This window comes from Stenotrophomonas sp. YJH_SMC_37 (genome assembly GCF_059370035.1).
This window is the reverse complement of record NZ_JCAFTG010000004.1, coordinates 336,259-392,652: the sequence shown is the minus strand read 5'-3', so window position 1 is coordinate 392,652 and position 56,394 is coordinate 336,259. Positions and strand designations below refer to the sequence as shown.

The window sequence follows — 56,394 nt, the reverse complement described above, 5'->3', positions numbered from 1 at the left end:
TGTCCTGGCCGGGGAACGACTCCAGCTTGCTGCCACTGCCATCGGGGTCGAAGGTGACCGAGGGACCGGTGCCGCGTGCCGGAACGCGCAACACCAGCAGGCCGTTCGGCTTCACCACTTCATACATGGCCTTGTGCAGCAGCCCGGCATCCATGCCACCACCGTAGTTGCCGCTATAGATCTGGGTCATGCGCGGCGACGGCGTGTAGATCACCTTGCCGCCGCTGCTGGCTGCGTGGATCTGCACCGAGTCGATGAGCGGCAGATCGCCGGCCAGATAGCGCTCGACGTCGCCGGACTGCATGATCGAGCAGGATGAGATGCAATTGCCGGACACGATGGTGTTCAGCCCGGAGGTGCGGATGATGCCCTGCAGCCACTCCCCGGCGATCAACGCGCCACCATTGGACGTACGCAGCACCACCTCACGGACCGGCCGGCCTTCGGCCTGTGCCTTGGCCAGCAATGCCGGCAGGGACACCGCGTCGGCGTAGGTCACATCTCCACTCAGGAAGATGCGATCGCCCTGCACGTGATTAATTCGTTGCCATGACGTCATCCACCACGGCTATGGCGGCAACGCCCATCAGCCCGGCCAGGGCCAGGCTCAACGTCGAGTACTTCATGTGTTCTCTCTCCACCCGCAACACGCGGATGGAGCGATCAACGCCGCAGCGGGATGATCTCCCCCAGTGGAACGGATCCTGGAAAATGAATACATTCACAATGGGAATTCGATCGATGCACACTCTTCCCCATCCGCTCATCGTCGCGTAAAACTCGACGACGCATTCGCCACCCACCGTCGAGGCCAGCCCTGTCCACCCCGTCTCCCCTGCTCCATCGCGCGCCAGAGCTACCCGCACCTGCGGATGCCTTCATCGCGTTCGTGCGCGAAGAGCGCGCACCGCTGTGCGCGTTCCTGCGCACGCGGGGGGTTGGGCCTGAGGATGCGGAGGATATCGCGCAGGACTGCATGGAGCGGCTGATCCGCTACCGCGCACAGGGCCCGGACGAACTGCGCCTGCTGCTGTATCGTATCGCCCGCAACCGCCTGGCAGACCGCGGCCGCTCACCGCTGTCGCGGCCGCATCTGCCGCTGGCCGAACACGATGGCAGCGACGAACCGTCCAGTTCCTCGCCCGATCCATTGCGCCAGGCCGAGTCAGGGCAGATGCTGTCCCTGCTGCGGCAGGCCCTGTTCAAGCTGCCCGAACGCGCACGCGAGGTCTATCTGCTCAACCGCATCACCGGCATGAGCTACACGCAGATCGCGCGGCATTGTGGAATTACTGCCAAGACCGTGGAAAAACATATCGCCCGCGCCCTGCAGGGCCTGCGTCAGGAGTTGGGATCGGATCCGCTGCACAACGACAGGGACGGCCAATGAGTGGCACCCCGCACAGGGATGATGCACAGCTGTTTGAACGCGCCAGCGCCTGGGTAGCCCGCCTGGAAGCCCCGGACTGCACGTCGGCCGAACGCGAAGCGTTCGAGGACTGGCTGGCCGAAGATCCGGCCCACGTCAAAGCCTGGGTGCAGGCCGAAACCCTGTTCCAGCAGGGCGCTGGGCTTGCGGCTGACCCTTGGCTGCGGACCGCTGCGGCACGCGCGGCGCGTCCGCCGCGCCGGCGCTGGTTGCCGGGCGTGGCCGCTGCTGCCGGTGTCTGCATGGCGATCGGCATCGGCTGGATGGCTGCCGTCGACGGCAACCCGACGCCACAGGTCTACGCCAATGATTCGCACCAGCCACAGCAGCAGACACTGGCCGATGGCAGCGTCGCCATGCTGGATGCCGGCACCATTCTCCGCGCCCGCTTCGGCTGGCGCCATCGTGAGCTGGTGCTGGAGCAGGGCCGGCTGCAACTGCAGGTCGCACCGTCGAACAAGGCGCTGCAACTGCGCGCCGGCGACAGTACGATCCGCGACATCGGCACGACCTTCCAGGTGGAACGCCTGCGCGACGGCCTGGTCGAGGTCGCGCTGCTGGAAGGTGCCGTCGAAGTCAGCAGCGGCGCAGCGCAGCACACGCTGGCGCCCGGCCAGCAGCTGCAGGTTCTGCCTTCCGGCCGTATCCAGCCAGGCCCTGCCCTCTCCTCCACTGCCGCCGCTGAAGGCTGGCTGCAGGGGCAACTGGTGTTCGATGCCACCCCCCTGTCGATCGTGGTCGAACGCATGAACCGTTACGGCCGCACGCCGCTGGTGATCGCCGATCCTGAGATCGCCAGCCTGGCCGTGAGCGGTACCTTCCGTGCCGGCGATGCGCAGGAACTGCTGTCGGCGCTGGAACTGGGGTGGTCCGTGGCTGGCCAGACGCGTCCGGATGGCGCGCTGGAACTGCGCCGCACATACTGAGGAGACCGGCAGTGAAGGCAGGTCCGGGTGCGCTGCAGTGGGGGCTGCTCCGGGCCCTGCTATGCCTTGCCCTGGGCGTTGCCGCAGTACCGATGGCCGATGCCGGCACGCCCGCAGGCACGCTGGCGATCGACGTGGGCGCCGGCCCACTGGTACCGGCACTGCAGCAATGGGCCCGGCAGAGTGGCACCGCCCTGCTGTTCGACGCACGTGAACTGGAGGGTCTGCGCACCGATGGCACCCGTGGCCAGCGCGATACCGGGGCTTCGCTGAAGCAACTGGTTGCCGGCCTGCCGGTGAACATCCTGCGCACGTCCTCGGGTGCTTTTGTCGTGCGGCGGGTCCATGCCGAGCCTGCCAAGCCGCCGGCAGCGTTCACCGCCCCGCGTCTGCCGCGCCTGCCTCCCAGGTCCGCCGACACGCCGCACGAGGTGGAACTGGCTCCCATCCACGTCACCGGCAGCCGGCTGCCGCGCTCTTCGGTGCAGACCACGCTGCCGGTCACCACCATTGATCGTGACGATATCCTGCGCAGTGGCTACGGCAACCTGTTCGACCTGCTGCGGCACCTGCCCGGCATGAACGGCCATCCTGCCATGAGCACCTCGCGCGGCGGCGATTCGCAGTACCTGCCGGTGGGTGCAGCGGCCACCACCAGCCTCGATGGCATGGGACCGCGGGCGACGTTGTTCCTGGTCAATGGCCGGCGCCTGCCGCGCTATCCGATGGTGTCGCTGGAACAGGGTGGGCTGACCGACCTCGGCGGCATTCCGCTGAGCTTCGTCGACCGCATCGAACTGGTACGCGGCGGTGCCTCGGCCATCTATGGCGCCGATGCCATGTCCGGCGTGGTCAACATCATCCTGCGCGACCAGGCCGATGGGCCCGAAGCCATGCTGCAGACCGGACTCAGCAGCCGTGGCGACGCGGGCCAGTACCGCCTGCAGGCCGCCACGGGCGGCGCACGTGGCAACGGAGACCGCTGGTTTGCCGGTCTCGATCTGCACCGTGTCGAGCATGTCGCCGGTGACCAACGTGACTGGCATGCGGAAACCTCGCTGTATCCGATCGGCGCGATCCTCGGCAACTGGTACGTGCCCGCGCGGCGCTGCGAGCCGCCCCTGGAGCGGCGCGAGGACGGCTGCTGGTTCGACAGCGCCCGGCCGCGTTCGCTGCAACCGGCCTCGGATACCGCGTCGGCCTACCTGCGCTACCGGCACGAACGGGGTGAGGGACGCTATGCCTATGCCGAGGTGCGGGCCAGTCACAACCGCCAGCGCTTCGACCTGGGCCCGACCGCCGTTGCGGTGGTGTCGCGGGGCATCACCTTCAACAGTGTGCTGCGTGAGGCCGGCAACGTGCGTCCCAAGGTCCGCGCCACCGATACGGACGTCACCTTCGGCATCGGACGTGACCAGGGCCGGCGCAGCTGGGAAGCCGGCATCAGTGCGCAGCGCAGCGAAGTCACCTTGTCCACGGCAGGCACGGTGCGCACGGCGCTGCTGCTTGAAGCAACGCAGGCACGCAGGTTCATTCCCGGCTTCGACGCACCGCCGGCAGCCGATATGGACGCGCTGTTCCCATCCATCCGCAACCGCGGCAGCACTGCACAGTGGCAGGGCTGGTGGGGCGTGCAGCGTGAGCTGATGGCGATGGCTGGGGGCAATGCGCAACTGGCGACCGGCATCGACCTGCGCCATGAGCGCTGGACCTCGCATCCGGATGCGCTGCTGAGCCAGGGCGACCTTGCATTGGGTTTGCCGCAGCAGCAACGCCGCCTGTCGCGGCAAAGCAGCGGTGTCTATACCGAGCTGGGCCTGCCACTGGCACCCACGCTGCGCGCGGACCTGGCCGCACGCTGGGACCGCGACGACGGCTTCATGGCGTTCTCGCCACGTGCCGGACTGCGCTGGACCCCGACGCCTCACTGGTCGTTCCTGCTGGCCAGCGGACGCGGCTACCGTGCGCCGAGCCTGTTCGAGCAACGGCGCCCCCCGGGCTACTTCGGGTCGATCACGCTTCCGGTGTCCAGTGCCCTTCCTGAATGTGCAATGGCCACGGCCAGTGGCGGCTGCAGCGTCACGGCCAACGTGGTTGAGAACGATGCACTGAAGGCCGAGCGATCGCGCAGCCATTCGCTGGCCGCCACATGGACACCCAACGACACGTTTTCGCTGTCGCTGACCCACAACATCGTGGAACTGCGCAACGAGATCCTCGCCCTGCAGCCAAGCGATGCGGTGTGGAATCGCAGTACCTGGGAGCTGGATGACGACGGCTACCTGAGCAGCCTGCGCCTGTCGTTCGACAACATCGGCCGCACCACCTCCCGCAACTGGGTCCTGCGTGGCGAATACCGCATCGACAGCGGCAGCAACGGCCAATGGTTGTTCTCACTCGATGCGCTGAAGCAGCAGGAACTGCGTCGGCGCCGTGACCACGGGGCCGCCGTGGACCTGCGCGGCCATGTGACACCCGAACTGGCTGCGGTGTTGAACGCGCAATGGCAGAACAGCAACTGGGACGTCGCCCTGCGCGGCAACCAGGTCGGTCGCACCCGTGCCTGGCTGCCGGGGGCCGAATGCCCGCAGGATCAGGCCGAACAGAACCACTGCATGAATCCGCGCCAGTTGCGCTGGAACCTGCACCTGGCACGCCGCCTCGGCCCGCGCGTCGTCGCGGCGCTGGACGTGCACAACGTGCTCGACACGCAACCGGTGAACTACCTGGTCGGCAATGGCGGGCAGATGCCGGGGCTGGATGATCCGCTCGGCCGCTACTACCTGCTTACCCTGCAGTTCCGCTGAGCGTAGTAACCTACGCGGCCTGTTCCACCGGTCTGCCACCTCCCCCCATGAAGGCCTATCTCTGGTTCTGGGGCGCGTTCCTGCTGTTCTTCGCGTTGCCCTTCCCCTGCATTCTCTATTTCGGCACCTCGTGGCCGGTGGCGCTGGCTGATCGCAGTGCACCGTGGCTGGCACTGTTGCTGCTGGCACTGTCGCTCGCTGCATGGCTCGCTCTGCTGTTCGCGTTCCTGCATTTCCTGCTGCTCGGCCCACCACGCGCCCTGCATCGCGTTCGCTCGATCCTCGCCGATGGCGAACCACGCGATGCGCTGATCGAAAACGCTGAACAGACCGGCGTGCAGGTGCGTGGCTTCGCGCAATGGAAACTGCAGCTGTCCTTCAAGAACCTGTCCGGCACGCCGATCCGCGAACTGCTGCTGGTAGTCGACAGCAAGCCGCAACTGCAGCGCTTCGGCGTCGGCAGGCACGTCGATGCACGCCTGAGCCGGGTGCCGGGCGCGTTCCCGAACGTGGTACTGGACGGCGCCCAGCCCGAACTGAATGTCGCCAGCCTGTGGCGGCGTGGCATCGGTGCAGCACTCGGCATCGGAACCGTTGCCGCTGCCTATGTGTTGGCCTACCGGCTGCAGAGCGAGGGCCTGGGCTGGACCTTCCTGACCTTCGGCCACCCTCTGCTGGTGTGCCCGCTGGTGTTGTGCGGCTACGCCCTGGTCCTGCGCCTGCTCGGCCGCCTGCTGCACGCCGATGCCCGCGGAGACGCGCTGAAGTACCGCGGCATCGGTGTGGAGGCCCGGGTATTGAAGGTGCGCCAGACCGGCACCTACCTCAACGAACAGCCGCAGGTGGAGTTCCAGCTGGAATACACCGACCGCGAAGGTGGCATACAGCAGGTGAGCGTGCGCCGCTTCATCCCGTTGATCGAGCTGGCCAACGTTCCACGCGAGCAGGTCACGCTGCTGTACGACCCGGATGACCGCAGCAATGTGCGCCTGGAGGCTGTATGAAGCGGCCGCCTTCCACACCCGTGGTATTTTCCGCCGTGCTGCTGGTGCTGGCCGGCGCCGCCGTTGCCGGTGGTGCGCTGCAGACGATAGGCGAAACACTGGGGCATTCGGTGCAGGCTGACCGCGCGACCGCGCCGATCACCATGCCGCCATCGCGCGAGAGGCCCGCTTCGCTCGCCCCGATTCCCGAACCGCGATCAATGCCGGTTCCCGAACGCAGCAACCGGTTGTTCGATGCGGACTACCTGCTGGCCGCCCGCCAGGCACTGGAACAGATGCCTGCACTGTCCGGGCACCGGTTGACGGTGTTCCACAGCATCCACTTCTACGACGATGGCCGCATCAACCTGGACCTGGTCGACCCGCAGCAGCCGACCCACGTCGACAGCTACCACTTCGAGCGTGGCCAATGGCGCAAGGGCAATCCAGTGAACCCGCAGCAGTTCGCGCCGACCATCAGCCTGCAGCGCAGCAGCACATCCCTGGCCAGCATCGATTTCGAGGCCGTGCCGCGCGTGGCGCAGGCATTGCAGGAACAACGCAATGCCCTGCAGAACCCCGCATCCGAAGTCGGCCACGTGTATGTGATCGTGCGCAAGGGCGGCAAGCTGGTGTGGCTGCCGGACGAAGTGGCCGGTGACCGCGAATCCGTACGCCTGCAGTTCGACGCACAGGGCAACGCCCGCGGCGTAAGCCGTCAGTAGGCAACGCGACCCATCCAGCTCTGGCAGCCGTTACTCCAGCAGGTAGAGCAAGGCCATTTGTTCGCTGACGAGAAGACTTGAACCAGCCGGCAGCCAATGCGGATACCCTCGATGGATCACAACTCCCAGTACTTGGAACCTTGGGTTTCATGCAGCCGGGATAGGAAGCCTGCAAGCGAGTCCGATGCTTCAGGCCAATCTTTTCGCTCGTCCAAAGGCAGGCAGACCAGCACCGTACCAAAGGCGTTCATCACCAGTAGATCTGAGTCGCCGTAGAAGCGGCCAAATACGACATCGCCGCTCCGGAAATCCAACGGACGCGAACCAGCGAGGAAGGTCGTCTGAACGTGTGCATCCTCGACGCTGAGCATCTCCATGCCCCATTGACCGAATTGCTCGTCCTTGAACAATTCCGCCGAAGCGTACACCTTCCAGAATGCGAGCAACTGCGCTGGGCAGCCCTGTAATCGCCGGTCTTCTGATATTGCAGCACCACGTTCTACGAAGAAGGATCGAAGCAGGAAAGGACACGCCCCATGCTGATGCATGGCGACCCGAGGCTTTGACCACTCCGCCCGGATGGCATCGATAACTGCAAACAGCGCGTTGATTCCCCTAGCCATCAGAAAATCATAACGAGGCCAGGCTAGCGATGACCAGGCAAAACTGAACGGGCTATGGCGTACTGCGCGCCATAGTACGTGGACAACACCAGCACGCTGGCCAGCGGCAGGCCGCCGGTGAAGCGGTCCCAGGCCAGCAGGGAATCGCTGGCGACGAACAGCAACGCACCTGCCGCGGCCCAGCGGGCGCTTCGGGCTTCCACGGCAGCGGGCTGCGGGCTGCGCCACTGCCGTGCCAGGGCCAGCGCTGCCATCGATGCCAGCACCACCACGTATGCCAGCACCGGCACACGCATCGGCACCGGCAGGTGCGGCCACAGGCCAAGCACATTGAGTACGGCAAAGGCCGCCAGCAGGACGCTGGCGGCGAGCAGGCCGCGTCCGGCACGCAGGCCATCGCGAAAGGCCACGATGTAGCAGAGGTGCGCCAGCAGGAACGCCACCAGCCCCGGTACGAACGCGTCCATCGGCAGCATCAGCGCGATGTCACCCACGCACGACAGCAGCATGCCGGCCAGCACCGCGCGCCGGTAGGTCGGCTGCGCAGGATCACGCACCCGCCAGGCGATGGCCGCGATCAGCAGCGTGGTCGCCGGCTTCGCCAGCCAATGCAGCCAGCGCCCGTCACCGTCCAGGAACGCACCGATGATGGCGAGGATCGCCATCAGCAGGATCACGCCATCGCCGGCGCGCGGCTTCATCGTGGCTTCCACAGCTCCGCAAGGCGGTCAGGCTTTCCGGCAATGCGCTCCAGCACCGGGTACTGCAGGCCACCGTGGTAGTCGATGTTCATCGTGTCGATCCGATCGAACTGCTTCACCAGCAGCACGATCGGCGCCTTGTCCTTCGCCGCCGCAGCCACCGCGTCCTTCAAGCGCTGGCTGCTGTACTCGCGGCCGCCAACGGCAATCACCTTCATGCCAGGCGCCAGGCCAGCGTTGAAGGCCGGGCTGTCCCAGATCACGTCGCCGACCGTACCGTTGTCGAGCACCGTCGCACCCAGCGAGTACGCCAGCAATGCGGCCTTGGCGCGCTTCTCCTGCGCCTTGTAGGCATCGTTCGGCGTATCGCGGTAGACCAGCTTCCAGCCCGCCAGCTCCAGGCCACCGGTCAACGCGCCGTGGCCGTCCAGGCGCCCGCGCAGGAACGTCGCCCAGTCGTACGGCGCGATGTCGTTCAAGGTCGCGACCACGTCGTCGAAGGTGTACGGGTTGACGTCCCAGTCGCCATTGCCGACGCCGAAGAAGGCGCGCGCGAAGTCATCCAGGCTGCGGCGGTTGCCACTCAGTTCGCGCAGCTTGCCTTCCACTTCCAGCCACAGCATCTGGCCGCCGGAGTAATAGTCTTCGCTCATCTGGTAGTTGCGGTACGGCAACGTGCGGCGCTGGGCGATGGTCGGGTCGTTGGTGGTGTCCTGCAGCGGACGCCAGGCCAGGCCCGGGCGGCCACGGTCATAGGTCGCGGCCACATTGGCCAGCATGTCGCGCGCCTGCGCAGCCGACCACAACCCCGAGCGTGCCGCCAGCACCTGCCCCCAGAACTGGGTCTGCCCTTCGTACACCCACAGCAGGCTGTCGCCCATCGGCGTGTTGAAGTTGGCGGTGGCAAGATCCGCGCCGCGACGGTACTTGCCGTTCCAGGAATGGGTGTACTCATGCGGCAGCAGATCGCGCATCCAGGCGTTGCTGTCCCACTCGGTGAAGTAACCCGGGTCGGCGCTGTTCTCGCTGGAACGGTGGTGCTCCAGGCCGATGCCACCAAGACGGTCGGTCAAGGCCAGCAGGAATTCATAGCGGTTGTAGTGACGCGCACCGAAGAGCTTGTCGGCCTGCTGCACCAGCGCGCGGTGCAGGGTGATCTGTGCCTCGCTCGGCTTCAGCGACTTGGCTTCGTCGGCAAACACATTGAGGTGCACCGGCACCTTCGCGCCCGGATCGAGATCGATGCGCTGGTAGTGCTCGCCGGCAAACAACGGCGAATCGACCAGATGGTCATACGAGATCGGCTTGAACACCACGGTATCGCCGTCGCGGCGCGCGGTTTCCAGCGCCGTGGCAAACGACCAGCCCTTGGGCAGGGTCACGCTGGCCTGCGCCTGCAGGTTGCGCGCATCTACGCCGGCCGGATACAGCGAATTGGCGTTCCACTGCAGGTTGAGCATTTCCGGGGTCATCACCACCCGCCCTTGGCTGCCGCCCTGCGAGGACAGGAAATCGAAGTGGGCGACGATCTCGCTGACGCCCTCGGGCACGTCCACCTTGAACGCATAGACGTTGTACTGGTCGCGCTGCCAGGCCAGCGGCTTGCCGTTGGCGGTGATACGCAGACCGGCCAGCTTGTCGATCGGGCCGGTGGGCGAATGGTTGCCGGGAATCCACTGCGGGTACAGCAGGGTGACCGGACCGGGCTTGACCGGCACGGTGGCGGTCACCTTGAAGATGCGACGGGCAAGGTCACGTGCATCCACATCGATGCGCAGCAGGCCTGGGGCTGCGGCATCACCCGATGGCGAGGCCTGCGCCAGCGCGGGCGTGGCGGCCAGCGCGAACAGCAACGACATCGCCAGGGCACGGGTCTTCATCGGCAACTTCCAGCATCGGAGAATCCTCCGATGCTAGGCCTGTGCGATGGCGGGCCCCATGGCCAAAGGTCATGGATGTGCTTATCCACGCGTGGCGTGGATGAGGCCTTTCCCGATCAGTCGACCAGGCGCAGGCGCAGTTCCTTCGGCAGCGCGAACACCATCGATTCCGGCTCGCCGTCCAGCTCGGACACGCCACTGGCACCCAGCTCGGCCAGGCGTGCCAGCACGCCGTCGACCAGCACCTGCGGCGCCGAGGCGCCAGCGGTCACGCCGATGTGCTGCTTGCCCGCCACCCACGCCGGGTCGATCTCGTGCGCGCCATCGATCAGGTACGACTCCACGCCTTCACGGCGGGCCAGCTCGCTCAGGCGGTTGGAGTTGGAGCTGTTCGGCGAACCGACCACCAGCACCAGGTCGCAGCGCTTGGCCAGATCGCGTACGGCGTCCTGGCGGTTCTGCGTGGCGTAGCAGATGTCGTCGTTCTTCGGGCCCTGCATCGCCGGGAAGCGCTCGCGCAGCGCATCGATGATGCCGCGCGTGTCATCCACCGACAGCGTGGTCTGGGTGGTGTAGGCGAAGTTGTCCGGCTGGTTGATCTGCAGCGTCGCAACCTGCTCGACATCCTCGACCAGGTAGATCTGCCCGGTACCGGCTTCGCGGTTCCACTGGCCCATGGTGCCCTCCACTTCCGGGTGACCGGCGTGGCCGATCAGCACCACGTCACGGCCAGCGCGGCAGTGGCGGGCAACTTCGAAGTGGACCTTGGTCACCAGCGGGCAGGTGGCGTCGAACACCTTCAGGCCACGACGCTCGGCTTCCTGGCGCACCGCCTGGGACACGCCATGGGCACTGAAGATCACCGTATTGTTGTCCGGCACTTCATCGAGCTCCTCGACGAAGATCGCGCCGCGCTGCTTCAGATCGTCGACCACGAAGCGGTTGTGCACCACTTCATGGCGGACATAGATGGGCGCGCCCAGCGTTTCGATCGCGCGCTTGACGATCTCGATCGCACGATCGACACCGGCACAGAAACCACGCGGGTTGGCGAGCAGCACATCCATCAGTTCAATCTCCCGGCAGCGGCCGGCTTACGGTTTCGGGTTGGCATTATCCGCCTTTTTGGCGGACTTGCCGTCGAACAGGCCAAACAGGGCGATGCCGATGGCACCCACCACAATGGCCGAATCGGCGATGTTGAACGAGGGCCAGGTGTAGCTGCCCACGTACCACTGGATGAAGTCGACCACGTGACCGTGCACCTGGCGGTCGATCACGTTGCCGATGGCGCCGCCGATGATCAGTGCATACGGCACCGCGGCCTTCCAGTTGCCACGGGCGGTGCCGCGCAGCCACCAGGCCATCAGGCCGCTGATGGCGATAGCCAGTGCAGTGAAGAAGTACTTCTGCCAACCACCGGCGTCGCTCAGGAAACTGAATGCCGCGCCGGTGTTATAGGTGCGGTACCAGTTCCAGAAGCCGTCGATGACCACCACCGGCTGGAACTCCGGGAGGCTGGACAGCACCCAGGCCTTGGACCACTGGTCCAGGCCGATGATGGCCACCGACAGCAGCAGCCAGACCAGGGCGTTCGGATGCGGACGGGGCGCGGCCATCAGAACCAGCTCCGCACTTCGCCGGCGCCGGTCACGTTGCTCACGCAGCGGCCGCACAGTTCCGGATGGCCGGCGTTGCTGCCGACGTCGGCGCGGTGGTGCCAGCAGCGCACGCACTTGGCCTTGCTGGTCGGCTGGGCACTGACGAACACCTCGTCGGTGGTCGCCGGGCGCACCTGCACGTCGCCACTGATGAACAGGAAACGCAGTTCATCGGCCAGCGGCTGCCAGCGCGCGGCCTGCTCCTCGCTGGCGGCAATGGTGATCTCCGCTTCCAGTGCGGCACCGATCGCGCCGTTTGCCCGCATCGGCTCGAGCACCTTGGCCACCTGTTCGCGCACGGCCAGCAGCTGGTCGAAGTCGGCGGCGTTGAGCTGGGCATCAGCCGGCAGCGGCGCCAGGCCGTCGTACCAGGTGGTGAACAGCACATGGCCAGCATGCTCGCCCGGCAGGTAGCCCCACAGCTCGTCGGCGGTGAAGGTCAGGATCGGCGCGACCCAGCGGGTGAACGCTTCGGCGATGTGGTACATCGCGCTCTGTGCCGAACGGCGACCGTGCGAATCGGTCGGCATCGTGTACAGGCGATCCTTGGTCACGTCCAGGTACAGCGAGCCCAGGTCCACGCTGCAGAAGTTCAGCAGCAGCTGCACGATCTCGGCCATGTTATAGCCGTCGTAGGCCGCCTTGATCTTCTCCTGCAGCTCCCACGCGCGATGCACGATCCAGCGGTCCAGCGCGACCATCTGCTCGAGCGGCTGCAGGTGCAGCGCCGGGTCGAAGCCGTCCAGGTTGCCGAGCAGGAAGCGTGCGGTGTTGCGCAGGCGGCGGTAGGCATCGGCATTGCGCTTCAGGATCTCCTGCGACAGCGACATCTCGTTGCTGTAGTCGGCCGAGGCGATCCACAGGCGCAGGATGTCCGCGCCCAGCTTGTTCATGATGTCCTGCGGCTCGATGCCGTTGCCCAGCGACTTGGACATCTTGCGGCCGTGCTCATCCACGGTGAAGCCGTGGGTCAGGCACTGCTTGTACGGGGCGCGCTTGTCGATCGCCACGCCGGTAAGCAGCGAGGACTGGAACCAGCCGCGGTGCTGGTCGGAACCTTCCAGGTACAGGTCGGCCGGCTTGCCGAAGCCACACGCGGCGAGCACGCCTTCATGGGTCACACCCGAATCGAACCAGACGTCGAGGATGTCGGTGACCTTCTCGTAGTCGGCGGCTTCAGCGCCCAGCAGTTCGGCGGCATCCAGCGAGTACCACACGTCGATGCCCTCGGCTTCGACGCGGTCGGCGACCTGCTGCATCAGCTCCACCGAACGCGGATGGATCTCGCCGGTCTGCCGGTGGGTGAACAGTGCGATCGGCACGCCCCAGGTGCGCTGGCGCGAGATGGTCCAGTCCGGGCGGCCGTCGACCATGCTCTGGATGCGCGCCTTCCCCCAGGTCGGGAACCAGCCGACGGTGTCGATGGCGGCCAGCGCATCGTTGCGCAGGTTGGCCTTGTCCATCGAGATGAACCACTGCGGGGTGGCGCGGAACACCACCGGCGTCTTGTGGCGCCAGCAGTGCGGGTAGCTGTGGCGGATCGGATGGAACGCCAGCAGCGAACCGTTCTCGCGCAGCACGCCGACGATGGCCTCCTGCGCCTTCCACAGGTGCTGGCCGGCCAGCACCACGTCACCGGCCGGCGGGGTCGATTCCAGGTACACGCCACGACCGTCGATCGGGGTCACCTGGCCAGCGTTGTACTTGTCCAGCAGGCCGTACTTCTGGCTGACCACGAAGTCTTCCTGGCCGTGGCCGGGGGCGGTGTGCACCGCACCGGTACCGTCCTCGTCGGAGACGTGGTCGCCGTTGAGCACCAGGATCTCGCGCTCCGGGTAGAACGGGTGCGCCAGCAGCTGGTTCTCCAGCGCCGCACCGGTGGTTTCACCGTGCAGCACCACGTTTTCGACGCCATAGCGCTGCAGCGCGCGCTCGGCCAGCGCCGCAGCCAGCACCAGCCAACGGCGCTTGCCGTTGTGCGCCGGGCCTTCGGCCAGCACGTAGCGGATCTCCGCGCCCAGCGACACCGCCAGCGAGGCCGGCAGCGTCCACGGGGTGGTGGTCCAGATCGGTACGGCCACTTCCACGTCGGCCGGCACGCTCACGCCGAACGCCTGGCCGATGGCCTGGGCATCGCGCGCGGCGTAGGCCACGTCGATCGCCGGCGATTCCTTTTCCTGGTACTCGATCTCGGCCTCGGCCAGCGCCGAGCCACAGTCGAAGCACCAGTACACCGGCTTGGCGCCGCGCACCAGGTGACCGTTGGCCACGACCTTGGACAGCGCGCGGATCTCGTTGGCTTCGAAGTCGAAGCTCAGGGTCTTGTACGGGTTGTCCCAGTCACCGGTCACGCCCAGCCGCTTGAAGTCCACGCGCTGGATATTGATCTGCTCTTCGGCGAACTCGCGGCACTTCTGGCGGAATTCGACGGCGTCGAGCTTGGTGCCGACCTTGCCCCACTTCTTTTCCACCGCGATCTCGATCGGCAGGCCATGGCAGTCCCAGCCCGGCACATAGGGCGCATCGAAGCCGGCCAGGTAGCGCGACTTGACGATGATGTCCTTCAGGATCTTGTTGACCGCGTGGCCGAGGTGGATGCGGCCGTTGGCGTACGGGGGGCCGTCGTGCAGCACGAACAGCGGGCGGCCGGCGGCGTTGTCGCGCAGCTGCTGGTAGAGCCCCTGCGCTTCCCACCGCGCCAGAATGCCCGGCTCGCGCTTGGGCAGGTCGCCGCGCATCGGGAATTCGGTGGCTGGCAGGTTCAGGGTGGTCTTGTAGTCCTGGCTCACGCAGTGGCTCGCAATCTATGTTCGGAAAGGATGGCGCGCGCCTGTTCGGCGTCGCGGTGCATCTGGTCGGTCAGCGCCGCCAGATCATTGAACTTCTCTTCGTCGCGCAGCTTGGCGACGAATTCCACGTCGATGTGGCGACCGTACAGGTCACCCTGGAAATCGAACAGGTGGGCTTCCAGCAGCGGCTCCACGCCCTCCACCGTCGGCCGCGTGCCGAAGCTGGACACCGATGGCCACGGTTGGTCGAACACACCATGCACCCAGGTCGCGTAGATACCCGACAGCGCCGGCGTCTTCGGGAAACGCAGGTTGGCAGTGGGGAAACCCAGCGTACGGCCAAGCTGTCGACCGCGCACCACCCGGCCGCTGATCGCGTAGGGACGGCCCAGCAGGTCGTTGGCACGGGCGAAGTCGCCCTGCTGCAGCAGCTGGCGGATGCGGGTGCTGGAAATGCGCTCGCCATGCAGATCCACCGCTTCGATCTCGCCCGCGGTGAAGCCCAGTGCAGCGCCCATCTTCTGCAGCAGGGCCAGGTCGCCACGGCGGCGGTTGCCGAAGCAGAACTCCGGGCCGATCCACACTTCGCGTGCGCCCAGGCGGTGGGCCAGCAGCCGGTGGACGAAATCCTCGGCCGGCATCGCTGCCATCGCCGCGTCGAAACGCAACAGTCCGATCGCATCCACACCGAGCTCGCGCAGGATCTCGACCTTGCTGCGCGCCAGGGTCAGCCGCGGTGGCGGCGTGCCCTGGGAAAAGAATTCACGCGGCAGCGGCTCGAATGCCACGGCCACTGCGGCCACGCCCAAGGCGCGCGCGCGGGCAACCGCGTGGCGCACCAGCGCACGATGGCCCAGGTGGAGGCCGTCAAATGCACCGATACAGACCACGCTTCCGTTGGGGAACAGCGCCCCGCCCTCCACGCTTCTGAACAGCCTGCTCATCAACTCTCGTTCCGGCCCGACCGGGGCCGCCGCTTCAATGGTGTAACCCTGAAGTATAGCCGTCACGGCGCACGATCAATGCCCACGCAGGTCGCGCGGGCGGAAGCCCATCGCCACCATGGCAACCGCGTAGGTCGCGCCACCGCCACCGACCAGCAGCGCCAGGGCGCCGATCCGCTCCCACACAGTCATCGCCGAGAAGCCTGGCAGCCAGTGCAGCAGGGCCAGCAGCACCCCGACCATGGCCGCGCAGGCCAGCAGCAGCCGCAGCAGATAGCCAGCCCAGCCCGGCCGGCGGCGGTAGACATCGGTCTTGCCCAGCCAGTACCAGAGCAGGCCCAGGTTCAGGTAACTGGACAGCGCACTGGCAATGCCCAGCGCCAGGTGCAGGCCCGGCTGCTTGCCGATGGCCGCCATCACGCCCTGCGCCTTCAGCTCGTCCGGCACCATCACCTGGTACAACACCGCCAGAAGGGCGAAGTTGAACACCATGTTGGCCACCAGCGCGGCCACACCCGCGCGCACCGGCGTCTTGGTGTCCTGGCGGGCGTAGAAAGCCGGCAGTACCACCTTCAGCAGGGCGAATGCCGGCAGGCCGAAGCTCAGGCCGTACACCGACAACGCGGTCATGCGGGTATCGAAGGCACTGAACTGGCCGTGCTGGAAGATGGTCGCGATCAGCGGCTCGGCCAGCAGCAGCAGGCCCAGCATGGCCGGCACCGAGATCAGCAGGGTCATGCGCAGGCCCCAGTCCAACGAGCGCGAGAAGCCCTCGCGGTCGGTACTGACGTGATGGCGGGCCAGCGCCGGCAGGATCACCGTGCCCAGCGCCACGCCGAACACGCCCAGCGGCAGCTCCAGGAAGCGGTCGGCCAGCGACAGCCAGGACTGCGAGCCATCGGTCAGCTTGGCCGCGATCACCGTGTCCAGCAGCAGGTTGATCTGCGCCACAGAGGAACCGAACAGGGTCGGCACCATCAGCGTCATCACCTTGCGCACGCCCGGATGGCTCCAGCCCCAGCGCGGCAGGGTCAGCAGGTTGATGCCCTTCAGCGAGGGCAGCTGGAACAGCAACTGCAGGATGCCGGCCGCCAGCACCGCCCAGCCCAGCGCCAGGATCTGCTTTTCTGGCGTGCCGCCCAGCCGCGGCGCCAGCCACAGCGCACCGGCGATCATGCACAGGTTGAGAATGACCGGGGTCAGCGCCGGCATCGCGAAGCGCTGGAAGCTGTTCAGCGCACCGCCGGCCAGTGCGGTCAGCGAGACGAACAGCAGGAACGGGAAGGTCAGGCGGAACAGGTCGACCAGCAGGCCCTGCTTGACCGGGTCGGTATCAACGCCACTGGAGAAGACCGAGGCCAGCTGCGGCGCGAAGATCAGCGCCAGTGCGGTGACCAGCATCAGCACCCCGCCCAGGGTGCCGGCGGTGCGCGCCATCAGTTCGCGCAGTTCGGCGTGGCTGCGGGTTTCCTTCACTTCCGTGAACACGGGCACGAAAGCGGTGGCAAACGAGCCCTCGGCGAACAAACGCCGCAGGAAATTGGGTACCCTGAAGGCGACCCAGAAAGCATCAGTGATGGCGTTGGTGCCGAACGTGGTGGTCACCACGAAGTCCCGGACAAGTCCGAGAACGCGCGAGACCATGGTCATGCTGCTGAACGACAGCAGGCCCCGCAACAACTTGGGTGAACTCACTCAGCGTCCCTCTTGACAATCGACTTGACGTGCATTTCTTACGCCATCATACTAGCTAGCTTGCTGTTCCCATAACACCGATTTTTCAGGAAACCACCACCGTGGCCAATATCAAGTCCGCCAAGAAGCGCGCCAAGCAGACCGTCGTGCGCAACGCGCGCAACGTGGCTCAGCGCTCGATGCTGCGCACCGCTGTCAAGAAAGTGATCAAGGCGCTGGACGCCAACGATGCCGCCGGCGCCGAAGCCGCCTTCGCCGTTGCCCAGCCGATCCTGGATCGCTTCAGCGCGCGTGGCCTGATCCACAAGAACAAGGCTGCTCGCCACAAGAGCCGCCTGAACGACCGCATCAAGGCCCTCAAGGCCGCCTGATCCGGCGTTGCCGCCCTGCCCTTCGGGGTTGGGCTGCAGGCAAAAGCCCGGCCCCGGCCGGGTTTTTTGTTGCCTGCGGTCCGGGCGATCCGCGGAGCCGCGCGGCCGGCACTACCAAATGAAAAACCCGGCCGAAGCCGGGTTTTTCGCATGGAACCACAACGGCATTACTGCGCGTTGCGGGCTTCCTGCTCTTCTTCCTTCTGGCGATCGAAGAAGGCCATGATCCGGCTCATGATCGGGAAAGTACCTTCGCGGCCCAGCGCGGAGACCAGGAACCACGGCTCCTTCCAGCCCAGTTCGGCGACGATCTGCTCGGCCGCGGCCTGCGCCTCGTCTTCGAACATCAGGTCAGCCTTGTTCAGCACCAGCCAGCGCGGCTTGTTCAGCAGCTCCGGATCGTGCTTCTCCAGCTCGCGTTCGATCGCACGCACCTGCTCCACCGGCGAAATCCCCTCCACGCCGCCTTCCATCGGCGAGATGTCCACCAGGTGCAGCAGCAGGCGGGTGCGCTGCAGGTGGCGCAGGAACTGCGCACCCAGGCCGGCACCATCCGCCGCGCCTTCGATCAGGCCCGGAATGTCGGCGATCACGAAGCTGCGGTGGTTTTCCACCTTCACCACACCCAGGTTCGGGTACAGCGTGGTGAACGGGTAATCGGCCACCTTCGGCGTTGCAGCCGAAACGGCACGGATCAGGGTGCTCTTGCCGGCATTGGGGAAGCCCAGCAGGCCGACGTCGGCCAGCAGCTTCAGCTCCAGCTTCAGCGTGCGCTCCTCACCCGGCTCGCCCGGCAGCGCCTGGCGCGGCGAGCGATTGGTCGAGCTCTTGAAGTGCATGTTGCCCAGGCCACCGCGGCCGCCCTTGGCCACCAGCAGGCGGTCGCCGTGCCGGGTCAGGTCGCCGATGACTTCATCGGTGGCAACGTTGATGACCACGGTGCCGACCGGCACGGTGATGGTCAGGTCTTCGCCGCCCTTGCCGTAGGCCTGGCGGCCCATGCCGTTCTCGCCACGCTGCGCCTTGAAGATGCGCTCATGGCGGAAGTCGACCAGGGTGTTCAGGTTTTCGTCGGCGCGGATGTAAACGCTGCCGCCCGCACCGCCGTCGCCGCCGTCCGGGCCGCCGAGCGGAATGAACTTCTCGCGACGGAAGCCAATGCAGCCGTTGCCGCCGTTGCCGGCGAACACTTCGATTTCTGCTTCGTCTACCAGTTTCATTGTTTCGATGCCTGCGATGGGCGCGGCCTGCTGGCCGCCACCTTGAATGTCATGCCGGCCGCGGGCCGGTAACCCGGCCCAGCCGGTCTTGCTTCAACTCTAACGAAAAGCCCCGCCGAAGCGGGGCTCTTCATGCAGCACTCCCATGCCGGGGCACGGGTGCCGGCGATGCCTGGATCAGGCGTCGGCCGAGACGATGCTGACGGTGCGGCGCTTCTTGGCGCCCTTGACCGAGAACTCCACCTTGCCGTCCACGAGGGCGAACAGGGTGTGGTCACGGCCCAGGCCAACGCCGGTGCCCGGGTGGAACTGGGTGCCGCGCTGACGCACGATGATGTTGCCGGCTTCGATGGCCTGGCCGCCAAAGATCTTGACGCCCAGGTACTTCGGGTTGGAGTCGCGACCGTTGCGCGAGGAGCCTACGCCCTTTTTATGTGCCATGACTGCTTCTCCTGATACTTAGCCGGCGATGCCGGTGATCTCGATTTCGGTGTAGTACTGACGGTGACCCTGACGCTTCATGTGGTGCTTGCGGCGACGGAACTTGATGATCCGCACCTTGTCAGCACGACCCTGGGACAGGACCTTGGCGGTGACGGCAGCGCCCTTCAGCGCATCGCCCAGCTTCACGCCATCGCTGTCACCCAGCATCAGGATGTTGTCGAACTTGATCTCGCTGCCGACTTCGACTTCGAGCTTTTCAATGCGGAGCTTTTCGCCCTGCGCCACGCGGTATTGCTTACCGCCGGTGACCAGTACTGCGTACATGACCAGGCCTTCCTCTGTAGTTATTGTGGTCTGAACTGCCGCCATCGAGGGCGGACAGGAGCGGGATTGTACGCAGATCAGCGGGCGCGGGTCAAGTCAACCCCTGAACGACCCACGGGCCCGGGCCTGCAGGCCGAGCCATGCACGGCTGAACGGTTCGCGGTCCAGGCCGCTGCACATGGCCCGACCCTACACAAAGCTGTCGGCCGGTCTCACAACGTGAGACGCCGGGGTGGCATTGTCGCCCATTGCCCCCATCTGGTCACCTCGGTAGGCTGACCGATTGCCGTTCCCTGCTGGCCCGGCACCCAGCCAACGCCCCCACAACCGGATCCCCCATGGCGATGGATTTCATCCGCATCCGCGGCGCGCGGACGCACAACCTGAAGAACCTCGACCTCGACCTGCCCCGCGACAAGCTGATCGTGATCACCGGCCTGTCCGGTTCGGGCAAGTCCTCGCTGGCGTTCGACACCATCTATGCAGAAGGCCAGCGCCGCTACGTCGAGTCGCTGTCGGCCTATGCGCGCCAGTTCCTGAGCGTGATGGAAAAGCCGGACCTGGACCACATCGAAGGCCTGTCCCCGGCCATCTCGATCGAGCAGAAGTCGACCTCGCACAACCCGCGTTCGACGGTCGGCACCATCACCGAGATCTACGACTACCTGCGCCTGCTGTACGCACGCGTGGGCACCCCGCGCTGCCCGGACCACGGCTACCCACTGGAGGCGCAGACGGTCAGCCAGATGGTCGACCAGGTGCTGACCCTGGACCCGGAGCAGCGCTACATGCTGCTGGCCCCGGTCATCCGTGACCGCAAGGGCGAACACGCACAGGTCTTCGACCAGCTGCGCGCGCAGGGCTTCGTGCGTGTGCGCGTGGACGGCGAGCTGCACGAAATCGATGCGGTGCCGCCGCTGGCGCTGCGCCAGAAACACACCATCGAGGCGGTGATCGACCGCTTCCGCCCGCGCGAGGACATCAAGCAGCGCCTGGCCGAGAGCTTTGAAACGGCGCTCAAGCTGGGCGATGGCATGGCCTCGGTGCAGAGCCTGGACAGCGCCGATGCTTCGCCCACGCTGTTCTCCTCCAAGTACTCCTGCCCGGTCTGCGACTACTCGCTGCCGGAGCTGGAACCGCGCCTGTTCTCGTTCAATGCACCGATGGGTGCGTGCCCCGGCTGCGATGGCCTGGGCATGGCCGAGTTCTTCGATCCGTCGCGGGTGGTGGTGCATCCGGAGCTGTCGCTGGCCGCCGGTGCGGTGCGAGGCTGGGACCGTCGCAACGCCTACTACTTCCAGCTGATCGCCTCGCTGGCCAAGCACTACAGGTTCGACGTGGACGCTGCGTGGAACTCCCTGTCAGCCAAGGTGCAGCAGGCCGTGCTGTACGGCAGCGGCGATGAAACGATCACCTTCACCTACTTCACCGAAGCCGGCGGCCGCACCCAGCGCAAGCACCGCTTCGAAGGCATCATTCCCAACCTCGAACGCCGCTACAAGGAGACCGAATCGCCGGCGGTACGCGAGGAGCTGTCCAAGTACATCAGCGAACGCCCGTGCCCGGAGTGCAACGGCGCGCGCCTGAACAAGGCGGCACGCAACGTGTTCGTGGCCGACCGCCCACTGCCGGAGCTGGTGGTGTTGCCGATCGACGAGGCGCTGAAGTTCTTCAGCGAGCTGAGCCTGCCGGGCTGGCGTGGCGAGATCGCCGCGAAGATCGTCAAGGAAATCGGTGAGCGCCTCGGCTTCCTGGTCGATGTGGGCCTGGATTACCTGACCCTGGAACGCAAGGCCGACACCCTGTCCGGTGGCGAGGCGCAGCGCATCCGCCTGGCCAGCCAGATCGGCGCCGGCCTGGTGGGCGTGATGTACGTGCTCGACGAACCGTCGATCGGTCTGCACCAGCGCGACAATGAACGCCTGTTGGGCACCCTCACCCGCCTGCGCGACCTGGGCAACACGGTGATCGTGGTCGAGCATGACGAGGACGCGATCCGCCTGGCCGACTACGTGCTGGACATCGGCCCGGGCGCGGGTGTGCATGGCGGCGAGATCGTCGGCCAGGGCACCCTGCAGGACATTCTGGAGGCCCCGCGCTCGCTGACCGGCCAGTACCTGTCCGGCAAGCGCGCGATCGCGATTCCTGCTCGCCGGCACACGCCGAACCCGAAGATGACGCTGCACCTGCGCGGTGCCAGCGGCAACAACCTCAAGGGCGTGGACCTGGCGATTCCGGCGGGCCTGCTGACCTGCGTGACGGGCGTGTCCGGCTCGGGCAAGTCGACCCTGATCAACGATACCCTGTTCTCGCTGGCTGCCAACGAGATCAACGGTGCCTCGCACCCGGTTGCGCCGTACAGGGAGATTGATGGCCTGGATCTGTTCGACAAGGTGGTGGACATCGACCAGTCGCCGATCGGCCGCACCCCGCGATCGAACCCGGCCACCTACACCGGCCTGTTCACGCCGCTGCGCGAGTTGTTCGCACAGGTGCCGGAGGCGCGTGCGCGCGGCTATTCGCCGGGCCGTTTCAGCTTCAACGTGCGCGGCGGCCGCTGCGAGGCCTGCCAGGGCGACGGCCTGATCAAGGTGGAGATGCACTTCCTGCCGGACGTGTACGTGCCCTGCGATGTCTGCCACGGCAAGCGCTACAACCGCGAAACGCTGGAGATCCTTTACAAGGGCTTCAACATCAACGACGTGCTGGAAATGACCGTCGAGGATGCGCTGAAGCTGTTCGAGCCGGTGCCGTCGATCGCGCGCAAGCTGGAAACGCTGGTGGACGTGGGCCTGAGCTACATCAAGCTGGGCCAGAGCGCGACCACGCTGTCCGGTGGTGAAGCCCAGCGCGTGAAGCTGTCCAAGGAACTGTCGCGCCGCGATACCGGCCGCACCCTGTACATCCTCGACGAGCCGACCACCGGCCTGCACTTCCACGACATCGAAGCGCTGCTGGGCGTGCTGCACAAGCTGCGCGACGAAGGCAACACGGTGGTGGTGATCGAGCACAACCTGGACGTGATCAAGACCGCCGACTGGATCGTGGATCTGGGCCCGGAAGGCGGCCATCGCGGTGGCACCATCCTGGTCACCGGCACGCCGGAGGATGTGGCGGCCTGCCCGCAGTCGTACACCGGCCAGTTCCTGGCCCGCATGCTGCCCTCCACCAGCGCGCGCCCGGAGCAACCGGCTGCGGTGGCCAACAAGCCCGACGCCCGTCCGCCACGCAAGCTGAAGCCTGAGAAGCCGGCGAAGAAGGCGGTGGCTGCCAGGAGCACCGGCAAGACCAGCAAGACCGCGACGACCCGCAAGAAGAAGGACGCCTGATGAGCAGCGAACACAAGATCCTGGCCCGCATCCCGATCAGCGTGCGCTGGCGTGACATGGACAGCATGGGCCACGTCAACAATGCCAAGTACATTTCCTACCTGGAGGAAGCGCGCGTGCGCTGGATGCTGGGCGTGGAAGGCGTGTCGATGACCGACCGCATCGCACCGGTGGTGGCCGCGACCAACGTCAACTACCGCCTGCCGATCGTGTGGCCCAACGACATCCTGGTCGAGCTGTTCGTCGAGCGCCTGGGCAACAGCAGCGTGACCATCGGCCACCGCATCGTCGACCAGCAGGACGACTCGAAGCTGTACTCGGATGGCAACGTGGTGGTGGTCTGGATGGATACGCAGACCGGCAGGAGCGCACCGCTGCCGGAGGCGATCCGCAGCGCTTCCACCTGAAGGTAGTGCCGGCCGCTGGCCGGCAACCTCCAGATGCTTCGCGCATGCCGGCCAGCGGCCGGCACTACCGATCCCATTCAAAGGACTGAGATGATCCACCAGACTGAACTGCGCGACCTGCTGCCCGGCATGGTCCCCTTCCCTACCGATGTCTTCCCCGCTGACCAGGCGTGGCTCGCCCAGCATCTGCTGCCGCTGCTGAAGATCGACCTCGGTGTGCTGCGCCCTGAACTGGCCGGCCAGGTGGCAACGATGCTGTGCCCGATCGAGCCGTACGACGGCTGCATCGGCGAGACCACCGAAGAACACCACAACGACTTCACCAGCACCAACTGGATCGCCTTCGAGCTGACCGCCGGCAACCAGATGCGCTTCCTCGGCAACGAGGGCTATTTCATCGGCGATCGGGTGGATGACAAGCACGCGCGGAAACACATCGTGCAGATGCGCGAGAGCTATGCCAAGGCGCGTGACTACCATGCCACGCACGGCCGCCTGGCCTGCTACTCGCGCTATGGCAAGGACGAGCCCAGCGAGCGCGATTACCTGGATACGCTGGGTGGACGGATTTCCTGTGGCAACTGGATCGAAACAGCCGATATTCCGGCCGCCTTCACCCTGGAATTCACCGACGCCGCCAACGACCGGCATGCTCCAGATGATGCCGAACTGGCGATCATCCGCCACGGTGGCCACAAGTTCTTCGCAGTGGCCGAAGTCGCTGGCTACAACTGGTGCGCCACCGGCGCCGACGCGATAGTGATGCTGTATGAGCCGGTGAGCCGCACGGTGCTGTTCTCGTACGACTGGACGTAGCATCCCGCCGGGCATGGCCCGGCGCAACGGGCGACGCGTTACGGCGCAGCCTTGCGCACGGTCAACGTCGCACTCGCTTCGCCGCCGCCTTCCAGCTGCAGCCGCAACGGCAACGCCTGGCCTTCCTTCAACGCGCCCTTGCCCTGCATCAGCATCAGGTGCAGGCCGCCGGGCTTGAGCTCGGCACGCGCGCCCGGCGCCAGCGGCAGGCGTTCGATCGCGCGCATCCGGCTGACGCCATCGACAATCGTGGTCTCGTGCAGTGACACATCATCGAAGCTGCTGCTGGCTGCGCCAGTGATCGCCACCGCCTTGCTGCAGCCGTTGTGGATCACGCCGTAACCAGCGGTCATCGGCATCGCCGGATTCGGTGGCAACCGCGCCCAGCCCTGCTCCACCGTGACGCAGGCCGGTTCGGCCGCTGAAGCCGATGCTGCGGCCGCACACAGAACCCACAGTACGCCAACGAATGGTTTGGTTATCATCGCCCAGGTTCCTTCTTCGCAACGAGACCGCAGCATGACGACGCTCATCGAGGTGATCAACCACGGCCCCATCCGCGAGCTGCGCCTGGCGCGGCCGCCGGTCAATGCACTGGACACCGACCTGTGCCGGCAGTTGATCCACGCCATCGAGCTGGCCATGGCCGAAGACGCGCACGGCATCGTGCTGTCGGGCAGCGAGCGCATCTTCACCGGAGGCATGGACGTGCCGCACCTGCTCTCGCACGGCGATGACAAGCACAGGCTGCTGGACACCTGGAACGCCTTCTTCGGCGCGGTGCGCACGCTGGCCGAGAGCCGTATCCCGGTGGTGGCCGCGATCACCGGCCACGCGCCGGCCGGTGGCTGCGTGCTGGCGCTGTGCTGCGACTACCGGGTGATGGCGCGCAGCGCCGATCCGTCGCGCCCGTATGCCATCGGCCTGAACGAAGTGCAGGTCGGCCTGATCGCGCCGGAGGGCATCCAGCGGCTGCTGCGGCGTGCGGTGGGTGTGCACCGTGCCGGCGTGCTGCTCACCACCGGTTCGCTGGTGCCGGCCGAACAGGCACTGCAGATCGGGCTGGTCGATGAGCTGGCCGAGGGTGACCTGGTGGTGGCACGTGCCGTGGCCTGGCTGCAGAACCTGCTCAAGCAGCCGCGCCAGCCGATGTTGCTGACCCGCGCCATCGCCCGCGCCGACCTGCACGAGGCGCTGCACCCGGACCTGATCCAGCTCGACCGCTTCGTCGAGGCCTGGTTCGCCCCGGATGCACAGAACGCGCTGCAGGCGCTGGTGGCCCGCCTCGGCAAATAACGGTAGTGCCGGCCGCTGGCCGGCAGCCACAGGCAGTCCAAGAGGATCATGAGGTTGCCGGCCAGCGGCCGGCACTACCGAAGATCGGGCAGCCGGCCTGCACCGGTATAATCGGGGCCTCTTCACTGCTGTGGCCGCCCCCTTGAACGACATGCCCGAACCCGTCGTCTCCGAGCTGATCGACCTGCTCACGCTGGAGCGGCTGGAGGACAACCTGTTCCGCGGGCAGAGCCGCGACATCGGCACCAAGTACGTGTTCGGCGGGCAGGTGCTGGGCCAGGCGCTGGCCGCAGCGCAGGCCACGGTCGACAATGGCCGCCACGTGCACTCGCTGCACGCCTATTTCCTGCGCGCTGGCAACATCGACCACCCGATCGTCTACGACGTGGACCGCACCCGCGATGGCGGCAGCTTCTCGGTGCGACGGGTCACCGCGATCCAGCACGGCAAGGTGATCTTCTTCTGCGCGGCCTCTTTCCAGCAGGCCGAGACCGGCGCCGAGCACCAGCACAAGATGCCCGAGGTGCCGCAGCCGGAAGACATCGAACCGAACCGGCCGCTGCCGGCCGAGGTGCTGGAGCGACTGCCGATCAAGGTGCAGCGCTGGCTGTCGCGTGGCGGCCCGTTCGAGTTCCGCCACGTCTACCCGCGCGATGAACTGAACCCGCCCAAGCGCCCGCCCTACCACCAGGTGTGGCTGCGCCTGAGCGAACCGGTCGGCGATGCGCCCGAACTGCACCAGGCGCTGCTGGCCTACGCCTCCGACTTCCACCTGCTGGGCACGGCGACGTTCCCGCACGGCATCAGCTACTACCACCCGCACGTGCAGATGGCCTCGCTCGACCACGCGATCTGGTTCCACCGCCCGTTCCGTGCCGACGACTGGCTGCTGTATTCGCTGGACAGCCCCAGCGCGCAGGATTCGCGCGGCCTGGCCCGCGGCCAGTTCTTCACCCGCAACGGCGTGCTGGTGGCCAGCACCGCGCAGGAAGGCCTGATCCGCGTGGTTCCCGACCAGGCTGCCGCGGCCGCCGTGCCGGCCAAGGAGTAAAACCCATGCGCCAGATCTTCAGCAGCCAGCGCGTGGAAACCGTCGAAGGCGTGGCCGAGCTCCTGCGCGGGCATGGCATCGAGGTCAAGGTGACCAACGGGCGCTCCTACAAGACCCGTCGCCGCGGCCAGTTCAGCTATACCGACCTGGGCAACGCCAACGCCTATCCGGCGGTATGGATCGTGCGTGCCGACGACCAGCCGCGCGCGCGCGAAATCCTGCGCGAGGCGCGCCTGCTCGACACTACCCGCCGCGACCACCCCACCGCCGAATTCGCCTTCCGCGACACGGCGGAACCGGGCAGCGGCGGCCGCAGCTGGGCCTGGCGCATCCGCATCGCCCTGCTGGTGGTGATTGCTGGCGTGGCGTTGGTCATCGGCCTGCGCCATCGTGGTGCCCCGGCACCGGTCGCGCCGGCCCCTGCCCCGCAGGCCCAGCCGCAGCAGGCACAGCCGGCACCGCAGGCCGCGCCGGCAGAGGAAGAAGTGCGGGTCCGCATCCAGCCCTCCAAGTAAGAGGCGGTAGCGCCGGGCCATGCCCGGCGAGCGCAGCGGCCTGTCAGCAGGGCCGCGACTTCACCGCAACCCGTCAGGATTGGCCCCCCCTTGTTGTTCAAGGGGGCGCGCCAACGGCGCGGGGATGAGGTGGAATGCGCGGACCGAAGATGCATCAGCATCTGCGGTCACACTTCGCGCGCGGCTCCGTCATGGGACACAATCCCAGCAGGAGAGCTGCCGCCATGACGACGTTCGCCGCATCGATCGACCAGACCCTGGAACGCGAACTGCCCGCCGCCGCAAGCGGTTGCCAGCACGCCTACGGGCGCATCGTGCTGGCCTGCCAGAACACGGTCACCGCCATCGCGCTGGCCATCACCCGCGACCGCCAAGCCAGCGAGGACATCGCCCAGGAGGCCTTCGTCAAGGGCTGGCAGCAGCTGCACCAGCTGCGCAGTTCGACCAGCTTCCTGCCGTGGCTGCGGCAGATCACCCGCAACCTGGCCCGCGACTGGCTGCGCGCCCAGCGCGGGCGCCCGCTGACTGGCGAGGCGGCCGAGGTGGCGATGGGCATGGCCGCCGACCCCGCCCCGGGTGCTGCCGACCGCCTGCAGCGGGTGGAAGAGGAGATCGCCGCCGAGGAGATCATCTCTGCCCTGCCCGCAGACAGCCGCGAAGTGCTGCTGCTGTACTACCGCGAGGGCCAGCGCTCGCAACAGGTGGCCGACCTGCTCGGGCTCAGCGACGCTGCGGTGCGCAAGCGCCTGTCGCGCGCCCGCGCGCTGGTGCGCGACGGCCTGCTGCAGCGCTTCGGTGAGTTCGCGCGTAGCAGCGCACCCAGTGCCGCGTTCGCTACGGCGGTGGTTTCGATGGTACTGGTGGCCGCGCCCGGCACCGCCAGTGCCGCAATCCTGCTCGGCACCGGTGTCGGCATCGGTGGCAGCAAGCTCAGCCTCGGTGGCGCCAGTGCCGCCGGCGGTACCGCGATGGGCTCGCTGACCGCCGCACTGGGGCAACTGCACATGATGCCGGCTGAAAGCTGGGGAGCGGTCATCGGTGGCGTGGTCGGCGGCACGGTCGGCAGCTACTTCGGTGGACGCTTCCTGATGTCGTACACCCGCAGCGAGGCCGAGCGCGCCGACGTCCGTCGTTTCCTCTATCTCAACATCGGCACCTGCATGCTCTGGTGCCTGACGATCCTGATGGCAGTGCTGCTGCAGGCGCCGCTCTGGGCCGTCCTGCTGGTGCAGGTCGCGGGCCTGGCCGTAGTCAACTACCAGTGCCTGGTACCGCTGCAGCGGCTGATGGCGCCGATGATCGCGCGTGACTCGCTGCAGCGCGGGCTCACCGGAACCAACTGGAAGTACGAGGCCATGTACGGCCGCACCGGCATCATCGCCATGAACCTGATGGTCATCGCGCTTGTGCTGTATTCGCTGGTGCGGAGCGGCCGGCTGTAACGGACAACGCCGGCGATGCGCCGGCGTTGTCGTCAATCACAGCATTGAAACTCAGCGCTGCGGCTTCGGCGCGCTGCCATCACGCGGGCCACCGTGGCGCGGGCCGCCGTGCATCGGACCCTTGGCCGCGTCGAACTCGGCCTTGCTCAGCTGGCCGTCCTTGTTGGTGTCGGCGGCGGCAAACCAGGCATCACGATGCTGCTTCATGCGCAGCTCGCGGTCGGCCTTGTCCAGGTAGCCATCCTTGTTCAGATCAAGCTGATCAAAACGCGCGGCCAGGCGCGGATCGGCCTTGGCTTCCTCGCGGCTGAGGCGGCCGTCCTTGTTGACGTCCAGCGTGGCCCAGCGCTCACCGCCATGGCCGCGGCGGCCATGCTGCCAGCGCGGCAGTTCGTCGCGCGAGAGCTTGCCGTCCTTGTTCTTGTCCAGCTCGTCGAATTTCGCAGCCAGGTGCGGGTTGGCGGCCGCCTCGCTGCGGTCGATCACGCCGTCACCGTTGGTGTCCAGCTTGGCCGGGCGCGGTGCCGGCGTGGCCGGGGTGTCGGCGGCCAGCGCGATTCCGGAAGCAGAGGTGCCCAGCAGCAGGGCCAGCAGCAGGGGGGTACGGATCATGAGGTCACTCCTGGGGATGGGAACAGCGTCGGGGTGATCACTTCACCCTCGAAGGACAACAACGCTCGGACGCGACATCGGTTGACGCCGCTGCCGGTTCCGTTCATCCGGCGGACAGTCGCCGCCACTGCGACGGGCTGGGGCTATGCTGTGTCCATGGCGATCCATGGCGACAGAGACGACGAACTGCGACTTTTCCAGACCGGCGAGCACCCTTGCGGGTACTGGTCGGACCGGGTGGCACGCGACCTGGTGCTGGACCCGAACGACCGCCGCCTCGGCGCCCTCTATCCGCTGGCACTGAGCTGGGGCTTCCGCCGCAGCGGCGACCTGGTCTACCGGCCGCACTGCGCGCACTGCCAGGCCTGCGTGGCAGTGCGCATCCCCGTGGCCCGCTTCGCCCCGGACCGCAGCCAGCGCCGTTGTGCCGCCCGCAATGACGACCTGGAGGTGCGGATCACCGCCGCCACCGCCCGTGACGACCTGTTCGCGCTGTACCACCGTTATCTCACCCACCGCCACGCCAACGGCGGCATGGACGACCATGGCCCGCACGAGTTCGAGCAGTTCCTGATCGGCAGCTGGTCGCACACCCGCTTCATGGAGATGCGCCTGCCCGGCCACGACGGCCAGCCCAGCCAGCTGCTGGGGGTGGCAGTGACCGACGTCACCGAGCACGGCCTGTCGGCGGTCTACACCTTCTTCGACCCGGACCACGCCGCGCGCGGGCTGGGCACCTTCGCGATCCTGCAGCAGATCGAATGGGCGCGCCGCGAGGGCCTGCCGCACGTGTATCTGGGCTACTGGATCCGCGGCCACCAGAAGATGGACTACAAGCGTCGCTTCCATCCGCTGGAAGCCTACGATGGCCGCCGCTGGCACGATTTCGACAACGATCTGGACGGGCGCTGACAAACCGCTGACACCGGGCCGGGTGCACAATACGGCCCATGAACATGACCCGCCGCCATCCCCTGATCCTCGCCCTGGCCCTGCTCTGCGGCGCCACCGCCCCTGCCTTCGCCACGTCCCCTGCGATGACCGAAAAGCCGTCCGCTGCGCTGCGCCTGGCGACCTACAACACGTCGCTGTACTCCGATGACGCCGGTGGCCTCATCAAGGAACTGGAAGGCGACAGCGAGCACGCACGCAAGATCGCCGCGGTGCTGCAGCAGGTGCGCCCGGATCTGGTGCTGCTGAACGAATTCGATTTCGACGACGCCCATCGCGCCGCCGACCTGTTCCAGAAGCGCTATCTGGAAGTCGCCCAGCCCGGTGGCGGCAAGCCGCTGCATTTCGCCTATCGCTACCTGGCCCCGGTCAACACCGGCGTGCCCAGCGGCCTGGACCTGGACAACAACGGCGTGGTCGGCGGCGAAGGCCGCAGCCGTGGCAATGACGCGTGGGGCTACGGCCTGCACCCCGGCCAGTACGGCATGCTGGTGCTGTCGCGCTACCCGATCGACGAAGCCAAGGTGCGCAGCTTCCAGCTGCTGAAGTGGAGCGCGATGCCCGGCGCGATCCGTCCGGTCGATCCGCGCACCGGCAAGAGCTTCTACAACGACCACGTGTGGTCGCAGCTGCGCCTGTCCTCGAAGTCGCATTGGGACGTGCCGGTGAAGACCCCGGGCGGCGTGGTGCACGCGCTGGTCTCGCACCCGACCCCGCCGGTGTTCGACGGCCCGGAAAAGCGCAACGCCGCGCGCAACCACGACGAACTGCGCCTGTGGCAGGAATACCTGTCCAAGGGCGACAAGTCGTGGCTGTGCGACGACAAGGGCCAGTGCGGCGGCCTGGCCCAGGACGCGCGCTTCGTGATCCTTGGCGACCTCAACAATGACCCGGCCGATGGCGATGGCCGCCATGAAGCAATCGTCGAGCTGATCGAGAACGCCCGCGTGCTGCGCTACCCCACCCCGCGCAGCGTCGGCGGCGAGCAGACCAGCCTGGCCTATGCGGCCAAGGGCATCGAGCGCAAGGGCGCACCGTTCCACGCCACCGGCGACTTCGGTCCGAAGTCCGGCACGATGCGCCTGGACTACGTGCTGCCCTCGACCGGTTTCGAGTACGTGGGCAGCGGCATCTTCTGGCCGGCCAATGAGAGCCCGGAAGCGAAGATCGCCGACGGCAGCGACCACCACCTGGTGTGGGTGGACGTGAAGCAGTAACCGGAATGGCCGATTGCTGAAGATGTTGTAGAGCCGAGCCCATGCTCGGCTACTGCAACCAACCAAGCTTAGTAGCTCTGCCAGTCAATCTGAGCGTCAGCCCCGAGATACCGGTCCTGCCAAGCCTGCTCCCGGCCCAGGGAATCGATGAACTCATCCTCGGAAAGCTGCTCATATCCGAGCTCGATTTCCATCTTGTTCTCTGGATCCAGATGAAACGTCAAACTCGTCCAGAGTGCATGGTGCCATTGCGCAAAGAGCTGATGCATCTCCAGAAGCGCTGCTTCCGCATCATCTGGAATTTCTAGATAGCCGTATGAGCCTGACGGCTTGCGGTAGAACGCCCAACCCGACCAGACATTCTTGATGATCTCGAAGTTCAGCCAGATCCCGCATTGGTCGGTAGGCACGGCATCAATCAGTGATTGGCCAATTCGGTGATACAAGGCAGATAGCGCTGATGTAAGCCGCTCGTCCAAGCCTTCTCCTGAGATGTCTTTGGCATTCATCCGTCAGAAGATAAAACACGCAGGATTTTGAAGCTCAACCAGATGTCGCTTTCAGCTCGCAATTGCGGCCTAGCGCTCTACGTCTTTGCAGCAAACCCTCTAACGGCAGCATCTGGCACTCAATAGCCCCAGCAGGCCGTCGCGCATGACTGAAGATGTGAATCCATTGTCGGGCTGAAAGCGTCACATGGAAAAGCAGCCGAGCGTGGGCTCGGCTCTACAGAAGACTCACACAGTTCATGGCAAGCCGGCGGGTGCGGCCTGGCGCTACCGCACAGAAATCTGTACCGACCAACGGTCGGTACCTACCGGGATGCGGCCGCCGGGCATGGCCCGGCGCTATCGGTTTACGGGCGCAGTTCGACGCCGATGGCGTCGGCGGCGTCACGCGCGATGGCGCGTGCTTCGTCGATGGTTTCCGCGCGCGCCAGGGTCACGCCCACGCGGCGATGACCGTGCACGCTCGGCTTGCCGAACAGGCGCACGGCGGTGTCAGGCACCTGCAATGCAGCGGCGACGTTGTTGAAGTACGGCACGCCCTCGCCGTGTGCCAACAGCGCGCACGACGCCGACGGGCCGCTCTGGCGGATCACCGGGATCGGCAGGCCGAGGATGGCGCGCGCATGCAGCGCGAACTCGCTCAGCTCCTGCGATACCAGCGTCACCAGGCCGGTGTCGTGCGGGCGCGGCGACACTTCGCTGAACCACACCTCATCACCCTTCACGAACAGCTCGACACCGAACAGGCCCCAGCCGCCGAGGTCGTCGGTGATCGCACGCGAGATCTCTTCGGCACGCGCCAGCGCCGCGCTCGACATCGGCTGCGGCTGCCAGCTTTCGCGGTAGTCCCCGTCCTTCTGCAGATGGCCGATCGGCGCGCAGAACGAGGTGCCACCGGCATGGCGCACGGTCAGCAGGGTGATCTCGTAATCGAAGTCGATGAAACCCTCGACGATGCAGCGGCCGGCGCCGGCGCGGCCACCGGTCTGTGCGTACTCCCACGCCGGGGCGATGTCCGCTTCGCTGCGCAGGGTGCTCTGGCCCTTGCCCGAGGACGACATGACCGGCTTGACCACGCACGGCAGGCCGATGGCGGCCACGGCAGCACGGTACTCGGCCTCGGTATCGACGAAGCGGTACGGCGAGGTCGGCAGGCCCAGGGTTTCGGCGGCGAGGCGGCGAATGCCTTCGCGGTCCATGGTCAGGCGTGCAGCACGCGCGGTCGGGATCACCCGCAGGCCCCGCTCCTGTTCCAGCTGGACCAGGGTCTCGGTGTGGATGGCCTCGATCTCCGGCACCACCAGGTGCGGCTGCTCCTCGGCGATCAGAGCGCGCAGCGCCATCGCGTCGAGCATGTCGATCACGTGCGAGCGGTGCGCGACCTGCATGGCCGGCGCATCGGCGTAGCGATCGGCGGCGATCACCTCCACGCCCAGCCGCTGCAGCTCGATGGCCACCTCCTTGCCGAGTTCGCCCGAGCCCAGCAGCAGCACGCGGGTGGCGGAGGGGGACAACGGAGTTCCAAGCTTGGCCATGGCGGTTCCAGCAGCAATGTGAAGGCGGATGGGCATTCTAGCTGGCCGCGCCCTCTGGCCATGCCATCCGACGAACGGTAGCCTGGAAGTGATATCACTTTGATATCTTCTGTTCGAACCCTCAAGGACGTACCGCCATGAAAGAGAAGTCGCTGTCTTCGCTCAACGGCCTCGGCACGCTGGCCGTCGCCCTGCTCGTCGCCCTCGCTGGCGCCGCCCTGTTCGTACTGGGTGTGGCCGCCAAGGCCAGCGTCGGCTCGCCCAACCTGCTGCTGATGCTGCTGGGGGCGTTGCTGGTAGTCCTGGGCGTGTTCACGCTGGCCGGCCTGTACACCATCCAGCCCAACCAGGCGGCGGTGCTGAGCCTGTTCGGCAAGTACGTGGGCACGGTGAAGGACAACGGCCTGCGCTGGAACAACCCTTTCTATGCCAAGCGCCGGGTCAGCCAGCGCGTGCGCAACTTCGAGAGCGGCAAGCTGAAGGTCAACGAGCTGGACGGCAGCCCGATCGAGATCGCCGCGGTGATTGTCTGGCAGGTGGTCGATGCCTCCGAGGCCGTCTACAACGTGGACGACTACGAGAGCTTCGTGCACATCCAGTCCGAATCGGCACTGCGGGCGATGGCCACCAGCTATCCCTACGACCAGCACGAGGATGGACAGCTGGCCCTGCGTAGCCACGCCAGCGAGATCTCCCAGCACCTGAAGAACGAGCTGGCCGAGCGCCTGGCCGATGCCGGTGTACAGGTGATCGACGCGCGCATCAGCCACCTGGCCTACGCCGCCGAAATCGCCCAGGCGATGCTGCAACGCCAGCAGGCCAACGCGGTGATCGCCGCGCGCACGCGTATTGTTGCTGGTGCGGTGGGCATGGTCGAGATGGCCTTGGCCGAACTGCAGAAGAACGGCGTGGTGCAGCTGGACGAGGAACGCAAGGCGCACATGGTCAGCAACCTGCTCACCGTGCTGTGCTCGGACCGCGGCACCCAGCCGATCGTCAATGCCGGCTCGCTGTATTGAGCCACACTCGCAACGGGGTGCCCCACCGCCCCGCCAGGAGCCCCCATGAGTGAGAAGAAAGCCTACCCGCTGCGCATCAATGCCGACGTCCTGGCTGCTGCGCAGCGCTGGGCTGATGACGAACTGCGCAGCCTCAACGCGCAGATCGAATACGTGCTGCGCGACGCCCTGCGCAAGGCGGGACGTCTGCCGGAACCCGCGCCATCGTCGGAGGACAAGGAATGAGCAAGCGTTGGAGCTACCAGACCATCGAGGTCAAGACGTCCATGATGGGCCTGCTCAAGGCCGAGGACATCCAGGCCGAACTCAGCCGCCAGGGCCAACTGGGCTGGGAACTGGTCAACATCATCATCCCGGCGCCGATGCGCCCGGCGATGCTGGTGTTCAAGAAGGAGGCCTGACGCATGGGCGGCAGCGACCCGAAGACGTTTGAAGTGGCCGAGAGCTCGCCGTTGCGCGTGCTCTGGATCGTGCTTCCGCTGCTGGCTGCCTTCGTGGCGTGCGTGTACGCACAGCTGTACAAGGCGCCGGCCAGTGCCCCTTGGATCGAAGTAGCGCTGTCGCCGCCCTGGTTCCGGATGGGTGGCAGTGCCGCCTGGAGTCTGCTGGTGATCGCGGTACTCGGCATCGGGTTGGGCGCAGCATTCTTCCGTCGCCGGGTGGAACTGGACGACAACGTGCTGGATGTGCGCTCGACGATGTACCGCCGCCGCGTCCCGGTGGCGCAGCTGCGGCTGGACCAGGCCGAGGTGGTCGACCTGCAGCGTGACCGCCGCTATGGCATCCGTGTCAAAACCAATGGCTATTCAGTGCCAGGCTTCTATTCCGGCCACTTCCGCCTGCACGGGGGCGGCAAGGGCTTCGCTCTGGTCACCGATCGTGCGCGTGTCCTCGCCCTGCCGGTCAGTGACGGCAGCACGCTGCTGCTCAGCGTGGACCGGCCGCAGGCGCTGCTCGATGCGCTGCACAAAGTGGCCGCGTCGGCGCCACGGCAGTAAGCTGCTGCGATGCAACGACGCGCCCCCCTGCTGATCAACACCGAGGCCATCGAGCTGTGGCCCGCGCACCTGCTGCGTGCACGCAGCAACCTGGATGCACGCCTGCTGTCGCAGGCACACTGGGTGCTGCGGCGCAAGCGCGATGGCCGCTACCTCGCGGCGGTACTGGCGCGCGGGGTTCATGCCATGGTGCCGCGCCTGGCACGCGAGCCAGGGGTGGAGGACGCATTGGCGCTGCTGGATGCAGCAGCGGCGCGTCCGTTCGGCGCCGTGCTGGAGGATCAGTGGTTGCCACTGGCAGGCCTGCAGCAGCGCCTGCAGCAGCTTGGCCTGGATGCACAGCGCTATGCCGGCGACAGCGGGCTGCCGCTCGAACCCGAACCCTGCCTGCTGCACTTCGCCGGCCGCGACCGCTTCGCCCGCCCGTTGTGGCTGCACTGTGCCGCCGCGCAGGGCTGGCGGCGGATGCGACTGCACGCGGCACAGGATGGAATTGCGCTGGACGCCATCTCCGGCTTCCGCAGCCATGCCTACCAGTTGGGCATCTTCGAGCGGAAGCTGGCGCGCGGCTTGAGCGTGGCAGAGATCCTGAAGGTCAATGCCGCCCCGGGTTTCAGCGAACACCACAGCGGCTACGCGCTGGACATCGGCACACCTGGCGATGCGCCGGCCGAAGAATCGTTCGAAGCCACCGACGCGTTCGCCTGGCTGCAGGTGCATGCCGGCGGGCATGGCTTCCATCTGAGTTACCCACGCGACAACCCGCACGGCATCGTCTACGAACCCTGGCACTGGTGCTGGAGACCGGCCAACGGCTGAGCCCCTCGTGGCGAAAGCCTGGAGCGGTCAGCGCATGGCCGCGGGATGGAACAAGACAGCAAAGACAAAAGCCGGTCGCTTCGCTCGAAGCCGAGCATGGCTCGGCTCTACAGAAGCTGACGGCGCAGCGGTGTCGTGCTTGGCCGATCTCCGCTGCCGTCACCGCCTCAACGCATTGATCGCCAGCAACACCCATCCGGCCATCATGCTGGTGCCACCGATCGGTGCCATCCGCGTCGGCCACTGCCACAGCGCACCACCCACCAGGCTGCCGGAAAACAACAGCACACCCAGCAGCAGCACGTACAGCGCAAGGTGCGCGATCGCTCCCTGCGCGCGCGGCCCCAGCGCCACCAGCACCGCACCGTGCGCGAACGCATACAGCGCCGCCATGTTCAGATGCTGCTGCGCCAGCGGATCAGCCGCGCCATGCGATGCATAGGCGGACAGGCCGATCGAGGCGGCGGCCAGCAGTGCCCCCAGGCAGGCCAGCAGCGAAGGCTTACGTGCGCGACGTTCGAGATTGAACATGTGGGCTCCTTGCGCAGCGCCCTTGCCGGGCGCCAGATGAAAAAAAAACGCGCCGCAATGAGCGGCGCGTTTTCGTGTCCAGCACTACATGGGTCAGCCGAAGCTTACTTGACGGCCCAGTAGATGTCGTAGGTACCTTCCGGGGTGAACGACTTGTCGATGCCGTCCTTCCAGGTTTCGTACGGACGGTCGATCACTTCGTTGCCGGAGGTCACCGCCCAGGCACGCAGGCCGTTGCGGGCCACGTCAAGACCCGCCATGTGGCCGGTGTAGGCCGCATGCGCCGAACGGTGCGGAGCCACATGCACGTACTTGACCGGCGCGCCGCCGTCGATCTTGACGGTCAGCTCTTCAGCGGTGGCACCTTCAGCACCCTTCTTCTTCACCGGCTGGGCGATGTCGAAGGCGTACTTCTCCTGGCCGAAGTCGGTGGTGATGATGCGGAACGGACCGGCGGCTTCAAGGCCATTGGCCTCCATCACGCGCTTGATCCACTCCTGGTTGTCCTTGATGGACTTGGTGATCGTGTCCTGACCGCGGTCCACGTTACCGGCGTTGACGACCAGCAGGTCCTCAGCCGGCACATCGACGATGCCCAGATCGGTCAGCGGGGCTTCCGGCGTGCGGTAGTCGACGTTCGGGACGGTGGCCAGCATGTTGGCCATGCGCGACAGGCCCATCTTGATGTCGTCGCCGATCTGGCGGCTGACATACAAGCCGGCATAACGGCCGAACAGGTCGAAGCCGTACTTCACCGAGTAGTCCTGGGTGATCTTGACGTTACGGCCACCCTTGCCGGTCGGCTCCAGGGTGAAGGTGGTGATCTTGTCGTGACCCTTGGTGGCGTCATCGATGGCGATCGCAACACGCTTGTTCTCTTCGGCTTCGGTGATCTTCCAGGAACCGGTGCCCAGGTCCTTGGAGGTGAAGTCGAGGGTGGCACCGACGCCGGAGGCCGGGCCGGACAGCTTCAGTTCAACGGCGGGATCGCGCAGTACCAGCGGGTTCCAGTCCTTGAAGCGGCGCAGGCTGCTGACCGTGTCGTACACGATCGTCATCTTGCGGTTGGTCTCGATGCTTTCGGTGATGTGACGCTCGCCCGGCAGACATACGCCAATGATGACGAACAGGCCAGCCACGATCCCCAAGGCGATCAGGAACTCGATAATACGGGTCATTCAGAGAGTCTCCGGGGCCGATCCCACGGCCGGGTTGATTGAAGCGAAGCGCCAATCCTAGCAGGCTTCGCGGGCATTGTTTATCGGGATTGGCGCACCGGTTTCCGTGCCGGCTGCGTATTTGTATGGACAAAGAAATCGAAGGGTACCGCATACCGACGCCCCTGAAGTAGGGGGCAACCCCGCCGGAGGGCCATGAATGGACCTCAAGTCATTGTCCTGAAAAGAATTTCCTCACACCAGCTGCAGCTCGAACGCCTTCAATACGGCGCGGGTACGGTCGCGCACGCCCAGCTTGGAAAGGATGTTGGACACGTGGTTCTTGATGGTGCCTTCGGCCACCCCCAGCGAATTGGCAATTTCCTTGTTGGAGAAGCCGCTGGCCATGAGGCGCAGGATCTCGGTCTCGCGGTCGGTCAACGGGTCCGGACGGTCCAGGCTGACAAACTCGTTGCGCATGTGCTCCAGGCCGGACAGCAGCCGCTGGGTCACGGCCGGCTGCACCAGCGAACCGCCGTCGGCCACGGTGCGGATGGCACCGACCAGCTGTGCCAAGGTCACGTCCTTGAGCAGGTAACCCTTGGCGCCGGCCTTAAGCCCGGCCAGCACCAGCTGGTCATCGTCGAAAGTGGTGAGGATGATGGTCGGCGGCAGCAGGTCCTGACGCGACAGGACCTGCAGCGCCTCCAGCCCGGACATCACCGGCATGCGCATGTCCATCAGCACCACGTCCGGTCGCACCTGCGGTATCAGCTCCACCGCCTGGCGGCCGTCGCCGGCCTCGGCCACCACCTCGATGCCGTCGTCGAGCGCCAGCAGGGAGCGGATTCCCTGCCGCACCAGGGTTTGGTCGTCGACCAGGCAGACGCGAATCATCAACGCACTCCTTCAGGAACCTTGGTAAGGGCGGCCACCAGCACCGTTGCCGGTACCGTCGCCCGCAGCCGGAAGCCTTCACCGGGCCGGGTCTCGACCTGCAGCTGGCCACCACATTGTTGCAGTCGCTCGCGCATGCCGCGCAAGCCATTGCCCACATTGACCGTATCCGCGCCGACGCCGTCGTCGCGGGCCTGCACCACCACCTGGTCGGGGGCTTCACGGTACACCTTGATCCACAGGTGGCGGGCACCGGCATGGCGCACCGCGTTGGTGATGATCTCCTGGGTACACCGCAGCAGCACGTGGGCCCGCTGCGGGTCCTCCACGTTCAGTGGATCCTCGATGTCCAGCTGGATGTCCAGCGAGGGCACGTTCTCGGTCAGCGGGCGCAGCGCCGCGGCCAGATCGATGGCACCGGTCTCGCGCAGCTGGCTGACCACCTCGCGCACGTTGCCCAGCAGCAGCTTGGCCAGGGCATGCGAGCGCTTCACATGGTCCAGCGCCTGGCCTTCGGCCAGGTGGCCTGCCACTTCCAGGTTCAGGGTCAGCGCGGTCAGCTGATGCCCCAGAAGGTCATGCAGCTCCCGCGAAATACGGGTGCGCTCGTTGACGCGGGCGCTCTCGGCGAGGAGGGCACGGGTGGCGCGCAGCTCTGAATTGAGCCTGCGCTGTTCGTCGCGGGCCTCGGTCTGCTGTCTCGCAACAAGGCTGGTCACGAAGATGAACATGGAAAAGCCGCCGTACAGCAACGACTGCATCACCGCTTCGAACAGCGGGAAGCGCAGCAGCAGGTAATAGACCGGCGCCACCGCCAGCTGGCTGACCAGCAGCCACAGCACGCACAGGCGTACCGAAAGCATCCACGGAATGACGCCGGCAGCCACCATCATCAGGATGCTGCCAAGGCCCGAGCCGCTGAGGAAACTGACGCCCAGCGCCGAGACCGTCAGCAGCAGCAGCAGGCCGCGGTCCAGCCAGCTGGTGTGGCTGCCGCTGTCGCTGCGTAGCAGGCGGGTCAGCCAATAGTACGCCGCGCCGAAGGACAGGTAGGCGACAAACAGCAGGATCGCCCAGCCGCCCATATCGCTGCGGCTGTGCAGGTTCTCGAACTGCGAATACGCCAATGGCAGGCCGACCATGACCCAGGTGAACAGGCCGGCCAGACGGAGAACGCGGGTATGGCTGAGGACTCCCAACATGCCAGCACTCTACGGGCCCGGCCTGCGTCGCGCACTCCCACGGAAGTCATGCATCCGCGCCCCCCTGTTCATGCCGCAGCCCACCCCGGGCATGCAATAATCGTGCGCAGGGTCCCCTGACGGACCAACCGCGTTACCCCACGGAGTCACAATGTCGATTGTCATCCGCGACGTGCGCGAGCACGAGCTCGATTCCGTCCTGGCTTTGAACAACAACGCTGGCCTGGCCATCCTTCCCCTGGATGCGGCCCGCCTGCGCCTGTTCTATGAAACCGCTGAGTATTTCCGCGTCGCCGAGCGCGACGGTAACCTTGCCGGCTTCCTGATCGGCTTCGGCAGCGACAGCCAGCACGACAGCAGCAACTTTGCCTGGTTCAAGCAGCAGCTGGACGCCCCGTTCTTCTATATCGACCGCATCGTGGTTGCCAGCCGCCGCCGTGGTGGTGGCGTCGGTCGCGCGTTCTATGCCGATGCGCAGAGCTTCGCCGAGCTGCGCTACCCGCAGATGACCTGCGAGGTCTTCCTCGACCATGGCGCCGATGCCGCCCTGCTCTTCCACGGCAGCTTCGGCTTCCGCGAGCTGGGCCAGAACACCATGCCGCAGGTCGATGTGCGCGCCAGCATGCTGGCCAAGGAACTGTGCAGCTACCCGTGGGTGAAGGAGACCTACGGCGGCAAGCTGCCGGATGTGGCATGGACACGTGCCCGGCAGCTGCCGGCGCAGGCACAGCGGCCGACGGGGACCTGAGCGTGGCGGTGAATTTCGATTACGAACAGGCCGGTGAACTGAAGATCGGCCAGGTGGGCATCGCCAACCTGCGCATCCGTACGCTTGACGTCGAACGCCTCGTGCAGGAAATGCGCGAACGCGTTACCCGGGCGCCGAAGCTGTTCGGCCGCGCCGCGGTGATCCTCGACTTCGGCGGCCTGAGCCAGGTACCGGACGTGGCTACGGCGCAAGCGCTGGTCGATGGCCTGCGCAGCGCCGGCGTGCTGCCGGTGGCACTGGCCTATGGCACCAGCGCGGTCGACCTGCTCTCGCAGCAGCTCGGGCTGCCGCTGCTGGCCAAGTTCCGCGCCCAGTACGAGCGAGCCGAGGCCGAGCCGCCCCCGCCTCCGCCCGCTCCGGAACCGCGCCGCGCAGCGCGCGCCGAACCGAAGCCGGCGCCGGCCGCGCCGACAGCCAGGGTTGCCGGCGCTGCGGCACCGCAGCCGGGCCGCATGCAGCTGGGCAACGTGCGTTCGGGCCAGCAGCTGTACGCTGAAAACTGCGACCTCACCGTGATGGCCACCGTCGGCGCCGGCGCCGAAGTCATCGCCGACGGCAGCATCCATATCTACGGCACCCTGCGCGGCCGCGCGCTGGCAGGGGCCCAGGGCAACACCGCGGCACGCATTTTCTGCCGTGATTTCCATGCGGAACTGGTGGCCATTGCAGGCCACTACAAGGTACTGGACGATGTCCCGGACAACCTGCGCGGCAAGGCCGTGCAGGTATGGCTGGAACAGGACCAGGTCAAGATCGCTGCGCTGGACTGACGCAGCTCCAAACTAATGCAGAACCAGGAGAAGTCCTTTGGCTGAAATCATCGTAGTCACCTCCGGCAAGGGCGGCGTGGGCAAGACCACTTCCAGCGCGAGCCTGGCCTGTGGCCTGGCGAGGCGCGGCAAGAAGGTGGCGGTGATCGACTTCGACGTCGGCCTGCGCAACCTCGACCTGATCATGGGCTGCGAACGCCGCGTGGTGTACGACTTCGTCAACGTCGTGCACGGCGAAGCCACCCTCAAACAGGCCCTGATCAAGGACAAGCGCTTCGACAACCTGTACGTGCTGGCCGCCTCGCAGACCCGCGACAAGGACGCACTGACCCAGGAAGGCGTGGGCAAGGTTCTGAAGGACCTGGCCGCCGACGGCTTCGACTACATCATCTGCGACTCGCCGGCGGGTATCGAAAAGGGTGCCTTCCTGGCGATGTACTTCGCCGACCGCGCCGTGGTGGTGGTGAACCCGGAAGTGTCCTCCGTGCGCGACTCCGACCGCATCATCGGGCTGCTGGATTCGAAGACCCACAAGGCCGAATCCGGGCAGAACGTGCCCGCGTTCCTGCTGCTGACCCGCTATACCCCGCTGCGCGTGGAAACCGGCGAGATGCTCAGCATTGCCGACGTCGAGGAAGTGCTGGGGCTGAAGGCGATCGGCGTGATCCCCGAGTCGGGTGACGTGCTCAATGCCTCCAACAAGGGCGAGCCGGTCATCCTGGATGTCGAATCCGCAGCCGGCCAGGCCTATGAGGACGCTGTCGCGCGCATCCTTGGCGAGGAGCGGCCGATGCGCTTCACCACCGTGGAGAAGAAGGGCTTCTTCAGCAAGCTGTTCGGAGGGTAAGCATGGGCCTGTTCGATTTCCTCAAAGCGAAGAAGACCACCGCCGAAACCGCAAAGAACCGCCTGCAGATCATCATCGCGCAGGAACGCAGCCACCGCGGTGGCCCGGACTACCTGCCCCTGCTGCAGCGCGAGTTGCTGGAAGTGATCAAGAAGTACGTGAACATCGACGTCGATGCGGTGAAGGTCGACCTGGTGAAGGATGGCCAGCACGACGTGCTGGACATCTCCGTGGCGCTGCCTGAAGGCCCGGACAAACCCTGATCCCCCGCCCCGCCCGTGCCTGCATGGGCGGGGCTGCGTGACCTGCATGACCGATACGACAACCACCGTGGGCATCACCTGCGTGGGCGACATCGCCTTCGCCGACGCGCAGCGCCTGCTCGCCGCGCATGGCCTGCGGCTGCACCACGTGGCGCCCGGCGAACCGATTCCCGGCAGTTACTGGGGCGAGCCAGAGGCCGGCATCATCGCCAGCAACGTGTACGTGCGCGACGACACGCCCGTGCATTCGATGCTGCACGAAGCCTGCCACCTGATCGTGCTGCCGCCGGAGCGGCGTGCGCAGGTGCATACCGACGCCACCGACTCGGTGGCCGAGGAAGATGCCACCTGCTACCTGCAGATCGTGCTGGCCGGGCAGCTGCCGGGTGTTGGCAGCGCGCGGTTGATGGCCGACATGGACGCCTGGGGGTACACGTATCGGCTGGGGTCTACACAGGCATGGTTCGAACAGGACGCCGAAGACGCGAAGGCGTGGTTGATCGAACGCGGGTTGCCGGTGGCGTAACGCTCGGTAGTGCCGGCCGCTGGCCGGCAACCAGGTGATGCTTCACGGGTTCATGAGGTTGCCGGCCAGCGGCCGGCACCACCCCATCAGCCCTGCCCGGCCAGCGCGCGCAGGGTAATACCGACGATGTAGGCCAGGTAGGTGCCGGTGGCATAGCCCATCGTGCCCAGCAGCACGCCCACCGGCGCCAGCGCCGGATGGAACGCGGCGGCCACCACCGGCGCCGAGGCCGGGCCACCGATGTTCGACTGCGAACCGATGGCGAAATAGAAGAACGGCACCTTCAGCAGCTTGCCCAGGCACCACAGCAGCACGATGTGCACGGCGATCCAGATCAGGCCGAGCAGGAACAGCCACGGGCGGTCCAGCAACGCCAGCAGATCCATCTGCATGCCGATGCAGGCGATCAGGAAGTACAGCAGCAACGAACCCAGACGCGAGGCACCCGCGCCTTCCAGGTTGCGTGCGCGGGTGAAACTCAGGCTCAGGCCCAGGGTGGTCGACAGCACCACCACCCACACGAACGGTGCGTCCAGGCTGAACTGCGCGGCCCAGCTGACATTTGCCTTGAACCACGCCGCCAAGGGCGCACCGATCGCGTGTGCCAGTCCGACGCCACCGAAGGCCACGGCCACGATCAGCATCAGATCGGTGAGGCTGGGAATGCGCTCATGCTCGGCCTGGAAGCGCGCGATGCGCTCCTTCAGTTCATCGATGGCCGAGGTATCGGCGCCACTGCGTGCATCGATCTTCGCCGCACGACCGGCGAGGAAGATCAGCGCCGCCATCCACACATAGCCGACACCCACGTCGACCACGGCGAACTGGCCGAAGGTGGTCGCGTTGACGTCGAACACTTCGCGCATCGCCAGCATGTTGGCGCCACCACCGATCCAGCTGCCGGCCAACGCAGCCATGCCGGCCCAGGTGTCACCGGCCACGGTTTCCGGATGCACGGCGCGCATCAGCAGGAAGGCCACGACCGCCCCGAGCATGATGCTGGCCGATGCCCCCAGGTACATCAGCACCAGCTTCGGGCCCAGCCGCAGGATGCCCTTGATGTCCACCGCCAGGGTCAGCAGGATCAGCGCCGCCGGCAGCAGGATGTCGCGTGCGATCGGGTTGTAGAGCCGGGTGTTCTGCCCGTCGATCAGGCCGACGGTGTTGTAGATGCCGGGAATCAGGTAGCACAGCAGCAGCGCCGGCACGAAGGTGTAGAAGCGTTTCCACAGGCCCTGCTCGCGCGAGGCGGTCCAGAAAACGGCGCCGAGCGTGGCGGCGATCAAACCGAAGACGACGATGTCGTTCTGGATCAGGGCAGTCGAAGGCATGTAGGCGCTCTGGTAGAGCCGGCCGCTGGCCGGCTGCTGTTGGCGGCAGATAAGGTGTGCCGACCAACGGTCGGCACCCACCGGTAAAGCAGATGGTGAAACAGAAGCGCCGCCCCGGAGGGCGGCGCCGCAACCATCAGTTGCCGATGTGCTGCTTCAGCCAGGCATTGACGGTGTCATGCCACAGGATGCTGTTGTTCGGCTTGAGCACCCAGTGGTTTTCATCCGGGAAGTACAGGAACTTCGATTCGATGCCCTGGCGCTGGGCGGCGGTGAACGCGGCCAGGCCCTGCTCGACCGGGATGCGGAAGTCCTGCTGGCCGTGGATGACCAGGATCGGCTTCTTCCAGTCCGCCACGTGGTTGACCGGATTGAACTTCTCGTAGTTCGCGGCCTTCTGGTACGGCGTGCCGCCCTGCTCCCACTCGGTGAACCACAGTTCTTCGGTGGCGTAGCCCATCATGCGCTGGTCGAACACGCCGTCGTGGTTGACCAGGCACTTGAACGGGCTGTTCCAGTTGCCGGCGATCCAGTTGACCATGAAGCCGCCGTAGCTGGCGCCCAGCGCACAGGCCTTGTCACCGTTGAGGAAGGAATACTTCTTCAGCGCCGCATCCCAGCCCTTCTGCAGGTCTTCCAGCGGGCGGTCGCCCCAGTGCTGGCTGATCGCATCGGTGAACGCCTGGCCGTAGCCGGTGGAGCCGTGGAAGTCGATCATCACCACCGCGTAGCCCTGGCCCGCATAGGTCTGCGGATTCCAGCGGTAGCTCCAGCCATTGCCGAAGCTGCCCTGCGGGCCGCCATGGATCAGGAACGCCACCGGGTAGGACTTGCCTTCCTGATAGTTGTGCGGCTTGACCACGTAGCCATGCACGGTGTCGTTGTTCCAGCCCTTGAACTCGAACTGTTCGTAGTCGCCGAAGGACACGTCCTTGAGTACGTCGCCAGCAGCCGGGGTCAGCGCGCGCAGTTCGCCGATCGGCTGGCCTGCGGCCGGCAGCAGTCCGACCAGCACCTGGTCGTTGCTCTTCAGGCTGTTGCGGGTGATCGCCACGCTGTTGCCGGCCACATCGACCGAGGTCACGCTGCCGTCGCCAACCAGCTTGGTGGCCTTGCCGCTGGCCACGTCGATCTGGAACAGCGGATGCTCGCCGAGGTCGTCGGCGGTGGTGTAGATGCTGGCGCCGTCGGCGGACAGGGTGATGCCGCCCGCCGAACGGTCCCACTGCGGCGCGATCTCGCGGGTCTTGCCGCTGGCCAGGTCCATCGCCATCAGGCCGAAGCGGTCGGCCTCGAAGCCCGGGCGCTTCATCGCACGATAGAACAGCGTCTTGCCGTCGGCGCTGAACACCGGGCCGGCATCCCAGGCCGGGTTGGAGGCGGTCAGGTTGACCGGCGCCTGCTTGCCCGCGGCGTCGAAGCGGTACAGATCGAAGTTGGTCGACCACGGTTCCTGCTTGCCGGCCACACGGATGCTGGCCACTACGCTGGCGCCATCCGGCGACCACGCGAAGTCATCATTGCCGCCGAACGGCTTGGACGGCGCATCACCATCGATGGTCGCGCTCAGTGCCGAGGCGCCCTTGACTGCACCGGCCTTGGCCGCAGGCAGCGGAGCGACGAACAGGGTGTTGCGGCGGCCGTCGTTCCAGGTGTCCCAGTGGCGCACGAACAGCGAATCCCATACCTGGCCGCTGGCCTTGGCGTCCTTCTTTTCCTTCAGCTTCTTCTCGGTGCAGGCCAGGTCCGAGGCGCAGGCCTGGAACACGCCGGCGCTGAACAACAGGCGGTCGTCCTGCGGCGACACGTGGTAGCTGTCCACGTCGACCGGGAAGTCGGTCAGCTGGCGCGGAGTACCGCCGTTGATAGGCTGCGCGTACAGCTGCTGGCTGCCGTTTTTGGCGCTCAGGAAATACACCGTCTGGCCATCGGCCGACAGCGAGGCGGAATTGACGTTCCAGCCGGCCGGGGTGATCTGCTTCGGCGGCGCTGCGTCGCGGGTGCGCAGGTTGCGCGCGAACAGCGCGGTGGAGGCCTTCAGGTTGGCGTCCACGCTGCGCTTGGCGAACACCACGGTGCCACCGTCTGCGGTCAGCACCGGCGCGGAAACGCGGTCCATCGCCACCATGTCGCGGACTTCCAGGCCACGGGCAGCGGCAACACTGGGCAGGGCGGCCAGCAGGCTCAGTGGCAGCAGGGCATGACGCAGTTTCATCGGGGTCTCCGCAGGACGGCAAAAAACCGATGGTAGGCCCGCATGGCCGGGGCTGCCAAGGCCATCGGTCATGGCTGCAGGCGGGCAATCGCCATAAACAGCAAACCCCGCCGAAGCGGGGTTTGCGGTACTGCCGGCCGCTGGCCGGCAACCAGGGGTATCACGGGATCCGGGATTGCCGGCCAGCGGTCGGCACTACCCGTCCCTTACGCCTTGGCGTACTTGCCGGTGCGGTAGATCAGCCAGCCGACCAGGAACAGCACGGCCAGGCCGATCCACTGTGCGCCCGGCAGGTGGAACGGCACTGCCAGCACATCGGCGCGGCTGCTGACCACGATCGGAATCGCGATGGCGATGCCCATCAGTGCCTCACCGGTGATCAGGCCGGCGGCAAACAGCACGCCCGGCTTGTGCACGCGGTCGCGGCCTTCTTCGTCATCGGCGCGCACCCTGTGGAAGCGCTCGACCAGATGGGCGATCAGGCCGCCGAGGAAGATCGGCACCATCAGTTCCAGCGGCAGGTAGATGCCGATGGCGGCGGCCAGCACCGGCACGCGGAAGCGCGCGTTGCGGGACTTCAGCCAGCTGTCGAAGGCGATGATGGCAGCGCCGACCACAGCACCGATGCCGATGAAGGTCCACGGCAGTTCACCACCGAACAGGCCCTTGGCCACCGAGGCCATCAGGTTGGCCTGCGGCGCAGCCAGCGCGTTCGGGTGCAGCTCGGACTTCACGCCGATGCCGTAGGCAGTGGCCAGCAGGTTCAGTACCGGGGCCATGATCAGCGCGCACGAGAACGCACCGATGCCCAGCATCAGCTGCTGCTTCCACGGGGTGGCACCGACGATGTAACCGGCCTTGAGGTCCTGCAGGTTGTCACCACCGACCGCAGCGGCACAGCACACAACCGCACCGATCATGATCGCGGCCACCGCGCCCAGCGGCGCCCCGCCGGCACCGACCGGCTTGAGGCCGTCAGCGCCCAGCAGCACGACCAGCACGGCCGACGCGAACAGGATGGTGGAGATGGTGATGCCCGAGACCGGGTTGTTGGACGAACCGATCAGGCCGGCCAGGTAGGCGGAGACCGAGACGAACAGGAAGCCGGCGACGATCATGATGAGGGTCATCGGGATCGACACGTGCCACTGGCCGACGATGGCCTGGTACAGGGCCAGCAGCGGCAGCACGAACGCCACCAGGGCAACCAGCATCCACTTCATCGGCAGGTCGCGCTCGGTATGCGCCAGCACCGGGCCACCGCTCTTGCGGGCGGCGGCAAAGCCGCTCTTGACGCCGTTGAGCAGCGACTTGCGCAGCGAGATCAGGGTCCAGATGCCACCGATCAGCATCGCGCCGACACCCAGGTAGCGCATCTTCGCGCCCCAGATGGCGAACGCCGCCTCGGTGGACGAAGCCGCGGCAACCGACGCGGCCAGCGCCGGATCGGTGTTCATGAAGAACGCCTGATAGATCGGGATGGCGATGTGCCAGGTCAGGATCGAACCGGACACCACCACGATGCCGACGTTGAGGCCGACGATGTAGCCCACGCCCAGCAACGCCGGTGACAGGTTGGTACCGATGAAGGCGGTGACCTTGGAGCTGCCGACATAGGCCGAGGTGGCCCAGGCATCTGGAATCAGGCGCATCCCGCTTTCCGCGGCCAGCTTGACGAAGGCGCCGATCACCGCCGACAGGCCGAGGATCTTCAGGCCCGGGCCCGGGTTCTCGCCGGCCTTGAGCACTTCGGCCGCCGCCTTGCCTTCCGGGAACGGCAGCGGATCTTCGACGATCATCGAACGGCGCAGCGGCACCGAGAACAGCACGCCCAGCAGGCCGCCGAGGCCGGCGATGCCCAGCACCCACCAGTACTTGAAGTCCGGCCAGTAGCCCATGATCACCAGCGCGGGGATGGTGAAGATCACGCCGGCGGCGATCGACGAACCGGCCGAAGCGCCGGTCTGCACGATGTTGTTTTCAAGGATGGAGCCACCGCCCAGCAGGCGCAGCACGCCCATGGAAATCACCGCGGCGGGAATGGCGGTGGCGATGGTCAGGCCTGCGAACAGGCCGAGGTAGGCGTTTGCGGCCGACAGCACCACCGCCAGCACGATGGCCAGGGCCACTGCGCGGAAGGTGAGCTGCTTGGGCGCAGCGTCGTGGTTCATGGAAGCCCCTGCTGGCAAAAAATCCCTGCCACGCTAGCGTTCAGGGGGCGGCAAGTCCAGTGCGGTTGGTACCGGCTGGCAAGCCCTCGCCCAGCGCTGCGCCCTAGCAGGCCCCTGGCCCCTTCAGATGTGTCGTGTTTGACCAAGTTGTGCACAGGGCACCGGTGCGTCGGAGCGGGGGGGCCCTTGACCCCAATCCCCCGACGCCCCCGGCCCATCGGGCGATGCGCGCCAGGCGAGGGGGTTTGCGATTCAGCACCTGCTTGAGTCGATTCCCGGAATCCAACACCGTGCACTGCCACCAACACAACGTCGGCAAGGAGACCGCATGGCAGACGCACCATTGATCACGATGATGCGTGCCCTCCTCGTTGCAGCGGGCGCGATGCTGTGCCTGCTGCTGGGTATAGGCAACGTCAACGCCTACAGCGGGTTCGGCACCGCGGTGATCGAGGATCGGGAAGGAATACCTTGTTTCGGCCTGCCGCCGCGGGCACTGGAATGGGTCCGATCGCCCCGTATCCTGCAAGCGGTGATCGTGTATCACCACGACACGGTGAAGGCATGGTCGTTCATGTACGACCTGACTCCCGTAGAGCCTTTGGCACCGGGCCAGTGCATCGTCTACGGCGATCTGCCAGCCTCGGCCACGCTGCGCACTTCTCCACAGCCATTGATTCCTGCAACCTTGTACGAGGTCTACCTCAACGCTCCCACCAATGGCCCAATCAGGGGCTACACGGCGAAGTTCTGCCTGAAAGCTGCGCCTGACGGATCGACTCGGGTGATCCCCATCAGGTACGACAAGCGGACGGGTTGGAGCGCAGCTGTCTGCCAACCCTGAAGGGCTACGCAGCAGAACGTTATGTTATATCCTGTCACGCCGGTCGAACATCCCACGTGGCCTCTTCCCCCTCCCTCCGCCTTGCCTCCATCGACCAGCTGCGCGGCACCGTGATGCTGTTGATGTTGCTCGACCACGTGCGCGAGACCTTCTTCCTGCAGCACCAGGTAAGCGACCCGATGGACGCGGCGACGGTCTCCCCTGCGCTGTTCACCTGCCGTCTGCTGGCGCACCTGTGTGCGCCCGTGTTCGTCCTGTTGACCGGCCTGTCGGCCTGGCTGTACGGCCAGCGCCAGGCGGATCCGCGCCGGGCCACCGCAGCCTTCCTGCTCAAGCGCGGGCTGTTCCTGGTCGTGCTGGAACTGACCCTGGTGAACTTCGCCTGGACCTTCCAGCTGCCGCCGGACACGCTGTACCTGCAGGTGATCTGGGCCATCGGGCTGAGCATGATCGCGCTGGCCGGGCTGCTTTGGCTGCCACGCCCGGCCCTGCTGGTGCTGGCAATCGCGGTGGTGGCCGGGCACAACCTGTTCGACGGCTTACGGGTGCAAGGCAATGGCCTGCTGGCGGTGCTGTGGAAAGTGCTGCACCAGCGCGACTGGATCGAGGCCGGTGCGCTGCGCCTGCGCACGTCCTATCCGCTGCTGCCGTGGATCGGGGTGATCGCACTGGGCTACCTGATGGGGCCGTGGTTCGGTCGCGAGCGCGCGCCAGAGCAGCGCCAGCGCTGGCTGCTGTGGGCAGGCATCGGCGCGCTGGCCCTGTTCGCACTGCTGCGGTTCGCCAACCAGTACGGGGATGCACCGTGGCAGTACCAGACCACCACGCTGCGCACCTGGCTGAGCATCCTCAACATCACCAAGTACCCGCCGTCATTGCAGTTCCTGCTGCTGACCCTGGGCGTGGGGCTGCTGTTGCTGCGCCTGTACGAATGGCCGCCCCTGGCGCTTGCGCTGCGCCCGCTGGCCGATATCGGCGCCGCGCCGATGTTCTTCTACCTGCTGCACCTGTATGTGCTGAAGGGGCTGTACCTGGCCGCGCTGGCGATCTGGGGACCGACGCACGGTGACCTGTACGCACTGGATTCGGTGACCGGCCTGCTGCTGGTGGCCTGTGCGCTGGCGGTGGTGCTGTACCCGCCGACGCGGGCCTTCGCGCGGTTCAAAGCGCGAAGGCGCGATCTGCCGTGGTTGCGATACCTGTGATCGCCCTGACCAGTCCGGCAATCCACGCATGGCGTGGATCCACTGAAAGCGGATCGGGCCACAGGCCTATAATTCCGCGATGAATTCCACCGCTATCGCTTCCGACGATTTCCTGGGCCACCCCAAGGGCGTCTACGTCTGCTTCTTCACTGAAATGTGGGAGCGCTTCTCCTTCTACGGCATGAAGGCGCTGCTGCTGCTGTACCTGACCAAATACCACCTGTTCGGCGACAAGGCCGGCCTGGACCTGCTCGGCGCCTATGGCGGCCTGGTGTACTGCATCCCGGTGTTCGGCGGCATGCTGGCCGACCGCTGGCTGGGCATGCGCCGGGCGGTGCTGTTCGGCGGCATCCTGCTGGTGCTCGGCCACCTCGGCATGGCCTTCGAGGGCCATGCAGCCTACCGGGTGAACGGCGAAGTGGTGCGCGACACCTCGGCACTGGCGGTGACCTACCTGTCGCTGGCGCTGATCATCATGGGCGTCGGCTTCCTCAAGCCGAACATCTCCACCATCGTCGGCAAGCTGTACGCCAAGGACGATCCGCGCCGCGATTCGGGCTTCTCGCTGTTCTACGCCGGCATCAACCTCGGTGCGCTGTTCTCATCGCTGGTGTGCGGCTTCCTTGGTGAGGCCTACGGCTGGAAGTATGGATTCGGTGCGGCCGGCGTCGGCATGCTGGCCGGCCTGGCAATGTTCCTGTGGGGCCAGAAATACCTGCAGGGCCACGCCGAACCGCCGCAGCCGGCAGCGCTGAAACAGAAGGTGCTGGGCCTGCCGCGCGAATGGCTGATCTACCTGTGCGCGGTGCTCGGTGTGCTGCCGGTCGCCTGGCTGATGTGGGCCGCCGGCAATGGTGCGTTCGCGCTGGGCGGTGAAATCAGCCTGGCGCTGATGCTGATGCTGGTGGTGCTGGGCGGCGTGCTGGTCTGGTTCGCCTGGTTCACCGGCACGAAATGCACGCCGCTGCAGCGTCAGCAGATGATCGCGCTGATGGTGCTGATCTTCATGGCGCTGGTGTTCTTCACGATGTACGAGCAGTCCTACGGCTCGTGGGTGACCTTCACCGACCGCCTGCTGACCAAGGACATCGTGCCCTCGCTGGTGATCACCGGCGGCACGCCGCTGCCGTGGTCGATTCTCTCGCTGCTGCTGGCACCGCTCGGCTTCGTGGTCAGCGCGCGCCTGTCGGAACGGCGCCCGGGCTCGGCTGCGCCGCGCACGTTCTTCGCCGCCATCGTCGTGCTGATGCTGGTGCTGCTGGTGCGCGACTGCCTGGTGATCCCGCAGACCGCAGGCTCGCTGACCTACCTGGGTGGCCTGTTCCTGGTGCTGCTGGCACCGGCCTTCGCCGCACTGTGGACGTGGATGGACCGCCGCGGCTGGGAACCGGGCAAGCCGGTCAAATCGGCCTGGGGTCTGGTGATCGGCGCGCTGTCGTTCGTGCCGCTGGCACTGGCCGCACAGCAGGTCGGCGCTACCGGCGAGATGGCCAGTGTGTGGTGGCTGGTGCTGGCCTACTTCCTGCTGGCCAGTGGCGAGATGTGCCTGTCGCCGGTCGGCCTGTCGGCGGTCACCCAGTTGGCCGTGCCGCGGGTGATGAGCCTGATGATGGGCACCTGGTTCCTCGCCACCGCCTTCTCGGAGACGCTGGCCGCGCTGTTCGGCAAGCTGGCCGCGATCGAGGTGCCGGAAGGCGAATCGCTGGACATGGTGGCCGCCGCCGGCGCCTATGCGCACCTGTTCTGGCTGCTGATGTGGATCGGCTTGGGCTGTGCGCTGGCCGCCTTCATTGCCGCGCCGCTGCTGAAGAAGATGATGCACGGGGTCAAGTAAGCCCGGTGCAGGCGAAATCCGGGGCGGCGGATCGATCATCCGCCGCTCCCGGCGTGCTCAGGGCGCGCTGCTCTTTTCCGCAGGCGCGGCCTGCGCGGCCACCTGTCCCCCCAGGCTGCGCGAGAGGAAGGCCAGCAACCTGCGGTAGTACGTGCGTTGGTTGGCAGGCGAATAGAAGCCATGCCCTTCGTTCCTGACGTACAGGGTTTCCACCGGCGAACCCGCCTTCTTCAATGCCGCTTCCATGCGTTCGCTGTGCACGATCGGCGCACGCTGGTCCTGGCCACCTGCGGCCAGGAATACCGGCACCCGTACCTGCGCAGCCAGATTCACCGGGGAACGCTCTGCCAGATCCTTGGGCGATCCCAGCCAGTTGCGCAGGTAGGCCAGGCCTGACTCATCACTCTGGATATCTCCGCGGGCGTACATCAACGGCAGATCGTAGATGCCGACGTAGCCGGCCGCGCACTGGTAGAGGCCTGGTTCGCGCACTGCCCCCATCATCGCCGCATAGGCACCGTAACTGGCCCCGTAGATGCAGATGCGGTTCTTGTCAGCCACGCCCTGGTCGATCGCCCACCGCGTGGCATCGGTGACGTCATCCTGCATCGACAGCCCCCATTGCTTGCGCGCAGCCTGCATGTGGGCCCGGCCATAGCCGGAAGATCCGCGGAAATTCACCTGCAACACCGCATAGCCTGCCGCCGCCAGCATCTGTGCCTCGGTGTCGTAGGTGCCGTCGTCGGCAACGCCGATCGGGCCCCCGTGCGGCACCACTACCATCGGCAGCGCACCGGCCTCGTGGCCATGCGGGACGGTAAGGAAACCATGCAGCGGACGCCCGTCACGCGCCTTCAGGCTGATCGGACGCACCTGCGCGGCCAGCGCAGGGTCGATCCAGTCGCTGCGGCTGATCAGGTGCCGAGCACTCTTGGCCACCGTGTCATAGAGATAGAAATCGCCTGGGTTGCTGCCTGACCAGGTTTCCACCAGCACCGTCCTGCCATCGCGCGTGCTGGAGGTGATGTAGACCGCTCCGCCCAGGCCCGCTTCGAGGCTGCGGTAAAGGCGGGCTTCGTCCGAGGCATCATCGAAGAATGCCGTTCGCGGTGCACTGCCAAGGAACAGCGCCCCGACCGGTACGCGGCTGCCGGGGCGCCGGATGATGCGCGCAGGGTCGGCCGTCCCATCGCGCAGCACGGTGCGTCGCTCATTGCTGTGCGGATCCCAGCTCACAATGGCGTCAGGCCCGTCTGCCTGCTCGACCTGCAGGTACGCCAGGCGACCATCGGCCGAAAAGCCGAGCGGCAGCTCGATGCGCTTGCTCAGGGATTCATCGTTGAGCAGGAGCCAGTCGCTGTTGCTGCCCGTGCGGTAATAGAGCTTCTGCGTGCCGTCGGTAACGACAGCGCGCGCGAACCGCACTTCGCCCTGCTCATCGGTCGTGAAGTCCGCATCGGGAATGGGAGCCCGTGCCACCGCATTGCGGCGACCGGTGATCACGTCCATGCGCTCGACCTGTGCATGCGAACTGCCGACCAGCGGGATTACCGTCACCAGTGCGTTGCGGTCGTCGTCCTTGAGTTCATCACTGAGGTACGCGGCCACCAGGCCCGCCGGCTTGACCTTGATGTTGGTACCCAGGCTCTGGTCGGCAACCCGGTAACCCACCAGCAGCTCGCCGCCCTTGCCATTGGCATTGATGCCGAACAATTCGCCAGTCGGCGTCGGCCGCTCCAGCACCCCGAACTTCTGTGCCATGCCGACCAGAAGCCGCTCGTTGCTGACCCAGTCGAAGGTGTGGGCGTGATCGTTGCGGGGCGGGCGGAAGCTGCCCACCATCTTCATGTCGGCAATGCGGTAGATCGCCAATGCGGTCCCGGCCTCCAGCGGAACCGTCGCGGCGATGTACTCGCCCCCCGGTGAAATCTTGATGTCGGTAAACGACTCCTGCCGCAGATAGCGATCCAGGTCCAGCGTCGCCGCCGATGCTCCGCCCACAACCGCTCCCAGCAGTACAGCAAGCACAATCCTGCGCATCCTTCCCCCATGGAAAACCGGACACCCTGTCCGGATGCACGATTCTAGGCACGTGACCGTTTGCCGCGCCACATCGGCAGAAAAAACGACGGCACCGTTGCCGGTGCCGTCGTTACCACTACCTTGGAGAGAGAGTCAGGACGTGGGTTCGGGGGGCATGCGCCGGGTCAGTGGACCCCGCGCACCGCCAACGTTAGGGCCAGGATGCTGAGGATCACGGCAATGGTGCCGTCAAGCACACGCCAGGTGCTGGGCTTGGTGAACAGCGGCGCCAGCAGGCGTGCGCCCAGTCCCTGCGCGGTCAGCCAAAGGCAGCTGGCGGTCACCACGCCGGCGGCGAAGGCCATGCGGGCGTTGCCGAAGTTCTCGGCGATCGAGCCGATCACCATCATGTCCAGCCAGAAGTGCGGGTTGATCAGCGAAAAGCCGACTGCGGCCATCAGCACCGCGCGGCGGTTGCCGTCATCGCTGTCAGCCTCGCCCATGCCGCCGCCACCGGCGATCGCACGGCGTGCCGACTTCATCGCGTACCAGGCCAGGAATGCCACGCCGGTCCACAGCACGGCGCTGGTCAGCCACGGCAGCGCCGAGGTGAGCGTGCGCAGGCCGGCAACGCTGGCGAAAATGAAGATCGCATCGATGGCCGCACAGGTGGCAACCACCGGCACGATGTGCTTGCGCAGGATGCCCTGGCGCAGAATGAAGGCGCTCTGGGCGCCGACCACGGCGAACAGGCCGATGCCGGTAGCTGCACCAGAGAACCAGGCACCGAGGCCGGTGCTGGCGGAGATGACCGAGAACATGGGATTCACTGCCTTAACTTGCTTGGGGGGACGGTGCCTCGCGAAGGCGGACAGCACCGGAACGGGCGCCATTGTCGCGCCGCAACATGAAAAAGACGAGCTAAACTTCCTAAACCAACATTAGCGGAGCTTAATTCGATGCGTATCGATCATGCCCAGCTGCGCGCCCTGGCCGCGGTGATCCGCGAAGGCAGCTTCGACCGCGCCGCACAGTCGCTGAATGTCACGCCCTCGGCCATCTCGCAGCGGGTCAAGGCACTGGAGGACCGGATCGGCCGCCTGCTGGTCAAGCGCGGCACGCCTGCCACCGCCACCGCCGAGGGGCAGCTGCTCGTTCAGCTGGCCGAGCAGACCGCCCTGCTCGAACACGATGCGCTGCACCGGATGGGCCTGGCCGATGAGGATCTGCCCCAGGCCAGCATCCCGGTGGCGGTGAACCACGACAGCCTGGAAACCTGGTTTCCGCAGGCCGCCTACCAGTTCGCGCAGACCACCGGCACCACCCTGGACCTGCGTGTGGAAGACCAGGACCACACCGTGGAGCTGCTGCGCCAGGGCACGGTGCTGGGCGCAGTGACCACGCTGGACGAGCCGGTGCAGGGCTGCCAGATCCATGCGCTGGGCAGCATCCGCTACGCAGCGACGTGCACCCCCGAATTTCGCGAACGCCACTTCGCCAAGGGCGTGACCGCGCAGGCGCTGGCACAGGCACCGGTGCTGGTATTCAACCGCAAGGACGACATGCAGTCGCGCTTCGCCCGGCGCATGGCCGGCGACGACCTGCCCAGCACTGCACCGACCTGGTGGATTCCGTCCACGCGCGCCTTCGTGCAGGCCAACCTCGGCGGACTGGGCTGGACCATGAACCCGCTGCCACTGGTCAAGCGGCACCTGGACGCCGGCCGCCTGGTCTACGTGCGCCAGCGCGCGTGGGAAGACGTGCCGCTGTAC

53 protein-coding genes and 1 pseudogene (2 of these 54 cut by a window edge) are annotated in these 56,394 nt (G+C 66.4%); 29 read left to right on the top strand and 25 right to left on the bottom strand.

Going from position 1 to position 56,394, the window contains the following annotated elements; all coding sequences use genetic code 11:
- Positions 1-626 (bottom strand): annotated as a pseudogene (locus tag AC5P8J_RS08810) (autotransporter domain-containing protein) (it extends 1,010 nt beyond the left edge of the window).
- A gap of 254 nt (positions 627-880) precedes the next feature.
- Here AC5P8J_RS08810 and AC5P8J_RS08805 point away from each other — a divergent pair.
- From AC5P8J_RS08805 to AC5P8J_RS08785, 5 genes are read left to right on the top strand one after another with little or no spacing between them, the layout of a single operon-like run.
- Entirely contained in the window at positions 881-1,390 is a 510-nt protein-coding gene (locus tag AC5P8J_RS08805; RefSeq protein WP_111099011.1) for an RNA polymerase sigma factor, read from the top strand.
- Positions 1,387-2,355, top strand: a complete 969-nt coding sequence (locus tag AC5P8J_RS08800) for a FecR family protein (protein ID WP_478405719.1) — start codon at positions 1,387-1,389, stop codon at positions 2,353-2,355. Before AC5P8J_RS08805 ends, AC5P8J_RS08800 begins: the two co-directional genes overlap by 4 nt.
- Before the next feature lie 11 nt (positions 2,356-2,366).
- Positions 2,367-5,162 carry a TonB-dependent receptor plug domain-containing protein gene (locus AC5P8J_RS08795; RefSeq protein ID WP_021202457.1) on the top strand — a complete coding sequence of 932 codons (2,796 nt, stop codon included), beginning with the start codon at positions 2,367-2,369 and terminating at the stop codon, positions 5,160-5,162.
- 47 nt (positions 5,163-5,209) lie between these two features.
- Entirely contained in the window at positions 5,210-6,166 is a 957-nt protein-coding gene (locus AC5P8J_RS08790) for a hypothetical protein (protein WP_021202456.1), read from the top strand.
- Positions 6,163-6,870 (top strand): hypothetical protein, encoded by a 708-nt coding sequence (locus AC5P8J_RS08785; RefSeq protein WP_021202455.1) that lies wholly within the window; start codon positions 6,163-6,165, stop codon positions 6,868-6,870. The genes AC5P8J_RS08790 and AC5P8J_RS08785 overlap by 4 nt, the downstream gene beginning before the upstream one ends.
- Before the next feature lie 116 nt (positions 6,871-6,986).
- Here AC5P8J_RS08785 and AC5P8J_RS08780 read toward each other — a convergent pair whose 3' ends face one another.
- The 8 genes from AC5P8J_RS08780 to murJ all read right to left on the bottom strand — a co-directional run bounded on the left by AC5P8J_RS08780 (position 6,987) and on the right by murJ (position 17,148).
- Positions 6,987-7,493, bottom strand: a complete 507-nt coding sequence (locus tag AC5P8J_RS08780; protein ID WP_019337508.1) for a hypothetical protein — start codon at positions 7,491-7,493, stop codon at positions 6,987-6,989.
- A gap of 23 nt (positions 7,494-7,516) precedes the next feature.
- A complete protein-coding gene (locus tag AC5P8J_RS08775) occupies positions 7,517-8,194 on the bottom strand; it encodes a lysoplasmalogenase (protein ID WP_021202454.1) in 678 nt (225 codons plus the stop codon).
- A complete protein-coding gene (locus AC5P8J_RS08770) occupies positions 8,191-10,074 on the bottom strand; it encodes a M61 family metallopeptidase (RefSeq protein ID WP_495216760.1) in 1,884 nt (627 codons plus the stop codon). The genes AC5P8J_RS08775 and AC5P8J_RS08770 overlap by 4 nt, the downstream gene beginning before the upstream one ends.
- A gap of 116 nt (positions 10,075-10,190) precedes the next feature.
- On the bottom strand, positions 10,191-11,141 hold the full coding sequence (gene ispH / locus AC5P8J_RS08765) for a 4-hydroxy-3-methylbut-2-enyl diphosphate reductase (protein ID WP_019659291.1): 951 nt from the start codon (positions 11,139-11,141) through the stop codon (positions 10,191-10,193).
- Positions 11,142-11,168: 27 nt separating this feature from the next.
- On the bottom strand, positions 11,169-11,693 hold the full coding sequence (lspA, locus tag AC5P8J_RS08760; protein WP_014646377.1) for a signal peptidase II: 525 nt from the start codon (positions 11,691-11,693) through the stop codon (positions 11,169-11,171).
- Positions 11,693-14,524 carry an isoleucine--tRNA ligase gene (ileS, locus tag AC5P8J_RS08755; protein WP_494540043.1) on the bottom strand — a complete coding sequence of 944 codons (2,832 nt, stop codon included), beginning with the start codon at positions 14,522-14,524 and terminating at the stop codon, positions 11,693-11,695. The genes lspA and ileS overlap by 1 nt, the downstream gene beginning before the upstream one ends.
- Positions 14,521-15,468, bottom strand: a complete 948-nt coding sequence (locus AC5P8J_RS08750; RefSeq protein ID WP_019659293.1) for a bifunctional riboflavin kinase/FAD synthetase — start codon at positions 15,466-15,468, stop codon at positions 14,521-14,523. The genes ileS and AC5P8J_RS08750 overlap by 4 nt, the downstream gene beginning before the upstream one ends.
- A 75-nt stretch (positions 15,469-15,543) precedes the next feature.
- A complete protein-coding gene (gene murJ, locus AC5P8J_RS08745; RefSeq protein ID WP_032955127.1) occupies positions 15,544-17,148 on the bottom strand; it encodes a murein biosynthesis integral membrane protein MurJ in 1,605 nt (534 codons plus the stop codon).
- A 116-nt stretch (positions 17,149-17,264) separates the two neighbouring features.
- On the opposite strand from murJ, the gene rpsT reads away from it, so the two are divergent.
- The gene (gene rpsT / locus AC5P8J_RS08740; RefSeq protein ID WP_005408560.1) at positions 17,265-17,534 is read left to right on the top strand and encodes a 30S ribosomal protein S20; all 270 of its coding nucleotides are present in this window, start codon (positions 17,265-17,267) and stop codon (positions 17,532-17,534) included.
- A gap of 167 nt (positions 17,535-17,701) precedes the next feature.
- Here the strand turns inward: rpsT and cgtA are convergent, their stop codons facing one another.
- From cgtA to rplU, 3 genes are all read right to left on the bottom strand, one after another.
- Positions 17,702-18,754, bottom strand: a complete 1,053-nt coding sequence (gene cgtA, locus AC5P8J_RS08735) for an Obg family GTPase CgtA (protein WP_021202450.1) — start codon at positions 18,752-18,754, stop codon at positions 17,702-17,704.
- A 177-nt stretch (positions 18,755-18,931) separates the two neighbouring features.
- Positions 18,932-19,195 carry a 50S ribosomal protein L27 gene (gene rpmA, locus AC5P8J_RS08730; RefSeq protein WP_005408558.1) on the bottom strand — a complete coding sequence of 88 codons (264 nt, stop codon included), beginning with the start codon at positions 19,193-19,195 and terminating at the stop codon, positions 18,932-18,934.
- A gap of 18 nt (positions 19,196-19,213) precedes the next feature.
- Positions 19,214-19,522, bottom strand: a complete 309-nt coding sequence (gene rplU, locus AC5P8J_RS08725; RefSeq protein WP_005408557.1) for a 50S ribosomal protein L21 — start codon at positions 19,520-19,522, stop codon at positions 19,214-19,216.
- Between the two features lie 338 nt (positions 19,523-19,860).
- Here rplU and uvrA point away from each other — a divergent pair, with 338 nt between their 5' ends.
- The 3 genes from uvrA to AC5P8J_RS08710 all read left to right on the top strand — a co-directional run bounded on the left by uvrA (position 19,861) and on the right by AC5P8J_RS08710 (position 24,074).
- On the top strand, positions 19,861-22,851 hold the full coding sequence (uvrA, locus tag AC5P8J_RS08720; protein WP_494540042.1) for an excinuclease ABC subunit UvrA: 2,991 nt from the start codon (positions 19,861-19,863) through the stop codon (positions 22,849-22,851).
- A complete protein-coding gene (locus tag AC5P8J_RS08715; protein WP_019659297.1) occupies positions 22,851-23,258 on the top strand; it encodes an acyl-CoA thioesterase in 408 nt (135 codons plus the stop codon). The genes uvrA and AC5P8J_RS08715 overlap by 1 nt, the downstream gene beginning before the upstream one ends.
- Before the next feature lie 90 nt (positions 23,259-23,348).
- The gene (locus tag AC5P8J_RS08710) at positions 23,349-24,074 is read left to right on the top strand and encodes an enolase (RefSeq protein WP_494540041.1); all 726 of its coding nucleotides are present in this window, start codon (positions 23,349-23,351) and stop codon (positions 24,072-24,074) included.
- 38 nt (positions 24,075-24,112) lie between these two features.
- On the opposite strand, the gene AC5P8J_RS08705 is transcribed toward AC5P8J_RS08710, so the two are convergent.
- A complete protein-coding gene (locus AC5P8J_RS08705) occupies positions 24,113-24,559 on the bottom strand; it encodes a copper chaperone PCu(A)C (RefSeq protein ID WP_134730360.1) in 447 nt (148 codons plus the stop codon).
- Between the two features lie 34 nt (positions 24,560-24,593).
- On the opposite strand from AC5P8J_RS08705, the gene AC5P8J_RS08700 reads away from it, so the two are divergent.
- The 4 genes from AC5P8J_RS08700 (at position 24,594) to AC5P8J_RS08685 (ending at position 28,378) form a co-directional block, all read left to right on the top strand.
- Positions 24,594-25,370, top strand: a complete 777-nt coding sequence (locus AC5P8J_RS08700; protein ID WP_019659300.1) for an enoyl-CoA hydratase/isomerase family protein — start codon at positions 24,594-24,596, stop codon at positions 25,368-25,370.
- Positions 25,371-25,521: 151 nt separating this feature from the next.
- Positions 25,522-26,421, top strand: coding sequence for an acyl-CoA thioesterase II (gene tesB / locus AC5P8J_RS08695; protein WP_032953622.1), 900 nt, complete (start codon positions 25,522-25,524; stop codon positions 26,419-26,421).
- Positions 26,422-26,426: 5 nt separating this feature from the next.
- Positions 26,427-26,936 (top strand): pathogenicity-like protein, encoded by a 510-nt coding sequence (locus AC5P8J_RS08690; protein WP_019659302.1) that lies wholly within the window; start codon positions 26,427-26,429, stop codon positions 26,934-26,936.
- 224 nt (positions 26,937-27,160) lie between these two features.
- Positions 27,161-28,378: an RNA polymerase sigma factor gene (locus AC5P8J_RS08685; RefSeq protein WP_019659303.1), complete on the top strand. Its 1,218-nt coding sequence runs from the start codon at positions 27,161-27,163 to the stop codon at positions 28,376-28,378.
- 51 nt (positions 28,379-28,429) lie between these two features.
- Here the strand turns inward: AC5P8J_RS08685 and AC5P8J_RS08680 are convergent, their stop codons facing one another.
- A complete protein-coding gene (locus tag AC5P8J_RS08680) occupies positions 28,430-28,990 on the bottom strand; it encodes an EF-hand domain-containing protein (protein WP_021203117.1) in 561 nt (186 codons plus the stop codon).
- A 156-nt stretch (positions 28,991-29,146) separates the two neighbouring features.
- Between AC5P8J_RS08680 and AC5P8J_RS08675 the strand changes: the two genes are divergently transcribed.
- Complete coding sequence (locus AC5P8J_RS08675; RefSeq protein WP_111150364.1) at positions 29,147-29,902, top strand: arginyltransferase; 756 nt, start codon at positions 29,147-29,149, stop codon at positions 29,900-29,902.
- A 38-nt stretch (positions 29,903-29,940) separates the two neighbouring features.
- Entirely contained in the window at positions 29,941-31,158 is a 1,218-nt protein-coding gene (locus tag AC5P8J_RS08670; RefSeq protein ID WP_459389628.1) for an endonuclease/exonuclease/phosphatase family protein, read from the top strand.
- Positions 31,159-31,226: 68 nt separating this feature from the next.
- Here AC5P8J_RS08670 and AC5P8J_RS08665 read toward each other — a convergent pair whose 3' ends face one another.
- Both AC5P8J_RS08665 and purT read right to left on the bottom strand, forming a co-directional pair.
- On the bottom strand, positions 31,227-31,637 hold the full coding sequence (locus tag AC5P8J_RS08665; protein ID WP_021203114.1) for an immunity protein YezG family protein: 411 nt from the start codon (positions 31,635-31,637) through the stop codon (positions 31,227-31,229).
- A 377-nt stretch (positions 31,638-32,014) separates the two neighbouring features.
- Positions 32,015-33,202: a formate-dependent phosphoribosylglycinamide formyltransferase gene (gene purT / locus AC5P8J_RS08660; RefSeq protein WP_459389629.1), complete on the bottom strand. Its 1,188-nt coding sequence runs from the start codon at positions 33,200-33,202 to the stop codon at positions 32,015-32,017.
- A gap of 137 nt (positions 33,203-33,339) precedes the next feature.
- Between purT and AC5P8J_RS08655 the strand changes: the two genes are divergently transcribed.
- The 5 genes from AC5P8J_RS08655 to AC5P8J_RS08635 are packed head-to-tail and all read left to right on the top strand — an operon-like array spanning position 33,340 to position 36,038.
- Positions 33,340-34,221 carry an SPFH domain-containing protein gene (locus AC5P8J_RS08655; protein WP_021203112.1) on the top strand — a complete coding sequence of 294 codons (882 nt, stop codon included), beginning with the start codon at positions 33,340-33,342 and terminating at the stop codon, positions 34,219-34,221.
- 45 nt (positions 34,222-34,266) lie between these two features.
- Positions 34,267-34,446, top strand: coding sequence for a type II toxin-antitoxin system antitoxin (locus tag AC5P8J_RS08650; RefSeq protein WP_495216759.1), 180 nt, complete (start codon positions 34,267-34,269; stop codon positions 34,444-34,446).
- Positions 34,443-34,622: a DUF4177 domain-containing protein gene (locus tag AC5P8J_RS08645; protein WP_019659310.1), complete on the top strand. Its 180-nt coding sequence runs from the start codon at positions 34,443-34,445 to the stop codon at positions 34,620-34,622. The genes AC5P8J_RS08650 and AC5P8J_RS08645 overlap by 4 nt, the downstream gene beginning before the upstream one ends.
- Before the next feature lie 3 nt (positions 34,623-34,625).
- Entirely contained in the window at positions 34,626-35,219 is a 594-nt protein-coding gene (locus tag AC5P8J_RS08640) for a PH domain-containing protein (RefSeq protein WP_019659311.1), read from the top strand.
- A 9-nt stretch (positions 35,220-35,228) separates the two neighbouring features.
- Positions 35,229-36,038, top strand: a complete 810-nt coding sequence (locus AC5P8J_RS08635; protein ID WP_111099022.1) for a M15 family metallopeptidase — start codon at positions 35,229-35,231, stop codon at positions 36,036-36,038.
- A gap of 159 nt (positions 36,039-36,197) precedes the next feature.
- On the opposite strand, the gene AC5P8J_RS08630 is transcribed toward AC5P8J_RS08635, so the two are convergent.
- From AC5P8J_RS08630 to AC5P8J_RS08615, 4 genes are all read right to left on the bottom strand, one after another.
- Positions 36,198-36,569 (bottom strand): DUF423 domain-containing protein, encoded by a 372-nt coding sequence (locus tag AC5P8J_RS08630; protein WP_459389630.1) that lies wholly within the window; start codon positions 36,567-36,569, stop codon positions 36,198-36,200.
- A 104-nt stretch (positions 36,570-36,673) separates the two neighbouring features.
- Positions 36,674-37,747 (bottom strand): polyketide cyclase, encoded by a 1,074-nt coding sequence (locus AC5P8J_RS08625; protein WP_021203110.1) that lies wholly within the window; start codon positions 37,745-37,747, stop codon positions 36,674-36,676.
- A 234-nt stretch (positions 37,748-37,981) separates the two neighbouring features.
- On the bottom strand, positions 37,982-38,623 hold the full coding sequence (locus tag AC5P8J_RS08620) for a response regulator (protein WP_021203109.1): 642 nt from the start codon (positions 38,621-38,623) through the stop codon (positions 37,982-37,984).
- Positions 38,623-39,825: a sensor histidine kinase gene (locus tag AC5P8J_RS08615; protein ID WP_227851984.1), complete on the bottom strand. Its 1,203-nt coding sequence runs from the start codon at positions 39,823-39,825 to the stop codon at positions 38,623-38,625. Before AC5P8J_RS08615 ends, AC5P8J_RS08620 begins: the two co-directional genes overlap by 1 nt.
- 151 nt (positions 39,826-39,976) lie before the next feature.
- Between AC5P8J_RS08615 and AC5P8J_RS08610 the strand changes: the two genes are divergently transcribed.
- Genes AC5P8J_RS08610 through AC5P8J_RS08590 form a run of 5 tightly spaced genes read left to right on the top strand, consistent with a single transcriptional unit; the run spans position 39,977 to position 43,000 of the window.
- Positions 39,977-40,573: a GNAT family N-acetyltransferase gene (locus AC5P8J_RS08610; RefSeq protein WP_019659316.1), complete on the top strand. Its 597-nt coding sequence runs from the start codon at positions 39,977-39,979 to the stop codon at positions 40,571-40,573.
- Positions 40,519-41,364 (top strand): septum site-determining protein MinC, encoded by an 846-nt coding sequence (gene minC / locus AC5P8J_RS08605; RefSeq protein WP_019659317.1) that lies wholly within the window; start codon positions 40,519-40,521, stop codon positions 41,362-41,364. The genes AC5P8J_RS08610 and minC overlap by 55 nt, the downstream gene beginning before the upstream one ends.
- 37 nt (positions 41,365-41,401) lie before the next feature.
- Positions 41,402-42,211, top strand: coding sequence for a septum site-determining protein MinD (gene minD / locus AC5P8J_RS08600; protein ID WP_019659318.1), 810 nt, complete (start codon positions 41,402-41,404; stop codon positions 42,209-42,211).
- A gap of 2 nt (positions 42,212-42,213) precedes the next feature.
- Positions 42,214-42,474, top strand: coding sequence for a cell division topological specificity factor MinE (minE, locus tag AC5P8J_RS08595; RefSeq protein WP_005408532.1), 261 nt, complete (start codon positions 42,214-42,216; stop codon positions 42,472-42,474).
- A gap of 46 nt (positions 42,475-42,520) precedes the next feature.
- A complete protein-coding gene (locus AC5P8J_RS08590; protein WP_019659319.1) occupies positions 42,521-43,000 on the top strand; it encodes a hypothetical protein in 480 nt (159 codons plus the stop codon).
- A gap of 86 nt (positions 43,001-43,086) precedes the next feature.
- Here AC5P8J_RS08590 and AC5P8J_RS08585 read toward each other — a convergent pair whose 3' ends face one another.
- The 3 genes from AC5P8J_RS08585 to AC5P8J_RS08575 all read right to left on the bottom strand — a co-directional run bounded on the left by AC5P8J_RS08585 (position 43,087) and on the right by AC5P8J_RS08575 (position 48,717).
- Positions 43,087-44,331: a DUF819 family protein gene (locus AC5P8J_RS08585; protein ID WP_019659320.1), complete on the bottom strand. Its 1,245-nt coding sequence runs from the start codon at positions 44,329-44,331 to the stop codon at positions 43,087-43,089.
- Positions 44,332-44,467: 136 nt separating this feature from the next.
- Positions 44,468-46,546 carry an alpha/beta hydrolase family protein gene (locus tag AC5P8J_RS08580; protein WP_111101822.1) on the bottom strand — a complete coding sequence of 693 codons (2,079 nt, stop codon included), beginning with the start codon at positions 46,544-46,546 and terminating at the stop codon, positions 44,468-44,470.
- Positions 46,547-46,752: 206 nt separating this feature from the next.
- Positions 46,753-48,717, bottom strand: a complete 1,965-nt coding sequence (locus tag AC5P8J_RS08575; protein WP_021203105.1) for an OPT family oligopeptide transporter — start codon at positions 48,715-48,717, stop codon at positions 46,753-46,755.
- Between the two features lie 328 nt (positions 48,718-49,045).
- On the opposite strand from AC5P8J_RS08575, the gene AC5P8J_RS08570 reads away from it, so the two are divergent.
- The 3 genes from AC5P8J_RS08570 (at position 49,046) to AC5P8J_RS08560 (ending at position 52,600) form a co-directional block, all read left to right on the top strand.
- Complete coding sequence (locus tag AC5P8J_RS08570; protein WP_021203104.1) at positions 49,046-49,561, top strand: hypothetical protein; 516 nt, start codon at positions 49,046-49,048, stop codon at positions 49,559-49,561.
- A 56-nt stretch (positions 49,562-49,617) separates the two neighbouring features.
- Entirely contained in the window at positions 49,618-50,766 is a 1,149-nt protein-coding gene (locus AC5P8J_RS08565; protein ID WP_021203103.1) for an acetyltransferase domain-containing protein, read from the top strand.
- Between the two features lie 79 nt (positions 50,767-50,845).
- Positions 50,846-52,600: a peptide MFS transporter gene (locus AC5P8J_RS08560; protein WP_494540038.1), complete on the top strand. Its 1,755-nt coding sequence runs from the start codon at positions 50,846-50,848 to the stop codon at positions 52,598-52,600.
- Between the two features lie 57 nt (positions 52,601-52,657).
- Here the strand turns inward: AC5P8J_RS08560 and AC5P8J_RS08555 are convergent, their stop codons facing one another.
- Together AC5P8J_RS08555 and AC5P8J_RS08550 are read right to left on the bottom strand one after the other, a co-directional pair.
- Positions 52,658-54,640: an alpha/beta hydrolase family protein gene (locus AC5P8J_RS08555; RefSeq protein ID WP_494540037.1), complete on the bottom strand. Its 1,983-nt coding sequence runs from the start codon at positions 54,638-54,640 to the stop codon at positions 52,658-52,660.
- A gap of 167 nt (positions 54,641-54,807) precedes the next feature.
- Positions 54,808-55,443 carry a LysE/ArgO family amino acid transporter gene (locus AC5P8J_RS08550; RefSeq protein WP_111101827.1) on the bottom strand — a complete coding sequence of 212 codons (636 nt, stop codon included), beginning with the start codon at positions 55,441-55,443 and terminating at the stop codon, positions 54,808-54,810.
- A 138-nt stretch (positions 55,444-55,581) separates the two neighbouring features.
- Between AC5P8J_RS08550 and AC5P8J_RS08545 the strand changes: the two genes are divergently transcribed.
- On the top strand, positions 55,582-56,394 hold the 5' portion of the coding sequence (locus AC5P8J_RS08545; protein WP_021203100.1) for a LysR family transcriptional regulator ArgP. 93 nt of this gene lie beyond the right edge of the window; the window shows 813 of its 906 coding nt (coding positions 1-813); its start codon is at positions 55,582-55,584; its stop codon lies beyond the right edge, outside the window.

Coding starts and splice junctions, on each gene's coding strand:
- AC5P8J_RS08570 (WP_021203104.1), top strand. CDS start 49,046: ATGGCAGACGCACCATTGATCACGATGATGCGTGCCCTCCTCGTTGCA.
- AC5P8J_RS08630 (WP_459389630.1), bottom strand. CDS start 36,569: ATGTTCAATCTCGAACGTCGCGCACGTAAGCCTTCGCTGCTGGCCTGC.
- rpmA (WP_005408558.1), bottom strand. CDS start 19,195: ATGGCACATAAAAAGGGCGTAGGCTCCTCGCGCAACGGTCGCGACTCC.
- AC5P8J_RS08770 (WP_495216760.1), bottom strand. CDS start 10,074: ATGAAGACCCGTGCCCTGGCGATGTCGTTGCTGTTCGCGCTGGCCGCC.
- AC5P8J_RS08785 (WP_021202455.1), top strand. CDS start 6,163: ATGAAGCGGCCGCCTTCCACACCCGTGGTATTTTCCGCCGTGCTGCTG.
- AC5P8J_RS08610 (WP_019659316.1), top strand. CDS start 39,977: ATGTCGATTGTCATCCGCGACGTGCGCGAGCACGAGCTCGATTCCGTC.
- AC5P8J_RS08615 (WP_227851984.1), bottom strand. CDS start 39,825: ATGTTGGGAGTCCTCAGCCATACCCGCGTTCTCCGTCTGGCCGGCCTG.
- AC5P8J_RS08800 (WP_478405719.1), top strand. CDS start 1,387: ATGAGTGGCACCCCGCACAGGGATGATGCACAGCTGTTTGAACGCGCC.
- AC5P8J_RS08590 (WP_019659319.1), top strand. CDS start 42,521: ATGACCGATACGACAACCACCGTGGGCATCACCTGCGTGGGCGACATC.
- lspA (WP_014646377.1), bottom strand. CDS start 11,693: ATGGCCGCGCCCCGTCCGCATCCGAACGCCCTGGTCTGGCTGCTGCTG.
- AC5P8J_RS08705 (WP_134730360.1), bottom strand. CDS start 24,559: ATGATAACCAAACCATTCGTTGGCGTACTGTGGGTTCTGTGTGCGGCC.
- AC5P8J_RS08775 (WP_021202454.1), bottom strand. CDS start 8,194: ATGAAGCCGCGCGCCGGCGATGGCGTGATCCTGCTGATGGCGATCCTC.
- rplU (WP_005408557.1), bottom strand. CDS start 19,522: ATGTACGCAGTACTGGTCACCGGCGGTAAGCAATACCGCGTGGCGCAG.
- AC5P8J_RS08715 (WP_019659297.1), top strand. CDS start 22,851: ATGAGCAGCGAACACAAGATCCTGGCCCGCATCCCGATCAGCGTGCGC.
- AC5P8J_RS08550 (WP_111101827.1), bottom strand. CDS start 55,443: ATGTTCTCGGTCATCTCCGCCAGCACCGGCCTCGGTGCCTGGTTCTCT.
- minE (WP_005408532.1), top strand. CDS start 42,214: ATGGGCCTGTTCGATTTCCTCAAAGCGAAGAAGACCACCGCCGAAACC.
- AC5P8J_RS08680 (WP_021203117.1), bottom strand. CDS start 28,990: ATGATCCGTACCCCCCTGCTGCTGGCCCTGCTGCTGGGCACCTCTGCT.
- AC5P8J_RS08670 (WP_459389628.1), top strand. CDS start 29,941: ATGAACATGACCCGCCGCCATCCCCTGATCCTCGCCCTGGCCCTGCTC.
- ispH (WP_019659291.1), bottom strand. CDS start 11,141: ATGGATGTGCTGCTCGCCAACCCGCGTGGTTTCTGTGCCGGTGTCGAT.
- AC5P8J_RS08575 (WP_021203105.1), bottom strand. CDS start 48,717: ATGAACCACGACGCTGCGCCCAAGCAGCTCACCTTCCGCGCAGTGGCC.
- AC5P8J_RS08780 (WP_019337508.1), bottom strand. CDS start 7,493: ATGGCTAGGGGAATCAACGCGCTGTTTGCAGTTATCGATGCCATCCGG.
- AC5P8J_RS08645 (WP_019659310.1), top strand. CDS start 34,443: ATGAGCAAGCGTTGGAGCTACCAGACCATCGAGGTCAAGACGTCCATG.
- AC5P8J_RS08640 (WP_019659311.1), top strand. CDS start 34,626: ATGGGCGGCAGCGACCCGAAGACGTTTGAAGTGGCCGAGAGCTCGCCG.
- AC5P8J_RS08625 (WP_021203110.1), bottom strand. CDS start 37,747: ATGACCCGTATTATCGAGTTCCTGATCGCCTTGGGGATCGTGGCTGGC.
- AC5P8J_RS08675 (WP_111150364.1), top strand. CDS start 29,147: ATGGCGATCCATGGCGACAGAGACGACGAACTGCGACTTTTCCAGACC.
- AC5P8J_RS08585 (WP_019659320.1), bottom strand. CDS start 44,331: ATGCCTTCGACTGCCCTGATCCAGAACGACATCGTCGTCTTCGGTTTG.
- AC5P8J_RS08700 (WP_019659300.1), top strand. CDS start 24,594: ATGACGACGCTCATCGAGGTGATCAACCACGGCCCCATCCGCGAGCTG.
- AC5P8J_RS08790 (WP_021202456.1), top strand. CDS start 5,210: ATGAAGGCCTATCTCTGGTTCTGGGGCGCGTTCCTGCTGTTCTTCGCG.
- cgtA (WP_021202450.1), bottom strand. CDS start 18,754: ATGAAACTGGTAGACGAAGCAGAAATCGAAGTGTTCGCCGGCAACGGC.
- AC5P8J_RS08650 (WP_495216759.1), top strand. CDS start 34,267: ATGAGTGAGAAGAAAGCCTACCCGCTGCGCATCAATGCCGACGTCCTG.
- purT (WP_459389629.1), bottom strand. CDS start 33,202: ATGGCCAAGCTTGGAACTCCGTTGTCCCCCTCCGCCACCCGCGTGCTG.
- AC5P8J_RS08620 (WP_021203109.1), bottom strand. CDS start 38,623: ATGATTCGCGTCTGCCTGGTCGACGACCAAACCCTGGTGCGGCAGGGA.
- AC5P8J_RS08580 (WP_111101822.1), bottom strand. CDS start 46,546: ATGAAACTGCGTCATGCCCTGCTGCCACTGAGCCTGCTGGCCGCCCTG.
- AC5P8J_RS08690 (WP_019659302.1), top strand. CDS start 26,427: ATGCGCCAGATCTTCAGCAGCCAGCGCGTGGAAACCGTCGAAGGCGTG.
- AC5P8J_RS08750 (WP_019659293.1), bottom strand. CDS start 15,468: ATGAGCAGGCTGTTCAGAAGCGTGGAGGGCGGGGCGCTGTTCCCCAAC.
- tesB (WP_032953622.1), top strand. CDS start 25,522: ATGCCCGAACCCGTCGTCTCCGAGCTGATCGACCTGCTCACGCTGGAG.
- AC5P8J_RS08555 (WP_494540037.1), bottom strand. CDS start 54,640: ATGCGCAGGATTGTGCTTGCTGTACTGCTGGGAGCGGTTGTGGGCGGA.
- AC5P8J_RS08710 (WP_494540041.1), top strand. CDS start 23,349: ATGATCCACCAGACTGAACTGCGCGACCTGCTGCCCGGCATGGTCCCC.
- AC5P8J_RS08560 (WP_494540038.1), top strand. CDS start 50,846: ATGAATTCCACCGCTATCGCTTCCGACGATTTCCTGGGCCACCCCAAG.
- AC5P8J_RS08635 (WP_111099022.1), top strand. CDS start 35,229: ATGCAACGACGCGCCCCCCTGCTGATCAACACCGAGGCCATCGAGCTG.
- AC5P8J_RS08685 (WP_019659303.1), top strand. CDS start 27,161: ATGACGACGTTCGCCGCATCGATCGACCAGACCCTGGAACGCGAACTG.
- uvrA (WP_494540042.1), top strand. CDS start 19,861: ATGGCGATGGATTTCATCCGCATCCGCGGCGCGCGGACGCACAACCTG.
- minC (WP_019659317.1), top strand. CDS start 40,519: ATGGACACGTGCCCGGCAGCTGCCGGCGCAGGCACAGCGGCCGACGGG.
- AC5P8J_RS08655 (WP_021203112.1), top strand. CDS start 33,340: ATGAAAGAGAAGTCGCTGTCTTCGCTCAACGGCCTCGGCACGCTGGCC.